This window comes from Bacillus sp. 05T21, assembly GCF_056396785.1.
In genome coordinates, this window is record NZ_JBFTMD010000004.1 from 115,344 (window position 1) to 173,014 (window position 57,671).

Annotated in this window: 58 protein-coding genes, 4 pseudogenes and 1 other annotated feature (2 of these 63 cut by a window edge); of the genes and pseudogenes, 25 read left to right on the top strand and 37 right to left on the bottom strand. The window is 33.0% G+C overall.

Annotation, left to right across the window (positions count from 1 at the left end):
- Positions 1–49, bottom strand: the start of a protein-coding gene (locus AC1DKZ_RS11015) for a hypothetical protein (RefSeq protein WP_476996221.1). 134 nt of this gene lie to the left of the window's left edge; only the first 49 of its 183 coding nucleotides appear in the window; the start codon lies at positions 47–49; its stop codon lies beyond the left edge, outside the window.
- 143 nt (positions 50–192) lie between these two features.
- Here AC1DKZ_RS11015 and AC1DKZ_RS11020 point away from each other — a divergent pair, with 143 nt between their 5' ends.
- On the top strand, positions 193–846 hold the full coding sequence (locus AC1DKZ_RS11020; protein WP_476996222.1) for a YdeI/OmpD-associated family protein: 654 nt from the start codon (positions 193–195) through the stop codon (positions 844–846).
- A gap of 126 nt (positions 847–972) precedes the next feature.
- Positions 973–2,088: an NAD(P)/FAD-dependent oxidoreductase gene (locus AC1DKZ_RS11025; protein WP_476996223.1), complete on the top strand. Its 1,116-nt coding sequence runs from the start codon at positions 973–975 to the stop codon at positions 2,086–2,088.
- A 447-nt stretch (positions 2,089–2,535) separates the two neighbouring features.
- On the opposite strand, the gene pssA is transcribed toward AC1DKZ_RS11025, so the two are convergent.
- The gene (gene pssA, locus AC1DKZ_RS11030) at positions 2,536–3,027 is read right to left on the bottom strand and encodes a CDP-diacylglycerol--serine O-phosphatidyltransferase (protein WP_002085344.1); all 492 of its coding nucleotides are present in this window, start codon (positions 3,025–3,027) and stop codon (positions 2,536–2,538) included.
- Between the two features lie 368 nt (positions 3,028–3,395).
- Here pssA and AC1DKZ_RS11035 point away from each other — a divergent pair, with 368 nt between their 5' ends.
- The 7 genes from AC1DKZ_RS11035 (at position 3,396) to AC1DKZ_RS11065 (ending at position 12,994) form a co-directional block, all read left to right on the top strand.
- The gene (locus AC1DKZ_RS11035; RefSeq protein ID WP_476996224.1) at positions 3,396–5,642 is read left to right on the top strand and encodes an ABC transporter ATP-binding protein; all 2,247 of its coding nucleotides are present in this window, start codon (positions 3,396–3,398) and stop codon (positions 5,640–5,642) included.
- Positions 5,639–7,513, top strand: a complete 1,875-nt coding sequence (locus AC1DKZ_RS11040; protein WP_002189721.1) for an ABC transporter ATP-binding protein — start codon at positions 5,639–5,641, stop codon at positions 7,511–7,513. Before AC1DKZ_RS11035 ends, AC1DKZ_RS11040 begins: the two co-directional genes overlap by 4 nt.
- 379 nt (positions 7,514–7,892) lie before the next feature.
- Entirely contained in the window at positions 7,893–9,611 is a 1,719-nt protein-coding gene (locus AC1DKZ_RS11045) for an alpha-keto acid decarboxylase family protein (protein WP_476996225.1), read from the top strand.
- A gap of 91 nt (positions 9,612–9,702) precedes the next feature.
- A complete protein-coding gene (locus AC1DKZ_RS11050; RefSeq protein ID WP_431182537.1) occupies positions 9,703–11,133 on the top strand; it encodes a PQQ-dependent sugar dehydrogenase in 1,431 nt (476 codons plus the stop codon).
- A gap of 198 nt (positions 11,134–11,331) precedes the next feature.
- Entirely contained in the window at positions 11,332–11,904 is a 573-nt protein-coding gene (locus AC1DKZ_RS11055; protein ID WP_002013264.1) for a YybS family protein, read from the top strand.
- Positions 11,905–11,972: 68 nt separating this feature from the next.
- The gene (locus tag AC1DKZ_RS11060) at positions 11,973–12,536 is read left to right on the top strand and encodes a GNAT family N-acetyltransferase (protein ID WP_431182539.1); all 564 of its coding nucleotides are present in this window, start codon (positions 11,973–11,975) and stop codon (positions 12,534–12,536) included.
- Between the two features lie 77 nt (positions 12,537–12,613).
- Entirely contained in the window at positions 12,614–12,994 is a 381-nt protein-coding gene (locus tag AC1DKZ_RS11065) for a GIY-YIG nuclease family protein (protein ID WP_107886867.1), read from the top strand.
- A 48-nt stretch (positions 12,995–13,042) separates the two neighbouring features.
- Here the strand turns inward: AC1DKZ_RS11065 and AC1DKZ_RS11070 are convergent, their stop codons facing one another.
- Positions 13,043–13,249, bottom strand: a complete 207-nt coding sequence (locus AC1DKZ_RS11070) for a hypothetical protein (protein ID WP_002136543.1) — start codon at positions 13,247–13,249, stop codon at positions 13,043–13,045.
- 132 nt (positions 13,250–13,381) lie between these two features.
- Between AC1DKZ_RS11070 and AC1DKZ_RS11075 the strand changes: the two genes are divergently transcribed.
- The 5 genes from AC1DKZ_RS11075 to AC1DKZ_RS11095 all read left to right on the top strand — a co-directional run bounded on the left by AC1DKZ_RS11075 (position 13,382) and on the right by AC1DKZ_RS11095 (position 17,149).
- Positions 13,382–14,161: an undecaprenyl-diphosphate phosphatase gene (locus tag AC1DKZ_RS11075; protein WP_427282847.1), complete on the top strand. Its 780-nt coding sequence runs from the start codon at positions 13,382–13,384 to the stop codon at positions 14,159–14,161.
- A 71-nt stretch (positions 14,162–14,232) separates the two neighbouring features.
- Positions 14,233–15,555 (top strand): NAD(P)-binding protein, encoded by a 1,323-nt coding sequence (locus AC1DKZ_RS11080; protein ID WP_476996226.1) that lies wholly within the window; start codon positions 14,233–14,235, stop codon positions 15,553–15,555.
- Positions 15,556–15,618: 63 nt separating this feature from the next.
- Positions 15,619–16,140 (top strand): GNAT family N-acetyltransferase, encoded by a 522-nt coding sequence (locus AC1DKZ_RS11085; protein ID WP_476996227.1) that lies wholly within the window; start codon positions 15,619–15,621, stop codon positions 16,138–16,140.
- Positions 16,141–16,163: 23 nt separating this feature from the next.
- Positions 16,164–16,685, top strand: a complete 522-nt coding sequence (locus tag AC1DKZ_RS11090) for a YfiT family bacillithiol transferase (protein WP_219302409.1) — start codon at positions 16,164–16,166, stop codon at positions 16,683–16,685.
- Positions 16,625–17,149, top strand: coding sequence for a GNAT family N-acetyltransferase (locus AC1DKZ_RS11095; protein ID WP_476996228.1), 525 nt, complete (start codon positions 16,625–16,627; stop codon positions 17,147–17,149). Before AC1DKZ_RS11090 ends, AC1DKZ_RS11095 begins: the two co-directional genes overlap by 61 nt.
- A gap of 121 nt (positions 17,150–17,270) precedes the next feature.
- Here the strand turns inward: AC1DKZ_RS11095 and AC1DKZ_RS11100 are convergent, their stop codons facing one another.
- Complete coding sequence (locus AC1DKZ_RS11100; protein ID WP_002065713.1) at positions 17,271–17,648, bottom strand: PH domain-containing protein; 378 nt, start codon at positions 17,646–17,648, stop codon at positions 17,271–17,273.
- A 179-nt stretch (positions 17,649–17,827) separates the two neighbouring features.
- On the opposite strand from AC1DKZ_RS11100, the gene AC1DKZ_RS11105 reads away from it, so the two are divergent.
- The 6 genes and pseudogenes from AC1DKZ_RS11105 (at position 17,828) to AC1DKZ_RS11130 (ending at position 22,287) form a co-directional block, all read left to right on the top strand.
- On the top strand, positions 17,828–18,679 hold the full coding sequence (locus AC1DKZ_RS11105) for a patatin-like phospholipase family protein (protein ID WP_476996229.1): 852 nt from the start codon (positions 17,828–17,830) through the stop codon (positions 18,677–18,679).
- 12 nt (positions 18,680–18,691) lie between these two features.
- Positions 18,692–19,067 (top strand): annotated as a pseudogene (locus tag AC1DKZ_RS11110) (YxiJ-like family protein).
- A gap of 282 nt (positions 19,068–19,349) precedes the next feature.
- Positions 19,350–19,715: a hypothetical protein gene (locus AC1DKZ_RS11115; RefSeq protein WP_113936397.1), complete on the top strand. Its 366-nt coding sequence runs from the start codon at positions 19,350–19,352 to the stop codon at positions 19,713–19,715.
- Between the two features lie 79 nt (positions 19,716–19,794).
- A pseudogene (locus tag AC1DKZ_RS11120) lies at positions 19,795–20,991 on the top strand (alpha/beta hydrolase-fold protein).
- Positions 20,992–21,012: 21 nt separating this feature from the next.
- Positions 21,013–21,420 carry a DnaJ family domain-containing protein gene (locus tag AC1DKZ_RS11125; protein WP_113936396.1) on the top strand — a complete coding sequence of 136 codons (408 nt, stop codon included), beginning with the start codon at positions 21,013–21,015 and terminating at the stop codon, positions 21,418–21,420.
- Positions 21,421–21,498: 78 nt separating this feature from the next.
- On the top strand, positions 21,499–22,287 hold the full coding sequence (locus AC1DKZ_RS11130; protein WP_476996230.1) for a YwqG family protein: 789 nt from the start codon (positions 21,499–21,501) through the stop codon (positions 22,285–22,287).
- Positions 22,288–22,946: 659 nt separating this feature from the next.
- Here the strand turns inward: AC1DKZ_RS11130 and AC1DKZ_RS11135 are convergent.
- From AC1DKZ_RS11135 to AC1DKZ_RS11145, 3 genes and pseudogenes are all read right to left on the bottom strand, one after another.
- Positions 22,947–23,342: a RidA family protein gene (locus tag AC1DKZ_RS11135; RefSeq protein ID WP_113769500.1), complete on the bottom strand. Its 396-nt coding sequence runs from the start codon at positions 23,340–23,342 to the stop codon at positions 22,947–22,949.
- Positions 23,343–23,414: 72 nt separating this feature from the next.
- A complete protein-coding gene (locus AC1DKZ_RS11140) occupies positions 23,415–23,987 on the bottom strand; it encodes a histidine phosphatase family protein (RefSeq protein WP_476996231.1) in 573 nt (190 codons plus the stop codon).
- Positions 23,988–24,035: 48 nt separating this feature from the next.
- A pseudogene (locus tag AC1DKZ_RS11145) lies at positions 24,036–24,817 on the bottom strand (hypothetical protein).
- A 596-nt stretch (positions 24,818–25,413) separates the two neighbouring features.
- Between AC1DKZ_RS11145 and AC1DKZ_RS11150 the strand changes: the two are divergent.
- Complete coding sequence (locus AC1DKZ_RS11150) at positions 25,414–26,376, top strand: MBL fold metallo-hydrolase (protein WP_476996232.1); 963 nt, start codon at positions 25,414–25,416, stop codon at positions 26,374–26,376.
- Positions 26,377–26,434: 58 nt separating this feature from the next.
- On the opposite strand, the gene AC1DKZ_RS11155 is transcribed toward AC1DKZ_RS11150, so the two are convergent.
- The 14 genes from AC1DKZ_RS11155 to AC1DKZ_RS11220 all read right to left on the bottom strand — a co-directional run bounded on the left by AC1DKZ_RS11155 (position 26,435) and on the right by AC1DKZ_RS11220 (position 37,172).
- On the bottom strand, positions 26,435–26,680 hold the full coding sequence (locus AC1DKZ_RS11155; RefSeq protein ID WP_404447754.1) for a hypothetical protein: 246 nt from the start codon (positions 26,678–26,680) through the stop codon (positions 26,435–26,437).
- Positions 26,681–26,719: 39 nt separating this feature from the next.
- Positions 26,720–27,217, bottom strand: coding sequence for an NUDIX hydrolase (locus tag AC1DKZ_RS11160; RefSeq protein ID WP_113734973.1), 498 nt, complete (start codon positions 27,215–27,217; stop codon positions 26,720–26,722).
- Between the two features lie 22 nt (positions 27,218–27,239).
- Positions 27,240–28,370, bottom strand: coding sequence for a DNA polymerase III subunit beta (gene dnaN / locus AC1DKZ_RS11165; protein ID WP_088039470.1), 1,131 nt, complete (start codon positions 28,368–28,370; stop codon positions 27,240–27,242).
- Positions 28,371–28,400: 30 nt separating this feature from the next.
- Entirely contained in the window at positions 28,401–28,844 is a 444-nt protein-coding gene (locus tag AC1DKZ_RS11170) for an NUDIX hydrolase (protein ID WP_002147574.1), read from the bottom strand.
- Positions 28,845–29,030: 186 nt separating this feature from the next.
- On the bottom strand, positions 29,031–29,447 hold the full coding sequence (locus AC1DKZ_RS11175) for a GNAT family N-acetyltransferase (RefSeq protein ID WP_242311404.1): 417 nt from the start codon (positions 29,445–29,447) through the stop codon (positions 29,031–29,033).
- Positions 29,448–29,577: 130 nt separating this feature from the next.
- On the bottom strand, positions 29,578–30,786 hold the full coding sequence (locus AC1DKZ_RS11180; RefSeq protein WP_113936390.1) for an L-lactate MFS transporter: 1,209 nt from the start codon (positions 30,784–30,786) through the stop codon (positions 29,578–29,580).
- Positions 30,787–31,064: 278 nt separating this feature from the next.
- Positions 31,065–31,208 (bottom strand): hypothetical protein, encoded by a 144-nt coding sequence (locus AC1DKZ_RS11185; protein WP_002013225.1) that lies wholly within the window; start codon positions 31,206–31,208, stop codon positions 31,065–31,067.
- A 31-nt stretch (positions 31,209–31,239) separates the two neighbouring features.
- Complete coding sequence (locus tag AC1DKZ_RS11190) at positions 31,240–32,268, bottom strand: serine hydrolase domain-containing protein (RefSeq protein ID WP_476996233.1); 1,029 nt, start codon at positions 32,266–32,268, stop codon at positions 31,240–31,242.
- A gap of 113 nt (positions 32,269–32,381) precedes the next feature.
- Positions 32,382–32,663, bottom strand: coding sequence for a heterocycloanthracin/sonorensin family bacteriocin (locus AC1DKZ_RS11195; RefSeq protein ID WP_002065695.1), 282 nt, complete (start codon positions 32,661–32,663; stop codon positions 32,382–32,384).
- 198 nt (positions 32,664–32,861) lie between these two features.
- The gene (locus AC1DKZ_RS11200; RefSeq protein WP_002032390.1) at positions 32,862–33,308 is read right to left on the bottom strand and encodes an NUDIX domain-containing protein; all 447 of its coding nucleotides are present in this window, start codon (positions 33,306–33,308) and stop codon (positions 32,862–32,864) included.
- A gap of 372 nt (positions 33,309–33,680) precedes the next feature.
- Entirely contained in the window at positions 33,681–34,250 is a 570-nt protein-coding gene (locus AC1DKZ_RS11205) for a DUF4256 domain-containing protein (protein ID WP_002085300.1), read from the bottom strand.
- 261 nt (positions 34,251–34,511) lie between these two features.
- The gene (locus tag AC1DKZ_RS11210; RefSeq protein WP_002085299.1) at positions 34,512–34,976 is read right to left on the bottom strand and encodes a GNAT family N-acetyltransferase; all 465 of its coding nucleotides are present in this window, start codon (positions 34,974–34,976) and stop codon (positions 34,512–34,514) included.
- A 77-nt stretch (positions 34,977–35,053) separates the two neighbouring features.
- Positions 35,054–35,977 (bottom strand): nucleoside hydrolase, encoded by a 924-nt coding sequence (locus AC1DKZ_RS11215; RefSeq protein WP_476996234.1) that lies wholly within the window; start codon positions 35,975–35,977, stop codon positions 35,054–35,056.
- Positions 35,978–36,260: 283 nt separating this feature from the next.
- Positions 36,261–37,172, bottom strand: a complete 912-nt coding sequence (locus tag AC1DKZ_RS11220; RefSeq protein WP_476996235.1) for a DMT family transporter — start codon at positions 37,170–37,172, stop codon at positions 36,261–36,263.
- 152 nt (positions 37,173–37,324) lie between these two features.
- Between AC1DKZ_RS11220 and pdxR the strand changes: the two genes are divergently transcribed.
- Positions 37,325–38,758: a MocR-like pyridoxine biosynthesis transcription factor PdxR gene (gene pdxR / locus AC1DKZ_RS11225; RefSeq protein WP_476996236.1), complete on the top strand. Its 1,434-nt coding sequence runs from the start codon at positions 37,325–37,327 to the stop codon at positions 38,756–38,758.
- A 45-nt stretch (positions 38,759–38,803) separates the two neighbouring features.
- Here pdxR and AC1DKZ_RS11230 read toward each other — a convergent pair whose 3' ends face one another.
- On the bottom strand, positions 38,804–39,334 hold the full coding sequence (locus AC1DKZ_RS11230; RefSeq protein WP_476996237.1) for a DUF4269 domain-containing protein: 531 nt from the start codon (positions 39,332–39,334) through the stop codon (positions 38,804–38,806).
- A 175-nt stretch (positions 39,335–39,509) separates the two neighbouring features.
- On the opposite strand from AC1DKZ_RS11230, the gene AC1DKZ_RS11235 reads away from it, so the two are divergent.
- Positions 39,510–39,977, top strand: coding sequence for a DUF2306 domain-containing protein (locus tag AC1DKZ_RS11235; RefSeq protein WP_002085290.1), 468 nt, complete (start codon positions 39,510–39,512; stop codon positions 39,975–39,977).
- Positions 39,978–40,080: 103 nt separating this feature from the next.
- Here the strand turns inward: AC1DKZ_RS11235 and AC1DKZ_RS11240 are convergent, their stop codons facing one another.
- Both AC1DKZ_RS11240 and AC1DKZ_RS11245 read right to left on the bottom strand, forming a co-directional pair.
- A complete protein-coding gene (locus AC1DKZ_RS11240) occupies positions 40,081–40,956 on the bottom strand; it encodes a glycerophosphodiester phosphodiesterase (protein ID WP_476996238.1) in 876 nt (291 codons plus the stop codon).
- A gap of 46 nt (positions 40,957–41,002) precedes the next feature.
- A complete protein-coding gene (locus tag AC1DKZ_RS11245; protein ID WP_476996239.1) occupies positions 41,003–41,803 on the bottom strand; it encodes a GNAT family N-acetyltransferase in 801 nt (266 codons plus the stop codon).
- A gap of 507 nt (positions 41,804–42,310) precedes the next feature.
- Here AC1DKZ_RS11245 and AC1DKZ_RS11250 point away from each other — a divergent pair.
- Entirely contained in the window at positions 42,311–43,009 is a 699-nt protein-coding gene (locus AC1DKZ_RS11250; RefSeq protein WP_476996240.1) for a hypothetical protein, read from the top strand.
- 91 nt (positions 43,010–43,100) lie between these two features.
- Here AC1DKZ_RS11250 and AC1DKZ_RS11255 read toward each other — a convergent pair whose 3' ends face one another.
- Positions 43,101–43,484, bottom strand: a complete 384-nt coding sequence (locus AC1DKZ_RS11255; RefSeq protein WP_002085280.1) for a winged helix-turn-helix transcriptional regulator — start codon at positions 43,482–43,484, stop codon at positions 43,101–43,103.
- Between the two features lie 143 nt (positions 43,485–43,627).
- Between AC1DKZ_RS11255 and AC1DKZ_RS11260 the strand changes: the two genes are divergently transcribed.
- Positions 43,628–44,497 (top strand): NmrA family NAD(P)-binding protein, encoded by an 870-nt coding sequence (locus AC1DKZ_RS11260; RefSeq protein WP_476996241.1) that lies wholly within the window; start codon positions 43,628–43,630, stop codon positions 44,495–44,497.
- 205 nt (positions 44,498–44,702) lie between these two features.
- Here AC1DKZ_RS11260 and AC1DKZ_RS11265 read toward each other — a convergent pair whose 3' ends face one another.
- The 12 genes and pseudogenes from AC1DKZ_RS11265 to AC1DKZ_RS11320 form a co-directional block, all read right to left on the bottom strand.
- On the bottom strand, positions 44,703–46,007 hold the full coding sequence (locus tag AC1DKZ_RS11265) for an MFS transporter (RefSeq protein WP_427282866.1): 1,305 nt from the start codon (positions 46,005–46,007) through the stop codon (positions 44,703–44,705).
- Between the two features lie 113 nt (positions 46,008–46,120).
- Positions 46,121–47,344: a methyltransferase domain-containing protein gene (locus AC1DKZ_RS11270; RefSeq protein WP_476996242.1), complete on the bottom strand. Its 1,224-nt coding sequence runs from the start codon at positions 47,342–47,344 to the stop codon at positions 46,121–46,123.
- A gap of 146 nt (positions 47,345–47,490) precedes the next feature.
- Positions 47,491–48,297, bottom strand: a complete 807-nt coding sequence (locus AC1DKZ_RS11275) for a DegV family protein (protein WP_002013192.1) — start codon at positions 48,295–48,297, stop codon at positions 47,491–47,493.
- 196 nt (positions 48,298–48,493) lie between these two features.
- Entirely contained in the window at positions 48,494–49,000 is a 507-nt protein-coding gene (locus tag AC1DKZ_RS11280; protein WP_002085266.1) for a DUF3189 family protein, read from the bottom strand.
- A 79-nt stretch (positions 49,001–49,079) separates the two neighbouring features.
- On the bottom strand, positions 49,080–49,535 hold the full coding sequence (locus AC1DKZ_RS11285) for a CcdC protein domain-containing protein (RefSeq protein WP_476996243.1): 456 nt from the start codon (positions 49,533–49,535) through the stop codon (positions 49,080–49,082).
- A 171-nt stretch (positions 49,536–49,706) separates the two neighbouring features.
- Positions 49,707–50,297 (bottom strand): annotated as a pseudogene (locus tag AC1DKZ_RS11290) (GNAT family N-acetyltransferase).
- A 4-nt stretch (positions 50,298–50,301) separates the two neighbouring features.
- Positions 50,302–51,327, bottom strand: coding sequence for a serine hydrolase domain-containing protein (locus tag AC1DKZ_RS11295; protein ID WP_242245635.1), 1,026 nt, complete (start codon positions 51,325–51,327; stop codon positions 50,302–50,304).
- A gap of 110 nt (positions 51,328–51,437) precedes the next feature.
- On the bottom strand, positions 51,438–52,676 hold the full coding sequence (locus AC1DKZ_RS11300) for an MFS transporter (protein ID WP_476996244.1): 1,239 nt from the start codon (positions 52,674–52,676) through the stop codon (positions 51,438–51,440).
- Between the two features lie 65 nt (positions 52,677–52,741).
- Positions 52,742–52,999: a binding site (T-box leader), on the bottom strand.
- Between the two features lie 189 nt (positions 53,000–53,188).
- Positions 53,189–55,327: a penicillin-binding protein gene (locus AC1DKZ_RS11305; RefSeq protein ID WP_476996245.1), complete on the bottom strand. Its 2,139-nt coding sequence runs from the start codon at positions 55,325–55,327 to the stop codon at positions 53,189–53,191.
- 224 nt (positions 55,328–55,551) lie between these two features.
- Positions 55,552–56,151 carry an undecaprenyl-diphosphatase gene (locus AC1DKZ_RS11310; protein ID WP_002085252.1) on the bottom strand — a complete coding sequence of 200 codons (600 nt, stop codon included), beginning with the start codon at positions 56,149–56,151 and terminating at the stop codon, positions 55,552–55,554.
- A 273-nt stretch (positions 56,152–56,424) separates the two neighbouring features.
- Positions 56,425–57,414 (bottom strand): zinc-binding dehydrogenase, encoded by a 990-nt coding sequence (locus AC1DKZ_RS11315; protein ID WP_242245641.1) that lies wholly within the window; start codon positions 57,412–57,414, stop codon positions 56,425–56,427.
- Positions 57,415–57,559: 145 nt separating this feature from the next.
- A protein-coding gene (locus AC1DKZ_RS11320) for an ATP-binding protein (protein ID WP_476996246.1) crosses the window boundary here: on the bottom strand, positions 57,560–57,671 show its 3' portion. Its footprint extends 1,307 nt past the window's final position; the window shows 112 of its 1,419 coding nt (coding positions 1,308–1,419); its start codon lies beyond the right edge, outside the window; its stop codon occupies positions 57,560–57,562.

Below are 57,671 nucleotides of genomic sequence, written 5' to 3' on the forward strand. Positions count from 1 at the left end.
CATTATATCCTTGCAAAACTAGCCCTTCATCTCGGATTACATATGGCATAAAACCACTCCTTATAGTAAAAAATTATGGTCTATTGAAACAGAATGATACGATTTCAAGTTTAATTTTCTTAATAGATATAATACACTAGAACAGTATAAAGAAGTATATAAAATGAATATTGGATGCAAAGGAAGATTATAATGTCAGTTATTGATAAATTGAAACTAAATAAGTATACAAATATGGTCGTAATTAACGAACCAAGTGATTATGACATTTTCACAGGTAAAGAAACCTCATTTTCAAAAGAACATGATGCTATTTTTATTTTTGTTGAAACACTTGATGAAATGGTGAAACAAACGAATTATATTATTAGTAATGAAGAATTACTAATTGAAAAAGGCTACATATTCTTCGCGTATCCGAAAAAAGGTAATTCCCGATATAGTACGTTTATTCACCGTGATGAAATGTTTCCAGCATTAAACGTTGGCGAAGATGGGTATGTAGGACAGAGTGATATTAAATTTGCACGAATGGTAAGTATGGATGATGTCTTTACAGTTGTAGGTTTAAAGCGTGAAAAGAAAAAAGAGAAGAAAACGCCTGCTATGAGTCAATGCGTTGCCGATTATGCAGATCGAATTAAAGATGTTGAAGCACTATTGGCTAATCATCCAAATGAACTTAAGTTTTATCAAAGTTTAACACCTGGATATCAAAAAGATTGGGCACGTAATTTATTTTCTGTGAAACAAGAAAAAACACGCGATAAACGTCTTGAGAAAATGATTGAAATCCTTTCACAAGGCTATAAAACAATTGAATTATTCCGTAAGAAGAAAAAATAATGATTAGGAACGTCACAATGATGCAACAATTAATGACACTTTGCACAGTGAAAAAAGAATTCCTTTCAGTATACTAAAGTATGTTCTTATATTTAAATAATTAGCAAAAGAGAAAAGGTGTTTGAAATGAAATCGTATATTGTAGTTGGAGCTGGAATTTTAGGAGCGTCTACTGCTTATCATCTTGCAAAAGCAGGTGCGAATGTTACTATCGTTGATCGCCAACAATTAGGTCAAGCAACTGATGCAGCAGCAGGTATTGTCTGTCCTTGGCTTTCACAGCGTCGTAATAAAGCGTGGTATAAAATCGTTAAGGGCGGTGCACGTTACTATTCTTCGTTAATCCAACAATTAGAAGAAGACGGTGAAACGGATACAGGTTACAACCGTGTAGGTGCAATTAGTTTACATACTGACGAGAAAAAACTAGATCAAATGGAAGAACGAGCTTATAAACGACGTGAAGATGCACCAGAGATCGGTGAAATCACTCGCTTATCAGCTGAAGAAACGAAAAAATTATTCCCAGCACTATCAGAAGAATACAGTTCTGTTCATATTAGTGGCGCTGCACGAGTAAATGGAAGATCATTACGTAACGCATTAATAAGTGCTGCGAAAAAACATGGTGCTACTTTTATAAAAGGAGATGCTGTATTAGTTCGTGAAGGTAATCGTATTACTGGAGTTACAGTAAACGATGAAATAATTTTAGCAGAAAAGGTAATTGTAACTGCAGGCGCATGGGCGAATGAAATCTTGAATCCGTTAGGAATTAATTTCTTAGTTACATTCCAAAAAGGACAAATTGTTCATTTGCAAATTGAAAATACAGCAACAGAAAATATGCCAGTTGTTATGCCGCCGAACGATCAATATATTTTAACATTTGACAATGGCCATGTCGTAATTGGTGCAACGCATGAGAATGATACTGGTTTCGATCACCGTGTAACAGCTGGTGGTTTACATGAAGTATTCCATAAAGCGTTAACAGTAGCGCCTGGTTTAGAAGATGGTACAATGCTTGAAACTAGAGTTGGCTTCAGGCCATTTACGCCAGGATTCTTACCTGTTATTGGCCCACTCCCTAATTTTGAAGGCATACTCATTGCAAACGGATTAGGTGCTTCAGGATTAACAGCAGGTCCATACTTAGGATCAGAACTTGCGAAACTTGCGTTAGGGCGACCGATTGAATTAGATTTAAATGATTATGATGTTGCTGGGGCAATGGAATAGTAATAAACAAAAAAGATTAGGAGTGATTTCCTAATCTTTTTGTTATGTTATTTGGGCGTAACTAAGTATTTTGGGAGGTAGGAGTTCTTTTAAACAAGGGGTACCACCACATCGTTATCAAGCTAAGAAAATAGATAACCCAAAAAACGAAAAATTTTTGCCTTTTATAGCAACGAAGTGCATTTTTATCGTTTGAGGTATTAGAGAAGAAAGGGGGATTCGTTCAATATAGAGGCGAAAATACATATCAGAAATATAAACAATAGCCTCAAAAACTGGAGGCTATTCAATTTCACAATCTATTATGAGCAATTACAATAGGTAAGCTCTTTAAAGTCTGTCCCATCGCTGCATTCGTAAAATGATGAATAACATCAAAACCCTCAACTTGATGGATATTAGCGAACCGTTCCACAAATGAAATTAAAGCGATAGACGGGATCCCAATTAAAGTTTTTTAAACCTAATTGGACTTACCATTAAGAGAGCGAGGATTAATGTAATCCATGCATTGCTATATGAAAACAATCCCATACCGGCCAATGGTAATCCAGCAGCTGGAATAGGTAATCCCTTAAAATATCCAATGGTTGGTTTTACACTAAATTTAGCTAATCTTAAAGCACCCATCGTTGGGAAAAGGATAAATGCCAAAGAAGTTAAAATAGATGGTGTTGCTATCGAATGAAATAAAAGTGCAGGAGCAACTCCGAAACTAACAATATCAGCTAAGGAATCCAATTGTACACCAAACTCACTGTTCACTTTTAATTTTCTCGCAATTCTTCCATCAAGGAGATCTAAAACAGCTGAAAAGAAAATGAAAATGGAGGCTACTTCCAAATAGTCACTCATATTCATGGTAATTGAAAAAACACCGCACAATAAATTTCCAATCGTAAATAAATTGGGTACAGCTTTTACTATTTGATTGAACAAGGTTGTCCCCCCTAAGTTGATCGTAGCATTTTCTATATATTCTTCCGTTATTCTTGAAAATATATGACCACTGTATGCTAAGTAAATTTCGACAAGAGAAAAGTCGATTTCCTGTACGTTATGTTGGTTTATAAACATGTTTGATCAAAGGTAAGTCTATTACTGCTAATTTGCCGAATATAAAAAACGTTTTTGAAAAAAAGAGCCTATTTTCGGTGCATCATATCTTCATATAGTCATAAAATTAATCTGTAGTCGAAAATACGTAAAGAGCTGCTAGAATGAATTACTGAGAATACGAAGAATAAAGGAGAGAAGCGGAGTAAAAACTAAAAAAATTAGACAAAGAAAATGGAGAGATGAACTAAATGTTAAAGATTATCAAACATTTAAAACCATTTATTGCTTCTATCATTGCAGTTGTAAGTCTTTTAACTGTACAGGCAGTATGCGATCTATCACTGCCAGACTACATGTCTAACATTGTCAATGTAGGAATTCAACAAAAAGGTGTAGAAAATGCAGTACCTGAGGTTATTCGTAAAAGTGAAATGGATAAACTTACGCTCTTTATGAATGAAAATGAGAAGAAAAAAGTTGCTGACAACTATGTGATTTTAGATAAGAACAACCTCTCTCAAAGCGAACTAAAAAATGACTTAAAAGATTATCCGCAGCTTGAAAAAGAGCCACTTTATAAGTTACATACAGAAGATAAAAAAATAATTAACGAACTTAACGATATCTTTGGGAAACCAATGTTAATTACACAAGGAATTGAAAAAGGTGGCTCATCTGCTTTCTCTCCTGCTGCGACAGGTGACAACAACACACCAGCGAAACTTCCGCCAAATACAGATCCTTTTGCAATCATTGCGAAACTTCCTCAAGATCAAATCAATGCAATGAAAGAAAAGGCAGATGAAAAGTTTAAGAATATGCCAGGCAGCATGGTAACACAATCAGCTGTTTCATACATTGAGAATGAGTATAAGAAAATCGGTATCAATACTGATAAACTTCAATCTAATTTTATTCTTACTTCCGGCGGGAAAATGCTACTTTTATCCTTAGTAAGTATGGCAGCTACCGTTATCGTGAGTTTACTTGCTGCAAAAGTTGCTGCAGGACTCGGCAGAGACCTTAGAAAGAAAGTATTCCGGAAAGTTACCAACTTCTCGAATGCGGAGTTTGATAAGTTTTCGACTGCATCTCTAATCACAAGAAGTACAAATGATATCCAGCAAGTTCAAACACTTATGGTTATGATGCTTCGCATTGTATTCTATGCACCAATTTTAGGTATCGGCGGCATTATTAAAGTACTTACTACAGACCTTTCAATGGGATGGATTATCGCAGTTGCGGTAATTGCGATTTTAAGCCTAGTCATTGGTTTATTTAGCATCGCGATTCCTAAGTTTAAGCGTATCCAAAAGTTAGTAGATAAAATTAACTTGATCACTCGTGAATCTTTAACAGGTATGCTCGTTATTCGTGCTTTTAATACTCAAAAACATGAAGAAAAGAAATTTGAAAAAGGAAATCAAGATTTAACAAAAACAAATTTATTTGTAAGCCGTTTAATGTCATTTATGATGCCAATGATGATGTTTATCATGAATGCCGTTACTGTACTTATTATTTGGGTTGGATCACACCAAGTGGATATGGGACATATGCAAGTTGGTGATTTGATGGCATTTATGCAATATACAATGCAAATCATCATGGCCTTCTTAATGATTTCAATGGTATCTATTATGGTTCCACGTGCTTCAGTTTCCGCACAACGTATCGCAGAAGTTTTAGATACTGACATTACCATTAGTGATGTAAAAGAGCCGAAAACATTTGCTTCAGACAAGAAAGGTTACGTTGAATTTAAAAATGTTGGCTTTAGATACCCAGGTGCAGAAGAAGATGTGCTTTCCAATATCACCTTTACTGCAAAACCTGGTGAAACGACAGCTTTCATCGGAAGTACAGGTAGTGGTAAATCAACATTAATCAACTTAATTCCACGCTTTTACGATGTCACAAGCGGCCAAATATTAATAGATGGCACGGATATTAGAGAAGTATCTCAGAAGGAATTAAGAGAGAAAATTGGTTATGTACCGCAAAAAGGAGTTCTCTTCTCAGGTACAATCGAGAGTAATTTGAAATATGGTAAAAAAGAAGCAACTGAAGAAGAACTCGAAAAAGCGGCGGAAATCGCGCAAGCTATGGAGTTTATTAACGCGAAACCTGAAAGCTTCCGCACAGAAATATCACAAGGTGGTACGAACGTTTCCGGTGGTCAAAAACAAAGACTTTCTATTGCGCGTGCTCTTACGAAAAAATCAGAAATCTTCATATTCGATGATAGTTTCTCAGCTCTTGACTTTAAGACAGACGCAGCATTGCGCAGAGCTTTAAACAATGAGATTACAGGAAGTACTATTTTACTTATTGCCCAAAGAATCAGTACAATCATGAATGCCGATAAGATTATTGTACTTGACGAAGGAAAAATAATTGGGACTGGTACTCATGAAGAGCTTATGGAAAACTGTGAAGTTTATAAGCAAATTGCTTTATCACAACTTTCAAGAGAGGAGTTGTCATCATGAGTGATAGAAAAATAGAAAATAGAAAACAAAGCGGCCCTGGTCCTGGTGGTGGCGGTCCTATGGGCGGCGGCATGAGAAAGATTGAGAAAGCAAAAAACTTCAAAGGAACGATGAATAAACTCCTTCAATACTTGAAGCCCTATAAATTATCAATCTTAATCGTTATCCTTTTCGCAATCGGCAGTGCAGCCTTTACAATCGTTGGTCCAAAAATTTTAGGAAACGCGACAACAAAACTTTTCGAAGGACTCGTAAGCAAAGTATCAGGAGCACCCGGTGCGGCCATTGACTTTACCTATATCGGAAACATTGTCATTTTACTTCTTGGATTATATATACTGAGCACTGTGTTTGGTATTATCCAGGGGTACATTATTTCTGGAGTAGCTCAAAAAGTATCTTATAACTTCAGAAAAGAAATCGATGAAAAAATTAACCGTATGCCGCTGAAATACTTTGATAAAACAACGCACGGCGAAGTATTATCGAGAATTACAAATGACGTAGATACGGTGAGCCAAACTTTAAACCAAAGTATGTCGCAAATCATCACATCCGTTATTACAATCATCGGTGTACTTATCATGATGTTATCAATCAGCTGGCAAATGACATTAGTGGCACTTTTAATATTGCCAGTATCGATGATTCTCATCATGGCAGTCGTAAAACGATCACAAAAATACTTCAAATCCCAGCAAGAATATTTAGGACACGTAAACGGTCAGGTCGAAGAAATTTATAGTGGTCACAATATCGTAAAAGCCTTCAACAAAGAAGAAGAAGAAGTGAAAAAATTCGAAAAGGTAAATGATACCCTTTACCATTCCGCATGGAAATCTCAATTTTTATCTGGAATGATGATGCCGATTATGACATTTATCGGTAATATCGGTTACGTCGCTGTATCTATTTTAGGTGGATGGCTTGCGGTAAAGAGAACTATCGCAGTTGGAGACATTTTAGCCTTTGTGCAATATGTTAGAAGCTTTACGCAACCAATCGCTCAAGTAGCACAAATCGCGAACGTACTTCAATCTACTGCAGCTGCTGCAGAAAGAGTCTTCGAATTTTTAGAAGAAGAAGAGGAAGTGCCAGAAGCAGAAAATCCAGTGAAGCTGCAAAAAGTTCAAGGAGAAGTTACCTTCCAAGATGTTCAATTTGGATACAATCCAGATAAGATCATCATCAATGATTTCTCATCTAACATTAAACCTGGACAAAAGGTAGCAATCGTCGGACCAACCGGAGCTGGTAAAACAACGATTGTAAAACTGTTAATGCGTTTCTATGACATAAACAGCGGTGCAATATGTATCGACGGTCACGATATAAAAGACTTCACGCGAGAAGACCTGCGCAACATGTTTGGTATGGTACTTCAAGACACTTGGCTATTTAACGGCTCCATCATGGAAAATATACGTTACGGTAGACTCGATGCTACAGACGAAGAGGTAATTGAAGCAGCGAAAGCAGCTCACGTTCACAACTTCGTAAAAACATTACCAAATAAATATCAAATGGAACTAAACGAAGAAGCAAGCAACGTATCCCAAGGACAAAAGCAACTACTAACAATTGCACGTGCTCTTATAGCGGATCCGAAAATATTAATACTCGATGAAGCAACAAGCTCCATTGACACTCGTACAGAAGTACTGATTCAAAAAGCGATGGAAAACCTTATGGAAGGTAGAACAAGCTTCATTATCGCTCATAGATTATCAACAATACGTGATGCAGATTTAATCCTTGTCATGAAAGACGGAGATATTGTAGAACAAGGTAATCATGAAGAGTTATTGAAAGCTGATGGTTTCTATGCTTCGCTTTATAATAGTCAGTTTGAAGGTGCGGATGCTTCTTGAGTTAGGTGAAAGTCCATTTAAATAACTAAACCCACGAAGAAAATGCATTTTCTTCGTGGGTTTTTATTATTTTTAAGGTTCTGTTACAAAGTTTTTAAAAGTAAGCTAGACTTTTGCAAAACAGAGTGAGGAGCATGATAAATGGGATGTTTTAAAGGGAAACAATTTAAAAAGAACATTAGAAGATTAATTAATACATTCTTGTAATGTTTTAGTATTTCTCCTCCTTCTCTTGTTTTATGAATCTCTCCAAAGATAAGGAGCATTTCTTCCCGATTAATTGTTGCACAACGGATAACCGGTTTAATTAAAGGGAATTATCAAAAAGGGTACTATAAAATAGAACAAGCCAAAGAAATAGATAAGGAGTGAGCAAGCGATGGACAACATGATTAATACGGGCAGCTTTGGTTTACAAAGGGGACCTGATCCAAAAACGGTTGGCCAGTATTTGTTCGATTGCCTGAAAATCGAGGGCATTACCGAAATTTTTGGTGTCRCAGGGGACTATAATTTTACACTTCTTGATACTTTGGAGTGTTATAACGGCATCCGTTTTATAGAAGGACGAAATGAACTAAACTCGGGCTACGCTGCAGATGGCTATGCAAGAATCAAAGGAATATCGGCTCTTATTACGACATTTGGGGTCGGGGAGCTCAGTGCATGCAATGCGATAGCGGGAGCCAACAGCGAGCATGTGCCAATTATACACATTGTGGGTGCGCCTCCTGAGAAGGATCAAAAAGAGCATAAGCTTATGCATCACACCTTAATGGATGGGAATTTTGACGTTTTTCGCAAGGTGTATGAGCAGATTACGGCATATACCGCGGTGCTTACGCCGGAAAATGCCAAGATTGAAATTCAGACTGCGATTCGCATTGCTAAGGAAAAGAAAAAGCCGGTATACCTGGTTGTGGCTAATGATTTAGTGACCAAACCAATTAAAGTCTGGGCAGAACCGGTACCACCACGTCCAACATCCAACCCGAATACCCTTCAGGCTGCAGTGAATCATGTCCGTCCGCTTTTGGAACGTGCCCAACGACCGGTTATCCTGGTGGATGTGAAAACGATGCGATTCGGCCTTCAGACAGCGACTCGGCAGCTAGCCGATGCAATGAATGTGCCTGTTGTAACGATGATTTACGGGAAGGGCGGATTCGACGAGAACCATCCAAATTATATCGGAATGTATTTAGGCTCTTTCGGGAGGACTGAAGTCCAAAGTACAGTGGAGAATGCAGATTGTATCATTGCGATTGGTATGGTATGGGCGGATACAAACACCGCAAGTTTTACCGCAAAGCTGAACCCGCTGATAACTGTCAACATTCAACCGGATATAGTTAAAATCGCTGAGGCGGAATATCCGAATGTTCTTGCAGCCGACATGCTACTTGCTGTGCAGAAGTTGAGTTATACAGGCAAAGGTTTGACAAAAAAATTGTCATTCCCTTATGAGCAATTCACAACTATTGCCGACGGACCTCTAATGGCGGACGGCTATTATCCGCGTTTTCAGCGCATGCTGAAAGAGGGTGATATTGTAATCGCCGAGACCGGAACGTTCTATTATGGAATGGGAGAGGTAAGACTGCCGGGCAATGTAACATATATTGGACAAGGTGGATGGCAGTCCATCGGCTACGCAATCCCTTCGGCGTTTGGTGCTATTATGGCCGCGCCGGAACGCCGAGTATTGGTGTTTACAGGTGACGGTGCCCTGCAGCTAACGGCACAGGAAATCAGTTCTATGCTCTATTACGGTTGCAAGCCCATAATCTTTGTCTTGAACAACGATGGTTATACAATTGAGAAATATTTAAATGTCAAAACAGAGGATCAAAAGTACAACCAAATCCCTCGATGGTCTTACACCAAGCTGGCCGAAGCTTTTGGAGGTAACGCGTTTACCGTTACGGTCCGGACCTATGGAGAGCTTGATCAGGCTATAATCCATGTTGAAAAGGAAAGCGCCAAAAGACTCTGTATAATTGAAATGATCGCAGGTAATCCAATGGACGCACCTGAATATATGCGACGGATGCGCAGTTATATGGAGAAGCAGGAAATGCAGCGCAGCCAGAAATAATATCCAATTCTCTAGTCCCTAATTGGATACTAATTGAACAGTTCTAATCATATTCTTTTAATAAAACGCAATTAAAGGGGTGTAAAGTAAGTTGACAAAAGTTAAGGTTAGTTTACGACCCATTGCAAGTAAGTTCAATTTACCTACTGTTTTGAAAACAACTATACTACCAGGTGACTCAATTGAAAGGTTATTTATTGCAACCCAGGTAGGAGAAATCTTTTACATAGGAGACGGAGTTATAAGGACTTTTTTAGATATTCGCCCGCGAATTATCAAATTAGGCACGTTTGAAGAAGGTGTCTCTAGTAGCGGTTATGATGAACGCGGATTGCTAGGACTAGCGTTTCATCCACAATTTTATCAAAACGGTTTATTTTACCTTCATTATTCAGTAGCTGGCACTCAAGGTCCGGGTGCCCTTTCTGAACCTTTTAAACCTAATCCGTGTGATCCGAAAACTTTAAACTTAAAGTGGGTAAATAGAGATACTCAATATGATCATATTGATACGGTTGAGGAATGGATTTTACAATCACATAGTCAACCTCAAAAACGACGGACATTACTTAACATAAGAAGGCCCTTTTTTAATCATAACGGAGTCAATAGTTTAAACTTTTCACCTGAGAGTGGAAAACTTGTTTTTACAAATGGAGATGGTGGATCGGGTTATGATCCATTTAATTTAAGCCAGGATGATTTAGAAATAGCGGGTAAAATAATTGAAATTGATGTAAGTAAAAATACATTCATAAATAACCCTCCAGTAGTTACACGCTTTAATGAGTTTCCTTTATCTATACAAGAAACACTTACAGTAATTGCGAAAGGAGTTCGGAATATAACAGGTATTTCATTTCAAAGGTTTTATAATCAGTATATCAAATATGCTGGAAATGTCGGGCAGGATATTGTAGAGTCTATTTTTTCGTTTGTTCATTATAAACCCATACCGGTTACCGAACTTGTTCAAACGCATTTAATGAGATCCACTCCTAATCAAGATGGATTTATTAATTTTGGTTGGCGAGGATGGGAAGGAGAATTTCCTACTTCTTTTATAAGGCACTGTTCTGAGAATCCTACTTTGGATGAGAGAACAATGGCTTATTATAATGAAACAATAGAAACATCAGTGAGGCGCATACAGCCCCTAATTAGTTATTTTCATAAAGATTCCAGAGCAGATAAGTTTGGAGGAACCTCACTTACAGGAGTACAACCATATATGGGAACTACAATTCCTAGTTTAACTGGTAGTATCGTGTTTACTGATCTTGCTAAGAAAGAAGAATTTCAATCTCCAGTAAAGGGAGTGTTAGCTTTTACTAGAACAGCTCTAGACGGGAAACGTAATGATTTTCATGTTATTGAAACCAATTATGATTTTGGTTCTCAAGCAGCTTATTATATGAGCTTGGGAACAAACGGAGATCAAACTAGATTATATTTAGGGGTTTATGGATCTATGAAAGTAACGGATTTTAACAAAGGTACTATTTTTGAAATTGTTCCATGATACGGTATAAACTCTTAGTCTAAAAATATATGGAATTCATACTTTTTCAAACGCACGATTTAGCGCCTCTTAAAAAACCTTCTATGGATAAACATCTATTGTATAGTGATTCCTAACAAGCAGAAAGTAAAACATAACCAATAAGTATTTGAATAAAAATAGAAAGTGGTGAATTAAGTCTCTTTAGGGGGGAATTTGATGAATCGCTTTAGAAGCTATTGGTATCAATGGATGATAGAGCAGGATGCGAATTTTGTTCATAAAAGAAAGGTGACGCCTGCAAGTAGGTTAGTCATTACAGCATTACTCGGTTCATTTGCTGCTATTTTTCAATCTGCGGGGAACTTAATCCCTGGAATTGGGTTATTTATTAGTCCTTTCGCGACGCTACCGATTTTTCTAGCTATTTGTTATTCTATTCGTGAGGGAGTACTTTCTTATATTCTTACTATTTTCCTATTATTCATTATTGAGCCAAGTGAACTAATTGTCTTTCCCTTTACTACAGGCTTATTAGGTATAGCGTTAGGAGTATCCTTTTTACAATTCAAGAGGAGGATTTGGGTAATTTCCTTTTCAGCGATATGTCTACTTATAGGAATTATGATCATTCTCGATATCTTCCGTTTTCCTGTACTTGGTCCTACTATTCATACGACTATGGATATAAAAGTTATTACATTAATATTTATACTGAGTTTTTTATACTGCTGGATCTATGCAGAGTTGTGTAGAATAATAATGAATAGAGTATATAAAGTATGGTCTTAATAATTGCATAAAATCTTTTTGAACAAATACACTTTCTCATATATTTTCAAAGGTTGGAGATGTAAGCCATGTATAACATTGAAATTAGAAGGCCGAATTCGAATGATTTAGATGAATTACATTTGTTTTTTCGTCTTGTTATTACTAATACATTTAAAAACGAAGGGTTATCACATCTATTAGATGACATAGAAAATGAAATTAACTCGAAAAAGAAATATTTAAAAAATGATTTTGATAGTAATGGAGAAAGTCGTTACTTTTTATTAGCAATAGATACAAGTAACGATAAAATCATTGGAACGATTGAAATCGGTCCAGCAAGTACATTGATTAATAGTTGTACAGACGGTGTACTTAAGGATTTGTATGAAATAGGAACTGTATTTATACTTCCGGAGTATCAAAGAAAAGGTATAGGGAGTTTACTGCTAAATACAATGTATCTTATATTACTTAGCAGAGGACTAACCGAATGCTGTTTAGATAGTGGATACAAAAAAGCACAAAGTATATGGACAAAAAAGTTTGGAAAACCTAGTTATGTGCTGAAGGATTATTGGGGCGAATCAAACGATCATATGATTTGGAAAAAAAGTTTACATGATATACCTATAATATTTGAATTATGAAATGAAATATCTCTCTTAACATAGCTTTTCTTACATACTTATGCTATTATTTATCTTTATAATAAAAGAGGACGTGAATGAACTTGATTAAAATTAATATTCCTGAAGCTGATGTTTCAATTACTGAACGTAACCAAGTTATTAAAGGAGACGAGCCATTAATTACTCCAATTAACGGTTTTATCGATTTCCACTTGTTCCCTAGAGATAAAGGCGGCATTTTTATGTTTTACAATATTAATGACGAACTTCTTTTCGTAGGTAAAGCTCGTAAAATTAGACAACGTATTAAAAAGCATTTTGAAGATAATGTTTCACCAATCAAAAATCATCGTGATGAAGTATACCGCATCGATGCATGTATCGTAGAAGATCCAACTGAAAGAGAAATATACGAAACATACATCATTAATAAGTACAAAGCGAAATATAACGTTGATAAAGTGTTTTATAAATAAGTAAAAAAAACAATCCTAGCACATATACTAGGATTGTTTTTTTGTGTTTCATTCTTCATTTCTTTCTCCTTTTTTAAAATGATTAGCAGCAATTAAACAGAAAAGCCCTATAAATAAAATTATAATTCCAAGCGTTTTATGTTTTCCTTCAAAAAAAGGAATATCTGAAATAACATTTGTCATACATAACCCTATAAACACAAGGATAGGTCCTGCCCACAGTAATACATTGCCGAATTTCGTATGTTGCCACATAGTAACCCTCCTTACTCCTTTTTACATATATATCCATGAAATAAAAGTAAATTCATAGAGAAAAATAGTTTTTTTCATATCGAAAATTGAACCTTCATATATTGGTACAAGCAAACGAGAAAGGGGACCATCATGAATTGGTTAGAAGCTTTTATATTAGGGATAATACAAGGTTTAACAGAGTTTTTGCCGATTAGTAGTACAGGACATCTTTATTTAGGAAGGCATTTGTTTCAATTAGATGAAGCTGGATTGTTTTTAGATACGATGCTGCATATCGGGACTTTGCTTGCAGTGTTTATTTATTACAAAAAAGAATTTATATACTTAATTAAAAATCCATTTTCAAAACTAATGCTATTACTTATTGTCGGGACGATACCTGCGGTTGTAATCGGCTTATTATTTAAAGACTTTTTTGAAGATATTTCAAAAACAGGTATAACAATAGGTTGGGAGTTTTTAGTGACGGGTTTATTTCTTTATATGGCCGATAAACAAAAAAACGGTCGTAAAAAAATGAATGATATTACATATAAAGATGCATTCATAATTGGTTCATTTCAAGCAGTAGCTATATTTCCAGCAATTTCCCGTTCTGGAATGACAATTGTCGCTGCATTATGGAGAAAGTTAGACCGTGAAACAGCGGCGTACTTTTCCTTTTTATTATCAACACCAGCTATTGTCGGAGCTATCATCTTGCAATTTGCAGATGTTTATCAAGGGAAAGCAGAATCTATTTCTAGTACATCTTTAATTGTCGGCACGTTATCAGCAGCGTTTTTTGGTTACATAGCTGTTTCATGGATGATTCAATATTTAAAACGTCACTCCTTAAAAGTATTCGCGTATTACGTATGGGGATTAGGTATTTTAATTTTAACGTTGCAATTTACTCATGTGTTTTAATTTAGTAATTCTTCGTTTAGATCCTGTTTCATTCATACAAGGCAGGATCTTTTTTCATTAAGGGGGTAAATATGTTTAATAAGGCTATCGTTATTGGCGGAAGTATAGCAGGAAAACTCGCAGCAAAAGCATTATCAACTTCTTTTAAAGAAGTAATCATTATAGAAGTCGGCGAAAGATGGGATGGAAAGGCTTTGAGAAAAAGAGTTCCACAAAGTAATCATCCTCATGTGTTATTAAAAGGCGGAGAAAATGCAATCGAGGAATTGTTTCCTACTATTACTAATGAATTAATAGATGCAGGCAGCATCGTAAATAACTTTACTCGTGATATAAAATGGCATCAATTTGGTTTATGGAAACAGCCATTCATAGGAGAAGTGCMTATGATTCAACAAAGTAGGCTTTTGCTTGAATGGCATATTCAAAAACGAATACATCAAATTTCAAATATTACAACTCAGTTTGGAACATTGGTTGAAGGGTTATTAGTAGATGGAAAGCTTAACAAAGTATGTGGAGTAAAAGCTAAGTGTTTAGAGACTGGCATGCAAGAAGAAATTCAAGCAGATATTGTTGTTGATGCGAGTGGATTCGGTTCAAAAAGTATTGCGTGGTTACGTGAATACAATATCGAAGTGCAAGAAGAGAAAGTGCGTATTGATTTATTTTACGCAACTAAAATGTTTAAACTCAAAGAAAATGAGAAATTAGACTGCTGTAATATGCTAATGTCTCCAAGTTTCCCTGACAATCCGTATGGTGTTCTTATTCAAACGATTGAGGATAATCGTTATTTTGTTACTTTCAGCGGATACGCAAATGAGAAAGCACCACAAACAGATGATGAGTTTTATGATTTCGCTGAAAATCTATCAATCCCTAATGTGACAGATTTTCTAAACAAAGCTGAGGGAATTACTGATATAAAGACATACAAAATTCCTTATCAAGTACGTCGGCGATTTGATTTAATTAATCATTTACCAGAAGGGTTGTTAGTAGTCGGTGATGCACAATGTCGTTTTGATCCAGTTTTCGGTCAGGGAGTTTCAGTTGCGGCTATGGAAGCTTACCAGTTGCAATTACTACTACAAGATAGAAAAGGTCTCGATAAAACATTTACACAACAATTTTATAAGAAGGCTGCGAACATCATACAAACTCCTTGGGAAATGACAACAACTGAAATATCACGACACCCTCAGCTAAAGAGAGAATTAACTACGAAACAAAAATTTCAGCTATGGTATACGAAACAAATATATCAACTATCTGCAAGTGACTCTGACGTTTATATTCGATTAGTAAGAGTGATGAATTTAATTCGTAGTCCATTTCACCTATTTCATCCGAAAGTGCTACTCGCTGTATTACTGATGCGAAAGAAATAGCAGGAAAATTATCGGTTAAAAAAGAATGTATAACAGTTAGTAAATCAAGAAGGGGTAAACTGGATGAAAATATACATAGAACAATTAAAGAATCAAGACGCTGAAGATTTATTTAACTTTGAACTAACGAACAAATCATTTTTTGAAACAATGGTACCAAGTCGTGGCTCTAATTATTACGTGTATGAATACTTTCAAAAGCAATTTGACGAACTATTAAAAGAACAAACTGAGGGGATTTCTTATTTTCATCTCATACGTAATACAGAAAAAGAAATTGTAGGACGTATCAATTTAGTTGATGTAGATAAGGAAAAACGAATTGGGTCGTTAGGCTACCGAGTTGGAGAGAAGTTTACTAAAAAAGGAGTTGCAGCAGCATCTGTAAAATTGATTTTGGCTCAAGCAAGAGTCTATGAAATTAATGAAATACATGCTATGACAACAATAAATAACATAGCTTCACAAATTGTATTAGAAAAGAACGGATTTTCTCGTGAAAAGGAAGCGGAGACAACTACTGTAGATTTAAACGAGGAAAACGTAAATTTCGTACATTATATTTGGAGGACCGCTAAGGGTTAAAGATAATAGGGAGGGACATGTACATGAAGGATTTACGTTATCCAATAGGTCAATTTACTTATGTAGGAACTATTACAGAAGAAATAATTGATAAATGGATTCAAGAAATTGAGGATTTACCTAATGAACTAGCAAGAGCGATAAAAAATTTAGATCAGAAGCAATTAGATACACCGTATCGCGTCGGTGGATGGACTGTTCGTCAAGTTGTTCATCATGTTGTTGATAGTCATATGAATAGCTATATACGCTTTAAATTAGCACTGACAGAAAAGAATCCAACTATTAAACCGTACAAAGAAGAAAAATGGGCAGAGCTACCTGACTCAAAATTACCAGTAGATGTTTCACTTGTAATGCTAGATTCATTACATAAAAGATGGGTTAACTTATTATATTCTTTAGAACCAGCAGATTTAGAAAAGACATTTAATCATCCTGAATCAGGAGAAACAAAACTTGCTGCTGCAATTGGACTATATGCATGGCACGGTCGTCATCATACAGCTCATATTACTTCTTTAAGAGAGCGTTTAAATTGGTAACATTAGAGAAGGCGACAGAAATTGATGCAGAGATTATATTTCAAATGCAAGTAGAATCATTTAGTTCATTATTAGAAAAGTATAAGGACTATGAAACAAGTCCGGCAAATGAACTTATTGAAAAAACAATTTCAAGAATAAATAATCTGGACGGTGGATTTTATAAAATTTTCGTAAACACGAATCTTGTCGGAGCGATATGTATATCACGTAAAGAAAGGGCATCTAAATTTTGGATCAGCCCGATGTTTATTATTCCAAACTATCAAGGGAACGGAATTGCTCAAAAAGTATTAATTTTAATCGAGGAGATGTTTCCTGAAATAACGACTTGGGAGCTTGCTACAATTTTAGAGGAAGAGCGAAATTGTTTTCTATACGAAAAGATGGGATATATAAGAACGGAATTTAAAAAGAAATTAAATGATAAAGCAACTTTAATTTATTATAAAAAAGAAAGGTAAAGCACATTTTAAATGCTTTACCTTTTTGTACTGTTTTAGATTAAATATACAATTCAAATGTATATTCTTCCAAAAAGTTCGGGTTAGTAATTTTGAATTCGAATAAATATACAAAAATGAACTATTTCGTCGTATATGTTACTAACGCTTTTTGAATGCTTAAAATACTATCGTCACCTTTAAATTCTTTCGTAATTGGATCATCCATACTAGATACCCAAATTTTAAGCTCTGCATCTAAATCAAAATGCCCAGCTGTTTCAATGCTAAATTGTGTAATGCTTTTATAAGGAATAGAATGATACTCTGTTTTTTTACCTGATATTCCTTGTTTATCTACTAAAATAAGACGACGATTTGTAAATACGATTAAATCACGAATTAATTTATAAGCATGCTCAACTTTTTCATCATCTAGCATAATCTTTTCTAAATCACGTTCAACGCTTTCTGTACTCGCACTTGATGCATTTCCTAAAATACCACTAAATAAACCCATATGAAATTCCTCCTTTATAATATGTGGAATGAGTTTCTTATATTGTACCATGCAAATGACTAATAGATTATGACATTGCTTCAATAGTTTTTTGTTATTATTGCAACCAATTTATATAACCTCATCCTAAAATCTTGTGCTAACATATAATTAAGAAAACAGAAGCAGAGGGATATAGCATGAAAAATATCGGTTTAGTATTAGAAGGCGGCGGAATGAAAGGGTTATATACTGCAGGAGTACTCGAATATTTTATGGAAAGGGACTTATTCTTTCCGTATGTAGTCGGTGTATCCGCTGGAGCGTGTATGGGAGCAACATATTTGTCGCGTCAAAAAGGAAGAAATAAGAAAGTAAATACAGAGCTAGTAGCAGATCACAGGTATATATCTTATCGAAACTTAATTCAAAAACGTGAATTATTTGGAATGGATTTTTTATTTGATGAAGTACCAAACAAAATTGTACCGTTTGATTTTCAAACTTTCCTAAATTCAAATGAACAGTTTGTAATCGGAACGACTGATTGCGAATCAGGACAGGCAGTTTATTATAATAAAACAGAACATGGAAATGATATTTTAAAAATTATTCGTGCATCAAGCTCTGTGCCGTTTATAGCACCTGCTGTAGAATATGATAATCGAAAATTGTTAGATGGAGGGATTATAGATCCTATTCCAGTTTTTAAAGCGCAAAATGATGGTTATTTAAAAAACGTTGTTATAATGACAAAGCCAGAAGGATACAAGAAGCAGCGTAATAAATTTTCTGGACTAGCTAAAATTTTATATAGAAGATATCCAAAAATCGCAGAGCATTTAGTAGAACATTATCGTTTTTATAATGAAACTGTATCTTATATGAATCACAACGAACAAAAAGATAATTTTTATGTAATTCAGCCAAGCGCACAGCTTCCTATAAGCGGAATAGAAAGAAATAAAGAAAAGCTCGTTAATTTATATAATCTTGGCTATAAAGATGCTCATAATCATTATGGAAATTTATTGAATTGGATGGAGAAATAAAGGAGTGGAACGTTGGTATTAGGAAAAGAAGTTATTTTTAATGAATTGCAGAAAATGCATAGTCCTCTATATAAACCATTTCCGAATTGTGACATTCTAAAAGTACGGAAAGATTATAAAAATATATTTACAGAAGATGATTGCATAAGTTCTGATTTAAATTATTATTGGATGCATACAGCAGCAACTTTATTTAAATTCTGTACTAAATAAAAAAGAAAAGAATATTTCGTTTCAGCAAATACAGTGGCTAAGAAAATCGTTTTTTGAATGGTTTCCACAATATCGTTTTCTAGAAACAGAAATTGTGAAGTATCCTATTTTGCATAGAGATTTTATGAATTATGAGAAGTCCCGGAAACTATTACTTTACTATCTTACTGAATAAAGACGAAGACGCACAGGTTAAATATAGCTTGTGCGTTTTTTTAGTTCATAAAATATACAATATTATCAACTTGTTTATATAGGAATTCTAATGAGAAGAAAGAAGTACATATAGAATGATATAAGGGAGAGAGAATAAGTTTAGTAGCCGTTTTCCTTTAAGTTATTGTCCAACTTGAATATAGTTATTTATGTTAAAATATTTCGAGTAAAATCAAGTTCTTAACGATTTTATCAACCATTAAACAAAATAAATTAGAAACGCAGAAGGGACAGCACTAACATGGAAAACGTGTCAAAGATAGATAAATTGGAATCAATAAAATCTTTACAATCGACAATTCGTAAACTTGAAAATGCTTTTTCACAGATGACTCAAAAAGGAGCAAATACTACCTTAGTAAAAAAAAGGCTTAAAGCCGTTTGCATAGGGCTAGCAGTGTTAGAGAACGTGTGGAATCAAGAAAGTCATCGGTATAGCCAAGAAGAGTTAGCAGAAGCTCGTAATGTCCTTGCTGGTTTGCTCCCATCAATTGAGAGAGCCTATGATAAGTCTAAAGATGGTAGTCCTCAAAGAACGCTTTTAACAAGACGGATAAAAGCGTTGGAGCTTTCTATTCAGGCAATTGATAAACTTTCTAATAAATAACTCATCTAAATACACAACATCCTAATCTTAAATTTTATAAAAGCAATCTAGTGAAAAGAAATACAAAGGAGGAAGATGGATGACTTCAATAATTAGTCCAAAGTTAGAGGAACTTAATAATCAATTGAAAAACGGAAACGAGAAAGCTTTTTATACTTTTTTGCATGAAATAAAGTCAAATAATACGCCATTAATAGAACAGTGTCCAGTAGATAATCGGTATAAGCTTATAACGTATATATGGTTAGGGGACCGAAAAACTGAAAACGTTTATGTATTCGGTAGTTTTCCTGGTTGGGATCTGTCTGTAAATCAATTGCAACGGTTGTTACATACAGATATTTGGTATCGAACGTTTAGAACGGATAAGCGTTTTATTTCAACTTACTATTTTTCAGTAAATGATTTTTTCGAAAATGATTGGATAAAGCGTAGTGAGCAGTACCGACTAGACCGATTTAATGGAAATGTATTTGGAGAAGATGCCAATAAAGGATCCGTGTTAGAAATAGATATGAAAGTGCCGTATGATAGTCGATTTCCTTCTAATCATTATCCATCTGGAGAAATTGAAACATATTCTTTCTATAGTTCAACTTTAAATAATACACGTAAGATTCATATTTATACTCCTCATAATTATTCTCAAACTTCACACCTTCATGAACTTCTCATTGTATTTGATGGGAATTCTTTTATTAAAGACCTTTCAATCACAAGAACACTCAATTATTTAATTTATAAAAAAGAAATTCCGTCTTGTATAGCTGTTGCTATAGATCCTGTTGATCGGCTAGAAGAGCTAACCTATAACGATAAAATGAATACATTTTTAACGGAGGAATTACTTCCGTGGATTCAAGCTAAGTATCACGTATATCAAGAAGAGAGGAATACAACAATTGCCGGTTTCAGTCTCGGTGGCTTAGCAGCTTTTTATGCAGCTCTTCAAAATCCACATATTTTCGGAAATGTGTTGTCAATGTCTGGATCCGTACATTGGAAAAAGGATGGCTTTGAAAATAAAATTCCGTGGATTGAAAATCAAATTACATCTGTAAATCCCAATACGTCTCAACCTCATTTTTATTTGGCAGCAGGATAACTTGAAAACGAACCTCTTTTAACGGCTAATAAGCGCTTATATAGAGCTTTAAAAGATAAGGGATACCAAATGACTTATGAAGAGTTTCAAGGCGGCCATGACAGTGTTTGGTGGCGAGAAAAGTTATTTGATGGATTGAGAGCATTAAAACATATAAAAACCACACTATAAAATAAAAAGGAGAGAGAATCTATGAATCAAGATGAGCTAGATAAAAAACTTAAAAAACAAGAAATTTTAGTTAAAGATGAAAAAGTTTGGTCGTTCACGTATGAGGATCATATTAGTTCTATCGTTAAACAGGCAGAAAAGACAGGAGCGTTTAATGATTTACCTGGGAAAGGGAAACCTCTTAATCTTGATAAAGATCTTTCGTATAATCCTGACAAGCAACTTTATAGAACTTTGAAAAATAATCATGTTTTGCCTAGGTGGATTGAACTTTCAAAGGAAATAGATCATCTAAAAGAAAATTTAAAAGAACTAACGGATAATGCAGAAGCAGCTATGTTAATTACAACTATTAATAAAAAGGTCTCAGAACATAATTTACTTTGTCCGCCAAGTGCGCAAAAAATGAGGGTTAAAACGGATTTTTAGCTTTTTTTAATGAAACCATCTTTTGCAATATAATTGAGGTAGGCATTTATTATTTATCTTTAAAGGGAGGCAGAAGAAATGAAGAATACGTATCAGCTTCAATTACCGAAAGAACTAGAGCAGTATCCGTATATTAAAGTGTCTGGAACGCAAGCAGAAACAACTCTTTTTGAAAGTAAGTTTGGTGGCTATCCGTATGTACCTATAAATCAAGAGCATCCTAAAGACTCGAACGGACAACCTATGATGCTACTTGCGCAGTTAAACTTTGAAGAAATGCCGCATATTGACACTATGCCTCAAAAGGGACTATTACAATTTTTCGTAAGTGCTGATGATGAACTTTTTGGAATAGATTTTGACCATCCAACTAGCCAAAAAGACTTTCGAATTATTTATCATTCTACAATAACGGAAGATTTAACTAAGGTTATTACTGATTTTAGTTATTTAAACACTTTAGATTTAGAGCATTTTATCATACCTGAAGCAGCTAAACTAAAGTTTGAATTGGATTATCAACCAGTAACATCAAGAGATTATCGATTTGAAAAAATTTTTAAGGAAAACATTGATTGGGAAGAAATTGTTGATGAAGAAAATAAAACAAAATTAGGCGAACTGTATGATGATCTATACGAAGATCAAGGGCATAAAATTGGCGGTTATCCATTTTTCACACAGACAGATCCGAGGGAATGGGAAGAAAAATACCAACAACACGATATATTATTGTTACAAATCGATACAGATGATTCATTAAATATTATGTGGGGAGATTCTGGTGTTGCTAATTTCTTTACACGTAAGGAAGATTTATTAAACCTAGATTTTTCCAATGTTATTTACAATTGGGATTGTTACTAAAAATAGATAAATGGAGTACTAGCTAGCAAAAGAAATCTTCCTGAAGGTGAGGAGGATTTTTTCACGTTAAAAATAAACGTTATGTTAACTAGAATGAAGAATCCAATGAAAGTCAAGCGTAAATAAAAGAAATAACAATAAAAATATAAAATAATAAAACATATATAATTAGCAATAAATCTATAAAGCAAAACATAAAATGAAATTTATCATTTGTATAGAAAAATTTATTTCGCATAAAAAAATTCCGTGCTAATCAAAATTATTTTGGCTCGTTAAACGATAAAAACTGTAGAAATTCATTTAGATAAGATTTTATGTGAATCTCATTAAAAATACCCGTTTCGTCTCATTAAGTATAGTTTACTTGGTTTTTGATACAGGTAAACACTTACTCTATACAACTTCGTATAATATATATTATGTTAACTAGTAAAAAGTAATAAACTTATTATATGTTAGTTATGGTTGTTAGTCTCCCCTTTTTAATTGGATTCATAATGTGTTGTAGATTGTGTGGTTATTTGTTTTTTAAGTTATTTATGTTGTGTTATTGATAAGAATGTTTCCGTGTATAATTTATATTTTAGTTAATAAAAAACGCAATTCGTTTAAAGTGAACGAATTGCGTTGATATGATTAAGAATAAGTTTTTAAAATTAGTTTGCTACAGCAATTGCTTCGATTTCGATTAATAATTTATTGTTAATCAATTTGTTAACTTCTACAGCTGAACTTGCTGGTGGATTGTTTGTGTTGATGTATTGATCTCGAATATCTCTAACAATGGCCATTTGAGAAATGTCCGTCAAGAAAAATGTTAATTTTACTACATCATTAAAATTTAAGTCTGAAGTTTTTAATGCGATTTTAATATTTTCAAATACTTGTCGTGTTTGTGTAGCTAAATCATCAATTCCAACTATTTGACCGTCAGTATTAATTGCTACTTGTCCTGATATGTAAATGGTTCGTTTAGCATTACTAACTTCGACTACATGTGAGTATCCAAAAGTTGCTGGCATTGTTTCTGGATTGATAAATTTCTTTTGCAATGTACTTCTCTCCTTTTGATATCATATTTTCTGTATATCTTAATTCTAATTAGTTCCTGAACTATTATCTGTTCACAAATGATCTATTTTGTTGTATTCACTTATTTTCCATTGCTCTTGATGGTAATAGATGCTACTGATACAAGCAGTAAAAAGTTTTGTTTTTCCTGAGCCTATTTTATTATTGGATATAAGAGCAAGAATTGTGTTTATGACAGCGCTATGAGTAACTAAAATAACTTTACTATTTGGGTGTTGTTTCTGGATTATATTTAAACCGGTTATAATTCTTGTTTTTAGAAATCTTCTTGGTTCTTGATTTATATAATTACGATTTGGAAACATTTTCGTTCGCTCTTCTGTCGTTAATCCTGAAGCCATACCATAATCGCGTTCTATAAAATTATCCATTTCAATAAGATCTACTGGTATTAACATGTATGTATTTATGATTTCAGCTGTGTGCTTTGCTCTTGATAAAGGACTAGAAATAATAATGTCCCATTGTTTTTCACGTAAATACAAACCGCATTTTTCAGCTTGTTGTATACCATTTTTATTTAGCTTAATGTTCTCACGACCTTGGAGCTTTCCAATAGTATTCCACTCAGTTTCCCCGTGCCTAACTAAGCATATAACAGTCATACACGTATCCTCCTGCTACAATATGAAGTTAAATTCTATACATACAGTTTAAAGAATTATATATGTTTGATTTCCTTGAGAACTGCTTCTAATTACGTCTTGTTTTATTAATTCATTAAATTCTTCATAGGTTATTTCCATTGAGTATCTGCTGCTTACATAATATTCTTTAAGAGGTTGATCATTTTCCTTTAACAATAAGATTAATTCTTCACTAATTGTGTTAGCGATTCCGCAAAATATTCTTTAAGTATTTCCTTATTCGCAGTTATTAAATTCAAAGTTGTATATCGAGTGTTTCCATAAAGACCAATTTGATATTCCCCTAAATCCAAATACGTATTACCATACATTCCAAAGGACTCTTTGTCTGTTTGTTCTTGTTCTAGAATCGCATACTAATATCTTTTATTGTTTCTCAAAGGCCGTTCTGTTTCTAAATAGTTTTCTTCAATGTTAATTATTTGTCCAGAATCTAATAACACACCGCTATAAAGTAAAAGACTATACGATTCTTTAGATAAATAATTAAATGTCTCGATTCTTTTAGACATAGCATCAATTTGATTACAATACTTTTCAATTATGTTAAGTGCAGTTTTAATTAGAGGCTCACATAGGTTATACAGTTTTTCTCCTTCATTAGCTGTTATAACCATACATGTTGGATAGTAACTCCCTTCTGTCTTATTCAATAAACCTTCTAGTTCTAATGCGTGCATTTGTTTTTCGAATTCCTCGTTAGTCCAATTTAGCTTCGTTTTTATAGTATTTGATTCTATGCCCAGATGGAGCATTACAAGTAAATATTGAAGGTTTGTTCCGCTTATTTTTAAAGTTGGATAATTGTCAACTTATGAAATCATTTTTGTCTCATAAGTTGTTTTAAGTATTTTCTCCGGAGTATAATTAGCAAGCATTTTAAAATCCCTTCTTTTTTAGTAATTTAATTGTAAAATCTATGTATTTACTATGTTCTATAAATAAAAATAAGTATCCTTTAATGATTTTAAATAAAAAACCTTAGTATAGCTATGTTAATACCTATACTAAGGTTATCTAGAATTCTATATTTAGTTATTGCTATTTAATAGTTTATATTTAGACTTCTTTTTTCTTTCTTCAAGCATTTATAGACTCTCCTTCCTGTGGATAATTAGTTACCTATCTGCTTCTATAACATATAAAGAAACATACGGTCTTTGTTGTTTATAAGAAAGAATTTACTTAAACAAAACAATTCACAAATACATAATATTAGTTTTAGCTGCTGCTAAATGAATTCTATTTTTTATATATAAATAATAAATTTGAAGAATTTATGAAATGTACTGCATTTAAGATGAAAGGTAAAATGATATAGTTTAAACTACAATTAGCTACAATAACAACATACGTATATTGTTAAACGTAAAAAGGAGAACTAATGAAAAAGAAATATATGAATCAAATTCCGACTGATGTAAGTTTTAATCCGAAAGATATTATTGGTTTAATGACTGATTACTTTAAAATGAAAACAAAGCTGCGTCCTGTAAAGAATTTACCTATTGTTTTATCGAATAAAAATAATGAGTCTTTAGAGAGTGTGACATGGTTTGGGCACTCTGCTTCTCTTTTGAAAATAGAAGGTAAAAAATTGTTATTAGACCCTATGTTTGGAGATGCCTCTTCCCCATTTCCTGTGTTTAATAGTAAGCGGTATAGTGGTGCTTTTTCTTTAGAACATGATGAACTTCAAGAAATTGATGCGATTATCATTTCTCATAATCACTATGACCATTTAAATTACAAAAGTATTATGCAGTTAAAAGATCGCGCAAAGCACTTTTATGTACCAACGGGAGTTGCGCAATATCTTATTAAATGGGGTATTTCACCTAGTAAAATTAGTGAACATAATTGGTGGGATGAAATTACGTTTAATAATATTAAGTTAGTTTGCGCTCCTGCAAGGCATTTCTCTGGACGAAGTATGACAGATAAAGATCGTTCTTTATGGTGTTCATGGCTTATTCTTGGTCAAGAAACGAAAGTTTTCTTTAGCGGTGATAGTGGCTATGCTCCGCACTTTAAGGAGATTGGTAATAAATATGGTCCATTCGATCTTACTTTAATGGAATGCGGGCAATACGATACGAGATGGTCTGCAATTCATATGTTGCCAGAAGAAACAGTACAAGCTCATATTGACGTTAAAGGAGAATTGCTTGTTCCTATTCATTGGGGTGCTTTTACGTTAGCATTACATGAATGGAGTGATCCTATTGAACGTGTTACGAAAGAAGCAAATCGTTTAGGGGTTAATATTGCAACGCCACAAATCGGTGAAGCTATTGCGTTACAATCTAAAGATTATCCTACGGCTGCTTGGTGGCGAGAAGTGTAAGTATAATAAAAAGCGAACCAATTTAATATTGATGGTTCGCTTTTTATTCATTTATGACTCATCTATTAAAATTTTTTGTTTTATCTACTGGAATTTCATTTTTCATCTTTTCTGTTGTCCAATATCCTGTAGGGTCTTCTATATCGTTTGAATCTTGAATAGCAGATGGGATATTGGGGGCTTTTTTCACTTGAGTAAGAGTATCTTTTTCGCTAGAGGTTGCCAATGCTAAGTAAATAATTAAGGGTATTATAATAGTAACACTAGTTATATATATCCAAAATAAGTGATTTCCTTTTTTCATGAGCTCCTCCTTCTATTACATACTAATCTCCCCTAATTACTACTTTACTATGCTGGTCTGCTTAGCTAATTCTTTATTCTTATACTCTACTAATTTATGATTTGATAAAACGCAAGAGTGCTCTAATATTAATTCATTATAAAGTACTTCAGTTAAAAATTTAGGTATCATCTCTCCTACGCCGTAATTATAGTCACTTAGAATCCAAGATACCTCTTTCCAATCTAGAATTCCTTCTGAGACTTTTTTTGGAGTGTGATATGTAAATTCATTAAGTAGCTCTACTAAATAGACATACATGCCACCAGAATATGAGGAATCCTCCCATTTAATAATGCCTTTAAATTGAATTTGATTTTGTTCAACATCTATATTTGTTTCTTCTTTTATTTCACGAATTGCATTTTCTAACGGTGTTTCTCCTTTTTCTATCTTCCCTCCTACACCGTTCCATAATCCTTTTACAGGATCATATTCTCTATTTAGCATAAGTATTTCTTCATTTCTTTTTATAAAACATAAAGTGTGCTTGTACATAATTTATTTCTTTCCTTTGTTCTTAATAAGTTCTAACAGGCGATATTAAATATACTGCTGCAGATTGTTCACCTGCTTCAATTAATATCGGTCTCATGGAACCGCCAAAACTTAAAGTAACTCTATCTTCTTTTATTGCTTTTAAAGTATCGACCATATATCGTCCATCGAAAGATATATTTAATTGCTTTTCGCCGTGAATAGCATCTATTTGTTGTGTCTCAGATATTTTACCAATCTGAGAAGCGTTAGAAGAGATTTGTATTGTGCATTCGTCGATGATTTCTAAGTTAACGTTGTTGTTTGCCCATTCACTAGCCAATAAACTTGACCGATCTACACCTTGTAAAATCTTTTTTCTATCTATATTAATAACCGTTTGGGATTCATTTGGAATTAGGCCGGATATATTAGGATATTTTCCTTCAATAAGCCTTGAATACAACGTAATTGTACTGAATTTAAAAATAATGTGACTCTCTGAAAGATATATGTATACTAAATTTGAATTACTGTTCATTAATTTTAGTAGTTCACTAATAGTCGAATTTGGTACAATGCAATTTAATTTCGCATGTGAAGAAATGGGTATTTCACGTAAAGCCAGTCTGTGCGAATCAGTAGCAGCACAAATTAATTTGTTATGATCAATAACGAAATGTACGCCAGTAAGAACTGGTCTAGATTCATTTTTAGCAGTTGCAAAGACAGTTTGTTTGAATACCTCAATCAGCTGTTCCGTTTCTACTTGTATTTCTGTATGTGCGTCTAAAAATGGTACATTAGGAAATTCATTTGCCGAGAGTCCATTTAAGTTTAAAGTAATTTCATCTGATTGAATTGTAATCAACTGCTCATTCATACTTTTTATTAAAATCTCACTTGGCATTTTCTTAATAATTTCAATGAAATACTTTGCTGGTACAACAATACTCCCTGCTTTTAAAATAGTTGTAATTTGTTCGTCTTCAATTGAAATAGGTATAAATTTTTCAATGAAAATATTCGAATTACTTGCGATTAAAGTAATTCCAGATTGATCTGCTGTTATCTTTATTCCGGATAATATAGGAATTAAAGTTTTTGTTGAGATAGCTTTACTTACTTCTGAAAGAGCTTGTGTAAATTGTTTGTGATTAACGATAAACTCCATTTTTCCCCCGCCTTAAATGAAATACTATCTTTATGAAGATTGATGAATAATAGTTCCATTAAAAATATAAGGAACTGTTTCTTTCTTTTGTAAAAGGCTTTTTAAGTGTTCTGGTATACGTAAATAAGGTTCTGCTGAATCTAATTCCATCCAGGTAATCTCCTCAATCTCTTTTGGCCGTGATATACAGATTTCCCCTCCGATTATTTCTCCTAAAAAATTAAAGAAGATTGCATGATGTCCTCTCTCTTCAAAAAAGGCTTCACTAATGGAACAAACCCCTTTTACGGATATATCTAGCCCTGTTTCTTCTTTCACTTCACGAATTGCTGCCTCTTCTAACGTTTCTCCGAATTTAACTGCTCCACCTGGTAAAGTGTAATAAGAACCGTTTTTCCCTTTGTTTTTAACCATTAATAGCTTTTCATGAGTTTCATCATATAGAAGTGCGTATGTAACATTTACTTTTTTCATATGTAACCCCCTTGAATGGTAAAAATTTTCTGTCTTTATTTTATTCTATCATTAAATTGTTTTTATTCACAAAAAAGAAAAAGAACGTGTTTTGAAAAAGAATAATCAAAACACGTCCACTAAATGTTAAAAATTGATTCGGTTAAAAGATACCAAGCGATAGCAACTATAAATTTAATATGTTTTTTACAATCTTTTTTCTAAATAGTAGTGATGATGTCCTTTAGGATGATCTTTACTGACTCCGATCACTTTATATCCGTGTTTTTTATAAAAGTTTGGAGCTTGGAAACTAAAAGTGTCTAAGTTTATCAGCCGACATTCTTTTTCGATTGCAAATTCTTCAATAAGTTTCATTAATTTGCTGCCATAGCCTTCGTGTCTATATTCTTCAGACACCCACAGAAAGTCAATATGCAAGTGATGCCAAAATGTTATAGCTGTTACCCCTCCGATTATTTCTTCTTTTTCATTCCTTACTATAAAACTTACCTTTTCTGAAGGTGTTTTTTCCTCATTTGAAAGATGTTTTTGGTTATATTCAATTACTTTCTCTCTTATGTAATCACTATCTTCTTGTACCCACTGCTGCACTATTTTCATTTTAAGTATCACGCTCCTTTTTACTTATCTATTCAATTTTATAATGATATTGTCCTGTCTTTAATGAGTTAGTAAAGAAGCAAAGTTAACGTAATAAAAAAGAGCCCTGACATTAGGACCCTTTTTTGAATTAAGCTATTTTTCGATTTAACTGTTTTATTTCCTTCTTCTTTTCTGCATTTGGAGGGCGAATTAATATAGAGATAACGAATGATATAATACTTAAAACACCGATTGTAATGAAGGTTGGTTGAAACCCTCCAAGTAGTGCTCCAATGAATGATCCTGCAAGTGCACCAAATCCGAAACCTTGGTAAACAATCCCGTAGTTTGTACTATGGTTTTTTAATCCGAAGAAATCCCCGACAATGGCTGGGAATATAGTGATATTACCACCAAAGCAAAAGGCGACACTTGCTACACAAGCAAAATAAATCCCGTAATTTAGTGGAATAAAACTTAAAGTGAAGACGGATAATCCAATAATAATAAATGTAGCCGAGACGATTTTTAATCGGCCTATTTTATCTGATAACGTTCCAAGAATAATTCTACCTATTGTATTAAAGATTGCAATCATTGCGACGGCATTAGCGGCCGTCGCTGTACTAAGACCAACGAGCTGCACCCCAATGTCTTTTACCATACCGATTAAATATAAACCACCCATACAGGAAGTGAATAGCATAAAAAACAAGAAATATACTTGTTTAGTGCGCATCATTTCACGCGGAGTATAGTCATTGTGTAATGTTTCAGCCGTAGTGTTACTTACAATTGCTTCACGTAAGAAGAACGATCCGATTAATACTAAAAGTAAGACGATAATACCCCAATATAAAAATGCTTGTGATACACCAAGACTATCGATAAGATTTCCGTTTACATATCTAAAAATTAAGCTTCCCATTCCATATGCTGAAACAGATATACCAGAAATAAGCCCTTTACGGTTTGGAAACCATTTAATTAAATTAGATAGTGATGTAATATATGCTGTTCCATCAGCGTATCCAACGACAACACCGGCTAATAAATAAAGTAATGGTAATGAGGAAACTTGTGAACTAAGTATTAAACCGAGTCCTAAAACAATTCCTGCAGTAGCGATAAGTTTACGAAGTCCAAATTTTTGTTGTAGCTTTCCTGCAAATAGAGTTGAGAATGATAAAGAAAAACTCGTAATTGAGAACGTGATCGCGACTGAATTGAGATTCCATCCAAACTTACTTACAAGGGGTTGATTAAATAAACTCCATGTGTAAATTGTTCCTAGGCCAATTTGAACAATGATTGTACCTAGAACAATTAGCAATGGATTTATAGATGTTTGTTTCATGCTAACTGTCCCCTTCTTTTATCATGACATGAATTTTCACAGTTAGTATATCCATGATAAATTGCAAGATACTGTACGGAAAATGGAAATTGAGTTAGCTTACACAAAAAGACACTTCATCAAGAAGTGCCTTTTTGTAGGTTATATACAGCATTTAAAGAAAGCTTTGTTAAGATAAGACATTTTCGAATGCTTATGTATATATGTTATCAAATAATTTGCTGAAAGTGATGAGACTTAAGACGTATTTTTCTTTCATAAATAAGTCGGAGAGAAAATTAATATTCAATTTCCTCAAAGTCTTTCGGCTGCGGTACAGTTTGCATATTAGCTGCATCTTTCGGATCGCTATAAATCGCGTTTTGTTCTGTGTTTACATCCTTTATATTTTGCTTTTTATTTTTATTCACTTCATTTTTCATTAAAGTTCACTCCTTTTTATTATAGGAGTAGTTATACCCTAACCATATTATTTTTACTGCTACTAAATGTATCAGCGACTAAATTGCTAAATTCACGTAAATAATATAAATAATTATCCCCACCATAGTTGTATCTTTTATTGTACATTTTAGCAACGACGACATTATATTCTGGAATGACTAATATCGTTGGTCCTGTAATTCCTAATATTTGATAGGAACCTTTAGGAACTCGCTCACCAAGTTCGCTAAATAAAGCAGGTTCATTTTGAACGAACCAAAACAACCCGTTTTGAGGTAGTTCTTTATTTGTATACTCTGGACTTTGTAAGCTCGTAGCAAGTGCTATAACTTCTTTTGGCACAATTTGTTTACCATTTAAAAACCCTTTATTTAAATGCAGGTTCCCCCAGTAGGCAAATTCTCTCGCGGAGACAAAAAGATTTTTCTCGGAGCCGTCATCTACTGCACCAACACTACTTATTGCATCTTCATCTGGGTTTACAACAACCTTAACTAAATTATCATCTTGTTTTATTCTCCATCCAGTTTCTTTGAAATCAGCAGGTATGAATACACGCTCCTTTAATAGTTCAGGAAAACTCTTATTATACAGTTGATAAATAAGCTGCGTCACCATTCTTACATTAATATCTCTGTACGCCCAAGCTTGTCCCGGCTCAAATTCACGAAAAGCTGTCCCATCATCGGTTTCATTTAAACCGTGTGAATGAGTTACTAAATGTCTTATCGTTGTCTTTCCAAGTAATGAAGGATCATATTCTTTAAAATAATTTACAGCCTCGTCATCAAGAGAGTTTATTTTCCCCTCATAAACTGCATAAGCTACCATTAATCCTAAATAGCTTTTTCTTGCGGAAGCGACATTGAATTGTGAAGATATAGTTACTTTTTTACTAGTAGGAGTATTTGAATGCGTTCCACTATAATGCTCTAGCACAATCTTATTATCTTTCATAATACAAAGTGCTGCCGTAGAACTTTGATTTGTCTCTTTAATGTTTTCTACCCATGAAATTAATTTTTCATATTTGTACAAATAAATATCCCCCTAAAACATATAAAAATAACAGCATGAAAGAAAAGTTTCAATACATTATAACTTTGCATCGGCACTTTTCTTTCATGTGAAATATTATTGATCTATAGTACTTAAATAATCCACCAGTTCCAGCAATTAGAACAGCTGAAACAACCAACACAGCCTACACAACCTACGCAACCGCCGCAACGTCCGCCGCCACAACCACCACAGCGACCACCACAGCCGCCACCGCCACAACGTCCGCCGCCACCGCATCCGCCACAACGACGTGCATCGTCTTGAATGTAGTAATATGGATATTGATTTTGTTGTTGATCCCAATACACAACATTACCAGGTTGATAAGCATTAAGGTTTAACGCTTGTAGTTCTTGTTGAAACTCATTCATTATGAAACCCTCCATTTACAAATGTAAATTCCGTCCAAATTTTCGAGTTTATTTACTTTTAAAAATAAAGTAGAAATAAGGCTATAGACTAAATGCGTACATCAACAAAATATGCTTTACACTAGGTGATGTACCTTGTTTATGAGCCTATTTTCTTTATATTCTTTTAGTGGACGGAATTAATATAAATAGAGACAATTAAAAGTTACTAATCCAGCAAGTTAATAGTTCATCACTTAATTTTCTTTCTAGTAATTCTTTTACTGAAGGTGTCGGCATTATTGTATAGGAATTTATATTTTCTTTATTAAAATCAATCCAGTGAAATGCTAAATGGGACTCTTTAGATATTGGAGTGAAATCGGATTTTAACTCATTTGAATCTATTTCAAAAATGTGGTTAATTTCATGGTGGAGGGTTTCTTTGGCTTGCCATTGATTTTCTATGACGCCTAAAAATTGTTTTATACTGCAAGTTACCCCAAGTTCTTCTCGTAACTCTCTTATTAGTGCATTCTCTGCTGATTCCCCAATTTCAACATGGCCACCGGGTAAAAAATAGTGATGTCCTATGTATTCAGCAACTAGTAATTTTTCATCTTTTATCATGATAGCTCGTACAATATGATGGAATTTACTTTTCATTTTGTATTCCTCCTAATCATTCACTTTATACTTGCTCGAAAATTTTCATTTAAAAGCGGGATAATATAAATCATAGGTGTTTCATATGGGTGAATTTCATTGATAATTGCAAGAGTACCTTTTACAAGTTCTCGTTTATACGTTAATTAAAACTAATAATTTTGATAAATGATTCTAAAAAAGAGTATGTTTATGAAGAAAATTATCAAAACATACTCTTAATATTTTTAGTTGATTCATTCTTTTACAATAAGGTTTGATTAGCCCTATTCTTTGCGGCCTCAAAATCGAAGCCGTAGCTAAAGTATGCAATCACTACTATTCCCTAAGCAAATCTATTCTCTACTTCAAATTTACCTGCCTGTACAAATTTTAGACTCTTAACGAACCACGAAAGCCTCTTGCGGCATAGTAAGATTCTGCCCCATTGTGATACACAAAGACGTGTCCAAAGCGATAATCGCAAAAAAGGGCACCGCCAAGTTCTCTAATATCAGAAGGTGTTTGCACCCAACTCGACGTCTTCATATCGAAATTTTCAAGATTATGTAATGTACGATATTCTTCTTCCGTTAATAGTTCAATACCCATGGTAGTTGCCATATCAATAGCGTTATTTTCTGGTTTATGTTTCTTTCTTGATTCTAGCGCTTCAAGATCGTAACAAACACTTCTACGACCTTTAGGACTTTCTGCTGAACAATCATAAAAAATATATTCGCCTTTTTCTTTATCAAAATCAACAACATCAGGTTCGCCACCAGTTCGTTCCATTTCGTTGAGCGACCACAACTTTTCAGTATTAGCATCCAGCCTTTCTTGAACATTAGCCCATTCTAAACCTTTATGACGGTTCATATTATTCTCAAAACGATCTTTCAATGTTTGTAGTAATTCTTCACGTTGCTCTAGTGACAACTCTTTTTTATTGCTTTCTTTCATATTAGTTCCTCCATTGATGTTTTTATTAATGATAGTTTAAGTATATATAAATACTGTTTTATAATAAAATGTTTAAATAATTGCGTGAATTGAGTTTGCGATAATTTATATGAATTAGTACAACCAATTCTCCGCAATATGACCCTTTAACGGAACAACTTATTGTTTCAAAACAGTTTCTTAATCGATCTTTCAATTCTAGATGTTCTTTTCCTTTTCACTATAAATACACGATATAACTTTATTCAAAACAGTACATCTTTATTTCAACAACAATAAGCGATATACTTCCTCACCGTCATATACATTTCCTAATGGTTTAAAATCATAACATTCATATAGTTTCTTTGCAGAAATATTATCTTTATGGACAGTTAATTTAATTTCCTCACACTCTTTAAAGTTATTTTTTATTAAGTTAATGATTTCCTGTAATGCTGCTTTTCCATATCCTTTTCCTTGCTCTTTTTCATCAATGATAAATCCGTTAATCCAATACATATCTGTTGACTCTCGTACAAAAGCATGCATAATAAAACCAACTATAAGGTCACCATCATATATAGCCAATGGAATATATTCGACATTTTCACCATCTGGTTTTATGTATACTTTAGCAAGTGATACTGCCACTGCCGGAACAAAGTGTATTTGGTTTTCTTTAACTTGTAACTTTAATGCGTCTTCCCAATTTTCTCTCGTAACAATTTTTAATTGGACGTTCACTATTTTAAGCTCCTTTAAAAAGAGAATTTATCTTTTATATTCAACGGAGTGAAATGATTCCCTTTTTCGACATCAACTTATAACATGATTTTCATAAAATCCTGAATAAATTTTTCCTCATCTAATTGTAACGCTATACGCGCCCCTTCAGATTTAGAGTGTGGGCGAAAATCAGCAAAAGTTTGTCCCTTCGTTTCGCCACATATGTCTACAGTCACTTTTCGAGATGTATAATTTAAAAATGTAGGATTCACTAAACCGCTTATAGCAAGTACATCGTGTAATAATGGCCCTTCAATAGATGGATTGAGTTTTTGGTATGCTGATAAATAATAATCGTACATGGGTTTCATAATCGGCTTAAATGGATTTTGTGTATTAACTAAAATATAAGTAAATACACTTGGGGTTAAAACCGTTTTATTTGTTACATTTAAAGGGAATAACGTTAAATTTTTCGCTTGCTGAAATACAATTTGACTTGCTATAGGATCTCCGTACACGTTTGCCTCTGCTAATGGAGTAACATTCCCTGCTTCTAAAAAGACACCACCCATAAAATAAATTCCTTTTACATTTAACATCAAGTCGTTCCATAAATTAAAAGCAATCGCTAACGAGGTAGATCTTCCTACATCGACAATTGTTAAATCTTCTCCATACTTTACAAGAATCGCAGCAATACTACCAAAATTGTATATCGGAATAGATAACACACTTTCCGGTACATGTATGGGTCCTAATCCTTCTGGTCCATGAATTTCAGGATAATACGTTGTAATTTCATTTGTAAGTGGCTTTGTTGCCCCGCTAATTACAGGAATATCTTGTCTGTTTGCTAACTGTAAAATATATGCGGCATTATGAGCGGCATGTATATGTTCAACATTTCCATATCCAGTTACGATACCAACAATTTCAATTTCAGGATGCAGTAAGCCATACATAATTGCAAACGAATCATCAATACCTGGGTCTCCAAAAAATAAAACCTTCTCCAAGAAATGCACTCCTTTCATAGGTAAGATAATTATGTATATGTGGAAATAATTTAAATCTATACAGTTCTAAGCAAATATTAATGGTGAGTAATGTATTGATAAAAAAGAACTAGCATTATGCTAGTTCTTTTGCAGATAAATAATCTACCAGTTTAATTAAATCTCGTACAAATATTGGACTAACTGATTTTAATATAGATTATCCCCACTATATTTATAGAATTGAAAGCCTGTTATTAATCCGGAATTTTGCATTCAAATTGCAAATACTCGCAGGGATGTCTTACCATACTTTTTCGCTCTCGATTTGCTTATAATTATCTTTTTTAAATGTTAAATGAGCAATCACAACTCCAAGTATAGTAATTATCCCTCCAATTATCGAAACAAAGGTTGGCACCTCGCCTAACCATATCCACGCAATAAAACATGCAGTAACTGGTGTTAAATATAGAGAACTCGTTGCTTCAGAAGCCCCAGCATGAGATGTAATATACGCTAATGCAATATATGGAAGGACTGTCGGAAACACACCTAAATATATAACGCTCAAAGTAATTTCCATAGGAGCTGCTACAATTTCTTGATAAATCCCTGGTAAAAAAATAAGCATACATACAGTACCAGACCAAATTGTATATATTGTAAATGGTAAGAAACCGTACTTTTTTAAATAAGATTTTTGAAAAACGAAAAATAGACTTTCTGAAAATGCCGCTAATAATATTAGTAATACCCCACTATTCAATTGAATGGAATCTCCTTGACTTAATGATAAAAAAGCAATTCCTACTAAACTAATTACACCACCAATCCAACCATTTAATTTCATTTTTTCATTCATAAAAATAGAAGCAAGAATTGCCGTTAATATAGGTGTTACTGAAACAATTAAACTAGCAGGTCCAGCATTTACACTCTGTTCACCGTAGTTTAGTGCAATATGATAAATAGTAAATCCTAGAGCGCCAAATATAAAAATTACTGGAATATCTTTTAAATCAGGTAACCGTAATTTGTATATAAGTGAAAACAGAAGAAGAATCAAAGAAGCAATTAGTAATCGTAGCAAAGTAAGGTGTTCAGGGCTGTAAGCTTCAAGCCCCATCCGAATTCCTGGAAAAGCTGTTCCCCATATAATAATCGTAAAAGCGTGAGCACATACAATACGAAAATCCCATTTTTTATTATGCATATTTTCTCGCCCTCTCCAATAAACCAGCCATTTTCTAATTACCAATTATTTCTTTTCATCATATTTAATAGTTGATACAATGTCTTCAACCAGTTAATCCTCGAAAAAACCAACCACTTTGCATTTTTAAAATGAATGAGGGAGTTTTTAATATGTCTACTGATAAAAAACTGCCTAAATATCGGCAGATAATAGACTATATGAAAGAAAAAATTGAATACGGAGAATGGCCGATTGGAAGTAAGGTTCCTAGCCAGCGGCAGTTAGCGAAATTATTTCATGTAAATCGTAGTACTGTAATAATCGCACTAGAAGAACTTATGGCAGATGGCTTAATTCAAGGGCAAATCGGGTCAGGAACAATTGTAACGAATAATACATGGTCATTATTAGCCACCAATCCCCCGCCCGATTGGAGTGAATATGTAAAGGCTGGTATTCATAAACCAAGCAAGTTAATGGTACGAGAAATAAATGAAGCAGAAGCAAATAAAAAATTGATTCATCTTAGTAAAGGAGAACTTGCACCTCATCTTTTCCCGTTAGAAACTATGCAATTCATTATGCGTAACGTATGTGAGGAACTAGATTATTTCGGATATGAAGAACAAAAAGGATATCTCCCTTTACGTGAAGCAATAAGTAATTATGTAAAATCATTTGGAATAAATACATCACCAAGCTCTATATTAATAGTCTCTGGTGCATTACAGGCATTACAATTAATATCAATCGGTCTTTTACATAGAGAGTCAACTGTTTTACTTGAACGACCTTCTTACTTATATTCTCTTCACGTATTTCAATCGGCTAATATTCACCTTTCTGGAATACAGATGGATCAACATGGAATTATCCCTAATGATTTGTTAAGAAGAATTAATTATAGTCAAAAGAAAAATATTTTATATTCGATTCCTTGTTTTCAAAATCCGACGGGTGTATTAATGTCCAAGGATCGAAGAAAAGAAATACTAAAAATATGCGAAAAAGAACAATTGCCTATCATTGAAGATGATATTTACCGTGAATTATGGATTGATGAAATACCGCCACTACCTTTAAAGTCGATGGATAAACATGGACATGTTTTATATATCGGCAGTCTATCTAAAACACTTAGCCCAGGACTTAGAATTGGCTGGATTATCGGGCCAGAGCCTGTTATTGAGAGATTGTCAGACATAAAAATGCAAACTGACTATGGATCAAGTTCTTTATCACAAAGAGTTGCTGCAGAATGGTTGAGTAAAGGATTTTATGAAGAACACGTTGCGAACGTAAGGATCCACCTGAAAGAGCGGAGACGAATGATGTTACAAGCTTTAGACAAGTATTGTGCAGATATTGCTACATGGGATATTCCAAGTGGTGGATTTTTTATATGGCTAACGGTTGTACCTAACATTCCAATGAAAAAACTGTTTTCAGAAGCACTATCAAAGGGAGTTCTTTTAAACCCAGGACGTATTTATGAAGAAGAATCGGATCAGTGCATACGCTTATCGTATGGATATGCTTCCTCTGAACAAATTACTCAAGGTATTTATATATTAAGTAATTTAATTCGTAAGTTAATGGCATAATAAAAATCCTCTTTTATATAAAGAGGATTTTTATGTGTACCCTATTTACCACAATCTCATTTCCTGTCCTAATAGAATAAGTTCTTCATAAGGATCCCCGTCAATTTTTAATACTTGTGCAAAAGCCGGTTCTGTTTTTATGCCTTGTTCTTTTAATTGGATGATTTTTTTTCTAATATGGGGATGCTGCATTAATAGCATGTGCTCCACTATCATATGTTTATATGCATTTTGGTTACGCACTGGCTGCGGTTGACCAAATAATTCAAATTCAAAACCTTCAAATTGAAAAGTTGCCTTTATTGTTAAGATTTTTCTAATGTTTTTCTTTTTCATTTCAAAACCTTCATATGAACCATACAAAGATCTAATTTCCTGTTCAAAAACATCATAATTATGTACTTCCATTACAATATCTAAGTCAGAGTGAAGGGTATCAATTCTAATAGGGATTGTCCCGCAAAGTACAGGACTATATAAAGCTAAATCCGCCATTATGTTTAGCTTATTCATAACGTCGTAAACTTTTTGTTGTTTATCGTTCCCGGATTGTAAGTATGTGATAGATGTAAACATAGAAGTCTCTCCTTCATTTAACGTAATACTCATCTCACTAAATTTGAGAAAAAATTTAATCATTTCATTTTGTTCTAGGAGTACCTTTATTTCAATATATTAAGGCGAACTAACTATATTTTTCAACTTTTCTCCTATACTGCAATACTATAAAAATAAAAAAGGAGGAACTTTTATGAGCATTTTCAATATTCTTTTGACCATACACATATTATTTGGAACCATATGTTTAATTACTGGTATTGTAGCGATGGTTGCTCAAAAAAAGAAAGGAAAACATACGGAATGGGGCGAAATATATCATGCATCTTATGTTGTCATAACCCTGACGGCAATTATATTGGCCATTATAAAGTGGGATGAAATCGCATATTTATTTTATGTAGCAATTATCTCCTATTCATTTGCGATTTACGGATATCTTGCAAGAAAAAAACGATGGAGAAATTGGTTGCAACACCATATTAGAGGTATGTTAGGATCTTATATTGGTGCAGTTACCGCACTTTTAGTAAACATTGGTATGTATATCCCTATTTTAAATCTACTTCCACCAATATGGTTTTGGTTCTTACCTACTATAATCGGTATTCCTCTCGTAGCCAGTGTATCAAGAAAATATAAAAAACAAAGGAAAAATTAATTACATTTTGTTTACTTTCTAGTTTGTTTTGTAAAAATGATATTTAATGTAGTAAAGACATAGAAGAGAAAATAAAAAGAATCCAAGTTTTATTGGATTCTTTTTATTTCTGTTTTTTTAAAGGCTTTATTGAATGTAAACGATCCGGATAATTAGTAAACATCCCGTCTACACCCCATATAAGTAACTTTTTCATATCCTTTTCATTATCTACTGTAAATGGATGCACTTCTAATCCATATTTCTTTATTTTTTTTACATAGGCTGCGTCAATATATTTAAAGTTCATTCCTAGGCCAATGCAGTATTTTTTATAATTCTCAATTTCTAGTTCTGTTAATTGAACTGCTTTTTTATATGATAATAATTGTACTAACGGTATATTGGCATTTAAATTATGAATCTTTCGCAGACTTTCTTCACTAAATGATTGAATAATAGCTTTATCATTTATTTGGTAGCGATTTATAATTTCTAATAGTTTTTCTTCCATTCCAGGATATTCATCTGGTGATTTTGTTTCGATATAATAGTTAGCATTATGTCCAAACGTTTCAATAATTTCTTCTAGTGTTGGAACTTTAGCATTTTTAAATTCTTCTTTTGCTAAATCGGGGTATTTTTCATTGAAAAAGCTGCCTGCATCAAGTTGTTTTATTTCTGTTAATGTATGATTTCTTACTAATCCAGTACCGTTCGTTGTACGATCCAATGTTTCATCGTGCATAGCTATTAAACGTCCGTCTTTTGTCATTTGAAGATCTATTTCTATATAGTCTCCCYTTAATTGTTGTCCTAATTTGTAAGCTTCTATTGTATGTTCTGGTGCATATGCAGATGCACCTCTATGTGCAATGTTTTTTATATGATTTAATGTATTAGTAGCTTTAATGTATTTATGTTCATTTATTTGCTGAAAAACAAAGATGCTTATTACCATAAAGAAGCATATGAGTGTAATTAGAGATATTTTTTTCATAACGGTATGTTAACTCCTATATTTAAAGCAATTTTATTTGGATGAATTATCCAAATAAATGCTGGTTTTCAAAAACAGTCATTTGTCCTACAGCTTTAAATCCAGATTTTTCATAAATGTTAATTCCATCAGGTGAAGCTTGTAGTACGCAGTACATATTTTTTAATTGTTTTGCTTCTTGCAGCAGGAAATTAAACATAGTAGAGCCAAAACCTTTTCCTCTCATTTCTTCTTTAGTCGCTATATCATAAATACCGACACTATCTTTCGTACATACTAAAGAGCCAACAGATACTACCTCACTTTTATAAAGACCTAAGTATAGCTTCATGTCATCGCTATTCCATACATCTAAAGAAGAAATTTGATTATAGTATGCTTGAACGTGAGTACCTTCTGCTGATGTACCGAATAAAGCCGCTAACGTTTCGCCAAATTGTTGTATTTGTTCTGGCGATGTTGCTTTTTGTATTGTAAAACCTACTGGAATGTCTATTATTGGATGAATTTTTCTTAAGTCTGCTACCATCGCGATATTCTGTTCTGCTTCTTTTAAACCAAATTTGATTAATTCGCTTTTTATAGTCTGTTCTTGTTTATCATCCCAAAACCAAACACTCATTGGAAATTTCTTTTGATTATAGCATTCTACCTCCTTATATAATTTCTCAATCCCTTCCGTTACATTACTATTTAGTAGTGTAATAATATTAAATGTATCTGCAGGTAATCCGCAGTCGATAGTAATGTAATCCTTCGTTTCTTTTACATCCATTCCATTTACCTGCCGCGCAATATATGAGGTTTTATATGTGAAATTGTCTATTAGTAACTGTTTATAATTCATTAATTTTGCTCCTTTCATAAAAATTCGTATTCGAATCCTTCAGTATTAAATATAACATATAAGAAATGTACCTATTTCTATAAAAATATCTCTATAAATCACTCTTTGCGCCCTAAAAGAATTAAAAATGATATAACGTTGTCGGAATGAAAAAAGTGGTATATAATAAATATTAACATTACTAGTAATTATTTTAGGTATTCCTAGAATAAAGGAGCGATACATATGAAAATTACTATTTATTTCGGAAGTCATGAGGATCAAGATGTCCGTACTATGGACTGTCATTTAGATGTAGAAGATACAGAAGAGATTGTTTCTGTATCTTAATATAAATAATTGGGATGAACCCTCTTCCCTACAGCGTTTAAGACACCTTTTACAGGTGTCTTTTTTGTTGTTTTTTCATCAAAAACCCTTTACTTTAGAGCGTTTTAATAGTAAAATATAAATATACGAACAAATGTTCTTTTTATTTTAATTGTACATGAAGGGATGATTTTAACAATGACTCAAGCAAAGCGCAGAGGAAGAAAAAAGCAAACACCTATTATTTCAAATACAGGCTTTATCGGCTCTGTCTTTATTGATACATTGGAGTTACAAAAGAAATCCTATTATTTCGCTCGTAAAAAACTTCAAATTGTTCATCACGTACTAGATGGTCTATCTGGAGCAACGAGTGCATTATTTAAAGAACATAATATCGCTGCATACATGTCATGTGTGTATTTACATAAACAACAGAAAATTGGCTTCGTTCTTTCAACAAAACCTTTTGAACAAAGTGATGGTGTTTCTTATTTTATAAATTATTTGATCGAAAAGAATTTTTATGGTGACGAAGACATTGAATATCAAGAAGTATTTAATACAGGTTTTATTGGTGTAGTATTCGCGGATTTATCTAGTATAGATCGCTTTAATTTTGAGTTTGAAATGGGTATGCTAACGAAATTAATGAAAGATATGATTATTCCGGTTAAAGAGCTCTTTTTACGCCACAATGTACCGGCTTACATCTCCACTTCTCATTTAGAGGGGCAAAATAAATTAGGTTTCGTTCTATCTGTAAAGCCATATGATGAACGTGCAGAAGCAGATTTATACTTCGAAACATATTTAAAAGAGCGCGGATTATTTATTGGTGATGAAGAAGATGATATTGATAAAATAGTTATTAGAAAGACAGCCGAATTACGATAGTTTTCCAGTACAACTTACATTAATAAATTGTTCAGTATTTAATTTGAACTTAATACCTTCCTATTGGTAATAGGAAGGTATTAATAATTTATTAGTCCTGACGCTTTTCATACATCTCTATTTTTTTATTTAGTAAATCTTTACCCCAAGCTTGCATTGCTTCTAATACAGGTATAAACTTTTCCCCCTGCTCTGTTAAAGAATATTCTACCTTTGGTGGAACAACTTTATAAACTTCTCTGTGTACTAGCTCGTCCTCTTCAAGCTCTCTTAATTGTCTAGTTAAGATTCCTTTTGAGATGCCAGGTAACATCCTCAATAATTCATTAAACCTAATAATTTCATTTTTGCTTAAATGCCACAAAATCACGATTTTCCATCTTCCTGCAATTGCATTTTGGGTAACTGTTAATGGACAAATTTCTTGCTGTGTTTCTTCAGAAACCGATTCATCTTGATAACTAAAACGTGCCATAATAAAATCTCCTTTTTCGCTAAGTACTATTTTTATGACTATGTTATTAAATTGTGCCTACTTACATAAATCCTTCTTAAGAAATAGTATATGTAATGTATACAAAAATCAAAAATAACGCTGTATGTAACGGAGGAGATTGTATGAAAGTTTTTGTAACAGGTGCAAACGGAAATTTAGGTTCTAAAATTGTTGAGTATTTACTTACCAGATTATCAATTGAAGAAATACTTGTTGGTGTACGTGATGACAAGTCTGAAAAAGCACTAAGCTATAAAGAACAAGGCTTAGAAGTACGTGTAACGGATTTTGAAAATCAAGAAACCTTGTTTTCAGCATTCAAAGATGTTGATCGTTTATTCATCATGTCAACATTTGGTGACTTTGATACAGTTATACGTCAGCATACAAATGCAGTAGAAGCTGCCCAAGCAACAGGTGTAAAACAAATTATTTATCCAAGTGTTACAAGAGCAGAAGGAAATGACTTCTTCCTAGCAGGCATGCATAGAGCACGTGAAGTAGCAATTATTGAATCAGGTATTCCTTATGTGATTCTGCGTAACAACTGGTATGTAGAAAATGAACTTGGTACAATTCAAAGCTGTATGGCTGGTGCCCCTTGGGTGACTTCTGCAGGAGAAGGGAAAATCGGTTGGGTATATCGTCCGGATTTAGCTGAAGCAGCAACGAATGTTTTGGTAGCTGATGGTCACAAAAATAAGATTTATGAACTTTCTGGTGAAAATTTAAAACAACAGCAATTTGTTGATACATTAAGTGAAGTATTAGGTAAAGAAATTCCTTTATTAGAAGTAGATGACTCTTCTTATGAAGAAATGTTAAAAGGTGCTGGAGTACCTGAAGCCTACCTTCCAATGTTAGTAATGACTCAAAAAGGGATTCGTGAAGGAGGATTAGAATCAACACATACCCATTTAAATTTCTTATTAGAACGTCAGGCTACACCATTAAAGCAAGCATTAACACATTTATTAGTAAATACAAAATAGATAAATCAAATTCTACAGCCGAGATCAAATAATAAATTTTGTATCTTACAAAGTGCCAGTCCACATTAGGAATGGCACTTCTTTATTACTGCCTTTACTTCGACCATCTATCACTTTAGTTAAAGAAGGATTTTTAAACAACATTATTATTTTTTAAAGGACTCTATTGCAAAATAAACATCTTTTTGTTACTTAACAAATTTACTTAGCTACGCAAAACACTATAATCTTTTGAATGAATTTCTAAGTTCAACTTATTTGAATAAGCCTTATTCAAAATAAGAAATACTATCCCTCCTGTAATTGGAAGCGTGTAAGCAGGGATATAATTTAATAATAATCCTGATAATGCCAATGCTATTGGCTGCATCATTTTACCTATACTTAATCCAATACTGAGTACTCTCCCCCTATATTCATCAGGAATCTCTTTTTGCGTGAAATAAATTAAAGGAATATCAATTAACGCTATTATTAGCCCTAAAAAGAACATAACAACACAATACGTAATAACGTATACAAAATCATTTACTTCAAAACTTTTGAATAGAACTGGAATTCCTGAAATAATCATAAAAACTGCCAACATTGAACTTAGCTTTTTCAAAAGATAAGAGTAAGAAAAACGATTAGTTATCTTTTTTACTAAAATTGCACCAATTATCATCCCTACAGGAAAAGTCCCTTGAATCATACCAAATTGCTTAGAACTTAGATTGAGAACCGTGTTTATAATATATGGCAATGGAACAGTTACAGCAAAACCTAGGAAGAAATTAAGTGAAGTTAAAATACTAAACGTATTCTTTAAGCTTTCCTTTTCAATTAAGTAAGAAAACCCCTCTTTTATATCTTTAATAAAATTAATTTCTCTTTTTGAACATCCATCATTTATGTTGTACTCGAACAATTTAAAGTGAATAAACAATATGGATATGCCCGAAAGAATAAATGAAATACCATTTATAATTATAAAAGTTTTTATATCTAATACAGCAAAAACGATGCCACCTAACATAGGACCGAGAATTAAAGATACAGAATCGATAATTTTACTTATAGAGTTAATACTCATTAACCTCTCTTTAGAAACGATATTTGGTTTTGCCGCTTCTAACCCTATTCCAAAGAATGTTGTAAATACCGACATAAGAAAGGTAGTAGCATAAATAATGAATAAGTTTAATCCATAATTGCTGCTTACTATATAAACAGCAATTAATAAGCCTCCATTTAGTAGATCCATACAAATAACCAGCTTCTTTTTATCAACCTTATCTGCGATTACGCCGGCAAATGGATTCATAACAATCATTGGAATCGTTCCTAAAATGAGTGTAATTGCGAAATTTAATGCTGATCCGGTTATTTGTAAAACATATAATCCTAATGCGAAACTATAAATAGAGCTACCAAATATTGATACTGTTTTCCCAATTACATAGAGACAAATATTTCTTAGTTCTTGTTTGCTTTTTTCATTTTGTAAATGTAATCGTAAACTCCCCATAACTTTTCCCTCCCGCTTAACTTTGTATTACGTACAGTGTAAGTTCTCGGGTCAACCCAATATCAATATGCTAGTATTAAAAACTTTTAAAAGAAAAATTAAAAAAGATGGGGTTAACCCCATCTTTTTCCGAAAAATGAATATGTATAAATTTCTTCTCCTTGAACAAAGAAATCCTCGTATTTTCCTCCTCGTTCTATATATTCTGAAGTTCTTTCATCTATGGAATTAAACTGTAGCTTTTGGATTTCTCCCTTGACTTTTGAAGACGTAAAATTATCTCTTAATCTAGTTGTAATTTGGCTATTTATGCTAAAATTTTTAAATACAATAAATGAACTTAATAAATAACAATCAGGTTTGAATAGATAGTTTAATTCGTGCAATAAAAATTTTTCATGCTCAAAACTGTAATTACTTGTACCAGACTGATCAATTACAATATCAACAGAATGGTTCTGAATAGGTATACTTAAAAAATCAGCGCAAATAAAAAGAATGTTTCTTTTGGAATTTCTTTTTTCAATTACATCTTTTAAAAATAGAAGTTTATTCAAATCTCGATCAACAGCAATATATAAGCAATCCTCTGGCAGCTTTTCATAAATATTTCGTAAAAAGAATCCAAGACCCGATCCTATATCAAGTATTACCTTGTCATTTAAATCTAGTTGTTTTAGTTTCTTTTTCGCCCATTCTCCTATTCTATGTATATTCTCCAAATAAGAAGAATCAGTTGCATGGATATAATCTGAAATAGGATCTTCAAAAGAAGCCCTGTCAGACGTTTCAAATGATTTATCTGCTGTTAAAATCCCTGAATTAATAACATATTCTTCGCCGCAATTACAAGTTAATTTCCCCTCCGTAATTTGATTACTATTAATAATTCCATCTTGAAGAATTAAATTTCCGCTACACTTAAAACATGTAAGAAAATTAAGCACCCTTAAATCTACCCCTAAAATTGAATTAGAAATCTCAGTTGTTATAGATAAATCATTTAACGCTGCCTTTAATTTATCTCTTCTTTCCTCTAAAATTTGTATTTCTTGTTCAATCTTTTCATATTTCAATTTAAATAAAGATTGGTAAAAAGTATCTTTTTCATAATTTATAGATTTTGCTAAACTTTTATAAAGAAAAAGTTCTTTAATTTCATTCAAACTAAATCCTAGCCATTTGTACTCTAATATAAGCTCTACATCTTTTTGACAATACTCATCAAAAAAATAATGGCCACCCTTTTTTTCAGGAATAATTAGTCCGAGATCCATATAATGTCTAATTGTATCTATACTTATATTGTTTTTTTCTCCAAACTTTCCGATTTTCATAATATCACTACCATTTTAGTATTTGTTTATAAATACTTCTTTTCTAATAGTAGGAAATCCTTTTATCCATCTATATATAATTATCTAGTATAGGGTAATTATAGAAAAAAATAAAAAAACCCGCGAATCATTCACGGGTTTTCCTCTTAATAACTAATTGCTATTGTACCTTCACCTGCATGTACAGCAAATGAAATCGGCAATGGATAAAGCTTGAAATCCATTTCAGGGAATGCTTGTTTAATATCTGAAATCCATTCTTCAGCTCCATTTTTATCGTTAGCATAGAACATATGAAGTACTTTTGGTAATTCTTTTTCAAGCTCATTTTTAATGTATTCTCTACATTTTTGGATTTTACGCACTTTCTTTTCAAGTAAAAGTTCGCCGCCTTTTACTTCTAAGATTAAGTTGACACTTAATAAACTTCCAAGTAAAAATTGAACTCCCTTTACTCGACCACTTGCATATAAACCTTTTAAGCTTTTTGGAAATACATAAAAAGGCCTTCTTTTTTCATCTACTAATGTTTTATGTATATCTTGTAAAGTCATACCATCATTGTATAACGTTTTAGCTTTTCTCAAAAGTTCATCCATTGGATAACTTGTCGTTTCACTATCTAATACAGTTAAAGGGAAACCTGCCATATCAGCAGCTAACTTCATATTTTGATAGGTCCCACTTACTTTTCCGCTAATAGCAACTGCAAAGCCTTCTTCATATTCTTCTTTGCATTTAGTAAATAATTCTACCATTTCCCCTATATTAGGTTGCGAAGTAGTAACTGTTCTTCCATCATTTAACGCTTCATAAAGACGTTTATGAACTCCTTCTTCACAATCCTTATAAGACACTCCATCAATAATAACTTCAATTGGGATAACAAAGTTATCACCATCTGTTGTAAAACTCGCAGTTGTACTATCAGTAAACCAAGCAACACGCTTCATGTTGTTCCTCCCTTATTCTGTTCCTCTTTTCTGACTTTTCTATATATTTATCTTACGAAAAGAGAATATCCCCTGTAATAGTAACAGGACTTTATTATTTTGGCTATAGTAGATGTATAATAAATGTGAATGTTTTTTGTCTATTTATCAAAAAAAAGAAAACCACAAAATTTTCCGGCTTTCTTTTAACATTACATTACTTAAATGTTTCGTTATCTAAAATAACAACATAATCATTCGTCATTCGCCCCGCTTCTTTCGTATAACTGACAAGTCGCTGGATATTATCACAGCAAATTTTTGCTCCCCATACGAGTAACGGTACACCAATAAAATCAATATGAAATCTTCTAGAAAACAAACCGCCTAAAGTCATTGGCAATGGAACTGTTGGTGATGTATTAGAGAAAATAATCTTGTCATGGTTTTGATAATGTTTTTGCAGAATCTCTCCTAAATGCTTCATCGCAGGTACAACGACTTTTGATGCCCCGCATCCAATTGTATATACGGGATTCCCATATTCATCTTGTCCATGAAAAATAATTTTCCCCATATCTTCTGTTTTCAATTTATTAAAGTACTCCACATTTAAAATTTCTTCTTTCGTTAACTTCCGATCAGTTGGTAATTTATTTAAATGATAAGCTGCAGCTAGCGAGGTTGTATGCGTTCCACCGAAATCTGTGTAGATAAAAATCATAATATCATCCCTTATTATAAAAAGTTCAATGTTAATTAGTATCACCATTCAAAAGATTGTTAAACAAGGGATGATTTTTTTATACTCTTTGTGTTAATTCATTATATTTTTTCCAAATATAATATCGTCTACTAATTACTGTACCTAATGTGATACAGAGGAAGGCATTCGTTACAACCATTAATGTGGAGTGCGTACTGCCAGAAAACATACTTTGCTTAATCACGATTTTCGCACCTAAAATAACAAGGAGAATAATTGTACTTAACCAATTTCCTTTTCGTAATACATGACCCGTTTCACTATCTAACCGAAATGTTAAAGCTTTCCCCCTAATAATCCCAAGTGCCAATCCAATTCCAAACATTGCACCGAAGAGAAGTCCTTGCAATAAAGTTACTTGCTCCATGTGAACAATGGACTGAATTGTTACATAGAACAATAAAGCTGGAACAAGCCAAATACGATTAATTTTCACTTTACGTTCTTTCCCTTGCATTAAAACGATAATAAGAATAACAACGATAATATCCAATTAAATCCCCCCTATTTACACGTTTCCCTTTAAAAATTATATTCTTCTTTCTTTATTCGATACTTGAAATACAATATCTACATTAAATTGTAAAATATGGAGTGTTCTTTTACATCAGTCTTAAGCATTATTTATAAAAGTAAAAAGACGTACTTTTTACTCGTACGTCTTTTAGTACCTGTATTCAAAACGAGTACATTCATGAACCCGTTTAAATTGTTTTCTTATCTCTTCTTTATTTTCACCTGTGTAATGAGCAAATGTTTGAACCGGATTTAACTGTTTTATATTACTATTTATTACATCTTTTATTTCATCTGTATGATCAGAATATACGTGTAAATATGAATCTACGTTTACAAAAGCATTTTTTTCATACCATCCATGTACCCACAGATTGTCTCTAGTCCATGCTTCCAATCGATTTAGCTTAAGTTCTTTAGCCATCTTTTCTGCTTCATTTAATAATTGATTACCAATTCTCCTTCTGCGAAAATCGGGATGAACTGCAATATGCCAAATCATACCGCCAAGACCAGTTCCTCTTGAACAAACAGTACGTTCTTCTAATTCGTATTCAATATCTATTAAACCCACTATTTGATCTTCGTGTACAGCTACTAATTCAATAGCAGGATTTTCATATTTTTCTTTCTCTCTAAGTACATTGTCATAATATGCTGTATCTAAAAAAGATAACGCACGGCAACGTACCTAGCTTATTTCGTCTTCTTTTTTATATGCTCTAATTTTTATATCCATGTAATTAAAAAGCTCCTTCTATTTCTACCATTAGTTTTTCAGGTCCTGCCCCTTTATTTGATGGAATAACTAATGTAATTCCTAATTCCGGGTATACGGCCGAGCGAAAACTCACGCCTGGATCATATCCCATTACATGATATTTAAAAATATTTCCTTGTCTTTTTTCAATCCATATTCCATAGCCGTAAGACTGGCTATTATTCACTAAAATATGAGGAGTTAAAAGTAACTTCGTATATTCGTGGCTTAATATTTCATTGTTAAATAGAGCTTCCCAAAATTTCACCATGTCTGGTGCAGTAATATAAGCACCACCATCAGAACCTCCTTTTATGGGTATAGAGTATGCATTTGTTCTCCATTTTTGACTATTTCCATCCTTTATATATCCGAGAGCTGTATGTTTTGGTAAATTATCTAAAGAGAAATAGCCTGAATCATTCATGCCAACTGGAACAAATATGTTTCTTTCTATATATTCCGTAAATTCAAGTCCTGTCTGCTGTTCTATAATTAATCCAAGTATAATAAAACCTGCATTATTATAGTAAAACTTACTTCCTGGTGTAAACATCATATTACTGTTTTGGAATAATGGTAAAAAGTCTTTTAAACTTTTTAATAGATACATAGGAGTTTGTTTCCAAAGGTCTTCAAAGTTATCCATGATACTTTCATCAAAATAATCTGGAATACCCGAACTATGCGTTAAAAGTTGATGTACTGTAATATCTTCATTAAAGTTTGGGAATTTAATATGTAGACAATCTTTTAACTTTGTATGAAAAGTAATTACACCTCTTTCAACAAGTTGACAGATACTGATAGCAGTAAATAATTTGCATCCTGAGGCAATTCCAAATCTTGCTTGTAGTGTATTGTTTATACATTCACTTCGGTTAGCATATCCAAATGAATTTTCATAAATAATATCATCATCTTTTTTTATTAAGACTACCCCAGAAAAATCTATATTCCGATGTATTTCTTTTACAATTTTCTCTATTTGATCTTTTGTTTTTATCATAATAACCACCCTTGTTTATTGGTATTGTTCTTTCCCCTTATTATTTTTCCATATATAGGGGAAAGAAACCTCCTATTCAACCCCTAATTTTCAAATAAAAACCAAGGGAACTATTTCGAATTTATTGATTCAGCGGAATATACCTTAGACTGCGATGGTAATAAAGTAAACACGCACAATATGATAGTAATAAGTAGCATTACCAATACTCCTACAATGACTACAAGTTGTATAGAAGTGAATTGAGTTGCAACGCCGAACAGAATCGTTATAAAAATTGTAAAAACAGCTATAACGAGCCCGTATATACTCCCGATTCGTCCCATCATATGAACCGGAACGTTATTTTGATAAAATGTGTAAAATCCTGTATTTGCATATGCCATAGAGAAAGATAAAATAAAGAATCCAATAGCAGCTATTAAAAACTCACTTGAAAAAGCATAAATCAAATATCCAATTGCAATGAATAATGATCCTATCCCAATTAGAAATGAAGGTGTTAATTTTTTTGATAAAATTGTATTTGTTATGGCTCCTAAAATAAAACCCGCTCCAGCGATACTAACTAAAAAGCCATATTCACTATCTGTTAACAATAAAACTTCTTTCGCAAATGATAATTCAAGTGAATCAATAGCGGTAGCTAATACCATCATCCCTTGAAATAAGAAGTAAACACAAACAATATACATAGATTTTTTACTAAAATTTAAAACTATGTTCCAATCTTTCTTTAATACAGTTAGTGACAATTTATCATTGGATGTATTAGAATCATCTTTTTTATCAAGATTAGGTAAAAGCAATGTAATGAACCCTGATAACAGAAATGCTATAGCATTCATATATATAGCAAACTCTGGTGTACCAGTTATTAATAATATCCCCGCCACTGCTGGACCAATTAAAAATGCACCAGATCCTATTAAACTACGTAGTGAGTTGAAACGTTGTCTTTGCTCTACTGGAATTAATTTCGTCATATATGTCATAGCAGTTGGCTCATAAATCGCACTAGCCATGCTAATAAAGAATACTAAAAGATAGATAATCCAAAGAGATGGAAGCAAGGGTAAAATGGCGATAAATACTGCGCGGTATATATCAAGGTGAATCATTAACTTTCGTTTATTTAAACGATCTATCATACTTCCTGACCAAGCGTTTGTAAATAAAGTGGCTAATGGTTTTATCACATATAAAGTAGCGACAGCTAAGGCTGAGCCACCCATATTATAGACAAGTACATTCAGTGCGATTAAATAAATCCATGCACCTAAATTCGCAATACCAACTCCGGACAATAGTAATAAAGGATATTTCAAATCTTTAAGTAATTTTTTCACTTTAGGCACCCGCTTTCTAAATTGTTTTAAAACAATAAAAAAATCCCACCCCCAAGACTTAAAGTCTTAGGGACGAGATTTATCATCGCGGTGCCACCCTAGTTTGTTAATATGTCGCCATATTAACCTTATCAGGTACTGCACTATTTTCATGCTTATACCTTAGCTCTATAACGGGAGCTCCCGTCACACCATCCACTTTTAAAAGGTTCCGATGTGCTGCTCAGAGGCTTGGTTCAATAAAGAATTTTTGCTCCTTTTCAGCTAAATGGAGCTCTCTGTGAAAAATTCATTTTATTTACTCTTCTCTTCACTGCATTTGATTTTTTCCATATTATCACATAGGTTTTATATTGTAAATGATTAAAAAGAATAATCAGTTTTTTAAAAGTGAGCAACCTTTATAATTTTGTAACTTGATTTTTTATTTATTAAAAAATACGGTGCGTGAAATTGCATGTAACTCTAACAAAAAGAGCCTATTATACTATAGACTCTTACAAAATTCGATATTAATTTGTACTCGCTTCTGCTAATGGTTCTAGAGGCGGTTCCAAATCTAGTTTTAAAGTATCACCTTCTTGTATATATTGTCCCTTTTCAATGCTTTGACTCGTTACATACCCTGTACCTGTTGTTTTTAAATCTAATTTCAACAACTTAGAGAAATACATAACATCACGCATTGACCAACCTTTTAGATTAGGCATTTTTACATTATTTCCTACTAGAAATATACGATCTCCTTCACTCATTACCTCGCCAGTCTGTGGATATTGTTTTATTATCTTTCCTTCTCCTAATAATACCAGCTGAAGTTTCTCTTTTTCTGCAATGTTTTTTACAGTATCCATCGTTTGATTTACATAATTTTGTACTTTTATTTCAGATTGCTTTGTTGCATCTGCCATTTGTTTTTCTGTATATGGTTTCACTTTTAAATATTCTAGACTATTTTTCATAACTGGTTTAAAAATTTCAGCAAGAGGCTGAGCACCGTATTCATTCCCTTTTAATTTAGGTTGCTTAATGGCTAAATATACGACTAATTGCGGATCATCAATTGGAGCCATTCCCAAGAATGAAAAAATATAATTATCTTTCCCTTCCATATATCGTCCATTTTCAGGATTTGGAATTTGCGCTGTCCCTGTTTTACCACCAATCGGATAACCATCAATTTTATACATCGTTCCCGTTCCTTTTGATGAAGTAATAACTCGCTCCATTAAGTTCCTTACCTTATCTGCAGTTTCTTTTTTAATCGGATTGCCTATTTCTTTAGGTTGATTTTCCATAATAACTTGTTTATTTGTTGGATTTACAACCTTATCAACAATATAAGGTTGCATCATTTTCCCGTCATTTGCTATAGCTGTGGCCGCTTGTACGATTTGAATAGGAGTTACAGTTGAGCCTTGGCCGAAAGATGTAGTAACTTGTTGAATTTGAGTATTTAACAATAATGTATTTTTACTTTCTCCAGGTAAATCTATCCCTGTTTTTTGATTGAAACCAAATTTATTCATATATTGCTTGAATTTATTTGGTTTCAGTAACTGGTCTTCTAAAATAGAAAAAGCAACGTTCGATGACCTTTCAAACCCTTCATCAAATGTAATTGAGCCCCATCCATAGCCGCCATTATGATCTTTAATCTCTGCTGAACCAACTGCGTATTTTCCTGATTGGAAATATTCTTTCCCGTTATATACACCTTCATTAATTGCAGCAGCTAATGTAAAAACTTTCATTGTAGACCCTGGTTCGAATGCATTCGCAATTGGATCGTTTAAAAAATATTCAATGTCTCCTTTGTTAGGATTATAACTAGGCTTACTAGACATTGCTAAAATCTTGCCTGTTTTTGGATCCGCAATAATACCTACTAACATAGAAGGATCATAGTGTTGCGCCGCTTTATTCATCGCGTCTTCTAAAAAACTATTAATTTGTTTATCAAGCGTAAGATATACGTTATTTCCATTTTTAGCAGGTTCTACTTTTCCTATATCATTTGTAAGTGGGATTCCTTTTCTTGAACCTACATATGAAACATTACCATTTGTAGAGCGCAAATATTTATCCAAACTTTCTTCAAGCCCAAACTTCCCCACCGCATTACCTTTATCGTCCGGTCTTGCAAAACCAAGTATATAAGAGGCGAAATCTTCATTTGGGTATACTCTGGCTTTTTCTGTTGTGAAAGATACACCTGGTATTTTCAAATTATTAATCTCTTCCTTCGCTTCTCTAGATAAGTTACGTCCAATTTTACCAATTTCAACTTGCGTACGTCCTTCGTGAAAATTTTTCATGATCTCCTCTTTATCAACTTCAAGCGCATCTGCTAAACGTTGTGCGGTATCTTCTTTATCTTTTAATTTATCTTTTCCTTTTAGGTTTACACCGATGCGATATGTCGTTGAGTCTTGGACTAATACTTTACCGTTTTGATCATAAATTGTCCCGCGATTTGCCTCTAAAACTCCATTTTTGTTTTGTTGTTCCTTCGCAAGATCCTTTACATTAACATTATGCACGACTCCTACCGCTTGAATATAAAATATGCGTAAAAGCATAGTAAGAAACAAAACAATAAAAGCAATCATCATATATCGAGCGCCTTTATTCGTTTGAAGTTTATGCATACTAATCTCCTTTCCTTTACAATGCATTAATGCGAAGATGCACTTTTTTATTTTAGATACTATATTTTTCGTAGTTTTTTCAGTGAATTCCTCTAAAACGATAAGAAAACAATCTAAGTTGCTATTTGTTTCTGATCGTTTATGTTTTTAAATATAAAATACGGTGAGTGAAATTTTTCGAATCTTCAAATAAAAAGAACCTACTTTTTGGTAGGTTCTTAAGTTTACGCTATGTGGTTATATTTCGCTAAAAAAGGAACTCGTTTTGCTACTAGTGCATACATTTTGAAAATAAAACTTGCTAACGGTTCAAATATACGTGCGCTTTGCATCACTAATCCACTTGTAATAAATGTTAAGAACGCAGCACCAAGTATATCTAGAGGATAATGAACGCCTACGTACATGCGTGATACACCGACTAATATTGCCCATATTAACGCGATATATTTAAGTTTTTCTCCTCTTAGAATAAATACGAAAGCAATCGAAAATACGAGTACAGAATGATCACTTACAAATGATGAATCTGCTGCATGCGGTACTAATTGATTTACATGATGTGTTATAAAAGGACGCGGATGGTAATATACCGCATGTATAAGAACATTTACTAATAATGCAATACTAACTGAAAGTGTCGTATATAACACTGTATATTGTTTTCTAATTGCATTCTCTTTCTTTCCATTATTGAACCATAGGATAAGCATGAATAGAATAGCTACATATGGAACACTATTTGTAATAGCGATCATTAGCGTATCTAATAGCTTGGATGATCCAGCAAAGTTATTAATCCATTGAAATACTGTGTAATTCATATTACTCTCTCCTTATTATTACTCATTGTACTTTAAATAAAGATACAAGTGTTCTTGATTTACACAGTATACAACATCAATATGAAAATGGGCTTAAACTTTTCTCATCTAATTCTCATTTTATTACTATTCATTTGACAATCGTGTAACTATTTACAAGAGCTAAGTATGTATAAAGCTTGTAAAACATTTTAAATAGTATGGTAAACACTTTATGCATGAATATAATACTTAACATGTTCATTTAAATATAATTTCTCTGAAATCATATTTTCATTCCATACGAAGGGCAATATTACCGAATTGTTCTCCTTGCTGCATTCGATTTAAAGCTTGAATTGCTTCTTCTAATGGATATACTTTATCAATGATTGGTTTAATATTATGTTCCTCTATAAAATGAATCATCGCATTAAACTCTTCACTGCTCCCCATTGATGTTCCCATAATATCGATTTGATTATAAAATAATGCTCGTAACGGTAATTCGATTTTATCTCCTGAACTTGCACCAAAGTTAACGATTCTTCCATTTGGTTTTAATATATCAAAATATTTTAAGAAAGTCGCCGGACCTATACTATCTATAATTAAATCCACTTTTTCTCCATGTAGGCACTCGTCCCAATTACCAGAACTATTAAAAGAAAAGTCTGCTCCATATTTTTCAGCAGCCTTTCTTTTGTCCTCTATCCTTGAAGTAACACTCACCTTTGCTCCAATTGCTTTAGCAAATAACATAGCATAAGTAGCTACACCACCGCCGATTCCCGGAATTAGGACATGTTCTTCAGGTTTTAATCTACCTTTTGTAAAAAGCGCTCTATATGCAGTTAATGCCGATAAAGATAAAACGCCAGATTCTTCCCACGTAAGATATGATGGCTTTTCCACTACATTTTCTGCTGGTACAATAACATATTCAGCAAACGTTCCATCGGCTGGTCCACCTAGTACTTCAGGTAACTCTGGTATTTCATGAGTATTATTCCATCCAATACTAGGGTTAATAATAACCTCGGTATGTAGTGAAATATTTGAAACTCCTTCTCCTAGTTCTATAACAATACCTGCACCATCTGACCCTAAAACTAATGGTAGTTCCATTTCTTTTCTATTATTCATTATAAATAAATCACGATGATTTAAACCTGCTGCTCTTAATTTCACTTTAACTTCCCCCGCATTAGGAGTTATCTCCGGTGATAATTTATATTCTAAACCTTCTAACCCTTTTTTATGTTGATGTACAATAGCTTCCATTAATTATTCCCCCTTAATCCTTTCAATGTACTTTAAATATCGAAATAAATAAAATAATTTGATTACTAAGCATCAAAAAAGGAGGAAATACAAAATGTATTCCTCCTTTTAAAGAGTATTTTCAAAAAGAATTTTTTACCTTTAACTATTCATGTGTAGTATCAGGAAATGTAATTGTAACAATTGTTCCTTCGTTTTCTTTACTCTCTAATTGAATAGCTCCGTTATATTTTTCTACAAGCCTTTTTGCAATTGAT

What these genes read in the sequence shown, in the direction of transcription:
- AC1DKZ_RS11020 (WP_476996222.1), top strand. Translation starts at nt 193, where the DNA reads ATGTCAGTTATTGATAAATTGAAACTAAATAAGTATACAAATATGGTC.
- AC1DKZ_RS11025 (WP_476996223.1), top strand. Translation starts at nt 973, where the DNA reads ATGAAATCGTATATTGTAGTTGGAGCTGGAATTTTAGGAGCGTCTACT.
- AC1DKZ_RS11035 (WP_476996224.1), top strand. Translation starts at nt 3,396, where the DNA reads ATGTTAAAGATTATCAAACATTTAAAACCATTTATTGCTTCTATCATT.
- AC1DKZ_RS11040 (WP_002189721.1), top strand. Translation starts at nt 5,639, where the DNA reads ATGAGTGATAGAAAAATAGAAAATAGAAAACAAAGCGGCCCTGGTCCT.
- AC1DKZ_RS11055 (WP_002013264.1), top strand. Translation starts at nt 11,332, where the DNA reads ATGAATCGCTTTAGAAGCTATTGGTATCAATGGATGATAGAGCAGGAT.
- AC1DKZ_RS11060 (WP_431182539.1), top strand. Translation starts at nt 11,973, where the DNA reads ATGTATAACATTGAAATTAGAAGGCCGAATTCGAATGATTTAGATGAA.
- AC1DKZ_RS11065 (WP_107886867.1), top strand. Translation starts at nt 12,614, where the DNA reads ATGAACTTGATTAAAATTAATATTCCTGAAGCTGATGTTTCAATTACT.
- AC1DKZ_RS11070 (WP_002136543.1), bottom strand. Translation starts at nt 13,249, where the DNA reads ATGTGGCAACATACGAAATTCGGCAATGTATTACTGTGGGCAGGACCT.
- AC1DKZ_RS11075 (WP_427282847.1), top strand. Translation starts at nt 13,382, where the DNA reads ATGAATTGGTTAGAAGCTTTTATATTAGGGATAATACAAGGTTTAACA.
- AC1DKZ_RS11085 (WP_476996227.1), top strand. Translation starts at nt 15,619, where the DNA reads ATGAAAATATACATAGAACAATTAAAGAATCAAGACGCTGAAGATTTA.
- AC1DKZ_RS11090 (WP_219302409.1), top strand. Translation starts at nt 16,164, where the DNA reads ATGAAGGATTTACGTTATCCAATAGGTCAATTTACTTATGTAGGAACT.
- AC1DKZ_RS11095 (WP_476996228.1), top strand. Translation starts at nt 16,625, where the DNA reads ATGGCACGGTCGTCATCATACAGCTCATATTACTTCTTTAAGAGAGCG.
- AC1DKZ_RS11100 (WP_002065713.1), bottom strand. Translation starts at nt 17,648, where the DNA reads ATGGGTTTATTTAGTGGTATTTTAGGAAATGCATCAAGTGCGAGTACA.
- AC1DKZ_RS11105 (WP_476996229.1), top strand. Translation starts at nt 17,828, where the DNA reads ATGAAAAATATCGGTTTAGTATTAGAAGGCGGCGGAATGAAAGGGTTA.
- AC1DKZ_RS11115 (WP_113936397.1), top strand. Translation starts at nt 19,350, where the DNA reads ATGGAAAACGTGTCAAAGATAGATAAATTGGAATCAATAAAATCTTTA.
- AC1DKZ_RS11125 (WP_113936396.1), top strand. Translation starts at nt 21,013, where the DNA reads ATGAATCAAGATGAGCTAGATAAAAAACTTAAAAAACAAGAAATTTTA.
- AC1DKZ_RS11130 (WP_476996230.1), top strand. Translation starts at nt 21,499, where the DNA reads ATGAAGAATACGTATCAGCTTCAATTACCGAAAGAACTAGAGCAGTAT.
- AC1DKZ_RS11140 (WP_476996231.1), bottom strand. Translation starts at nt 23,987, where the DNA reads ATGACTGTTATATGCTTAGTTAGGCACGGGGAAACTGAGTGGAATACT.
- AC1DKZ_RS11150 (WP_476996232.1), top strand. Translation starts at nt 25,414, where the DNA reads ATGAAAAAGAAATATATGAATCAAATTCCGACTGATGTAAGTTTTAAT.
- AC1DKZ_RS11155 (WP_404447754.1), bottom strand. Translation starts at nt 26,680, where the DNA reads ATGAAAAAAGGAAATCACTTATTTTGGATATATATAACTAGTGTTACT.
- AC1DKZ_RS11160 (WP_113734973.1), bottom strand. Translation starts at nt 27,217, where the DNA reads ATGTACAAGCACACTTTATGTTTTATAAAAAGAAATGAAGAAATACTT.
- dnaN (WP_088039470.1), bottom strand. Translation starts at nt 28,370, where the DNA reads ATGGAGTTTATCGTTAATCACAAACAATTTACACAAGCTCTTTCAGAA.
- AC1DKZ_RS11170 (WP_002147574.1), bottom strand. Translation starts at nt 28,844, where the DNA reads ATGAAAAAAGTAAATGTTACATACGCACTTCTATATGATGAAACTCAT.
- AC1DKZ_RS11175 (WP_242311404.1), bottom strand. Translation starts at nt 29,447, where the DNA reads ATGAAAATAGTGCAGCAGTGGGTACAAGAAGATAGTGATTACATAAGA.
- AC1DKZ_RS11180 (WP_113936390.1), bottom strand. Translation starts at nt 30,786, where the DNA reads ATGAAACAAACATCTATAAATCCATTGCTAATTGTTCTAGGTACAATC.
- AC1DKZ_RS11185 (WP_002013225.1), bottom strand. Translation starts at nt 31,208, where the DNA reads ATGAAAAATGAAGTGAATAAAAATAAAAAGCAAAATATAAAGGATGTA.
- AC1DKZ_RS11195 (WP_002065695.1), bottom strand. Translation starts at nt 32,663, where the DNA reads ATGAATGAGTTTCAACAAGAACTACAAGCGTTAAACCTTAATGCTTAT.
- AC1DKZ_RS11200 (WP_002032390.1), bottom strand. Translation starts at nt 33,308, where the DNA reads ATGAAAAGTAAATTCCATCATATTGTACGAGCTATCATGATAAAAGAT.
- AC1DKZ_RS11205 (WP_002085300.1), bottom strand. Translation starts at nt 34,250, where the DNA reads ATGAAAGAAAGCAATAAAAAAGAGTTGTCACTAGAGCAACGTGAAGAA.
- AC1DKZ_RS11220 (WP_476996235.1), bottom strand. Translation starts at nt 37,172, where the DNA reads ATGCATAATAAAAAATGGGATTTTCGTATTGTATGTGCTCACGCTTTT.
- pdxR (WP_476996236.1), top strand. Translation starts at nt 37,325, where the DNA reads ATGTCTACTGATAAAAAACTGCCTAAATATCGGCAGATAATAGACTAT.
- AC1DKZ_RS11230 (WP_476996237.1), bottom strand. Translation starts at nt 39,334, where the DNA reads ATGTTTACATCTATCACATACTTACAATCCGGGAACGATAAACAACAA.
- AC1DKZ_RS11235 (WP_002085290.1), top strand. Translation starts at nt 39,510, where the DNA reads ATGAGCATTTTCAATATTCTTTTGACCATACACATATTATTTGGAACC.
- AC1DKZ_RS11245 (WP_476996239.1), bottom strand. Translation starts at nt 41,803, where the DNA reads ATGAATTATAAACAGTTACTAATAGACAATTTCACATATAAAACCTCA.
- AC1DKZ_RS11250 (WP_476996240.1), top strand. Translation starts at nt 42,311, where the DNA reads ATGACTCAAGCAAAGCGCAGAGGAAGAAAAAAGCAAACACCTATTATT.
- AC1DKZ_RS11255 (WP_002085280.1), bottom strand. Translation starts at nt 43,484, where the DNA reads ATGGCACGTTTTAGTTATCAAGATGAATCGGTTTCTGAAGAAACACAG.
- AC1DKZ_RS11260 (WP_476996241.1), top strand. Translation starts at nt 43,628, where the DNA reads ATGAAAGTTTTTGTAACAGGTGCAAACGGAAATTTAGGTTCTAAAATT.
- AC1DKZ_RS11265 (WP_427282866.1), bottom strand. Translation starts at nt 46,007, where the DNA reads ATGGGGAGTTTACGATTACATTTACAAAATGAAAAAAGCAAACAAGAA.
- AC1DKZ_RS11270 (WP_476996242.1), bottom strand. Translation starts at nt 47,344, where the DNA reads ATGAAAATCGGAAAGTTTGGAGAAAAAAACAATATAAGTATAGATACA.
- AC1DKZ_RS11275 (WP_002013192.1), bottom strand. Translation starts at nt 48,297, where the DNA reads ATGAAGCGTGTTGCTTGGTTTACTGATAGTACAACTGCGAGTTTTACA.
- AC1DKZ_RS11280 (WP_002085266.1), bottom strand. Translation starts at nt 49,000, where the DNA reads ATGATTTTTATCTACACAGATTTCGGTGGAACGCATACAACCTCGCTA.
- AC1DKZ_RS11295 (WP_242245635.1), bottom strand. Translation starts at nt 51,327, where the DNA reads ATGATAAAAACAAAAGATCAAATAGAGAAAATTGTAAAAGAAATACAT.
- AC1DKZ_RS11305 (WP_476996245.1), bottom strand. Translation starts at nt 55,327, where the DNA reads ATGCATAAACTTCAAACGAATAAAGGCGCTCGATATATGATGATTGCT.
- AC1DKZ_RS11310 (WP_002085252.1), bottom strand. Translation starts at nt 56,151, where the DNA reads ATGAATTACACAGTATTTCAATGGATTAATAACTTTGCTGGATCATCC.
- AC1DKZ_RS11315 (WP_242245641.1), bottom strand. Translation starts at nt 57,414, where the DNA reads ATGGAAGCTATTGTACATCAACATAAAAAAGGGTTAGAAGGTTTAGAA.